The sequence below is a fragment of the Planktotalea frisia genome (genome assembly GCF_001890925.1).
GTDB lineage: Bacteria > Pseudomonadota > Alphaproteobacteria > Rhodobacterales > Rhodobacteraceae > Planktotalea > Planktotalea frisia.
Genome location: NZ_MLCB01000091.1, coordinates 1 through 56726, shown reverse-complemented (window position 1 = coordinate 56726; position 56726 = coordinate 1). Strand labels below are relative to the sequence as shown.

Below are 56726 nucleotides of genomic sequence, written 5' to 3'. Positions count from 1 at the left end.
CCTGAGCCTCTTGCTGCCCTTTGAGCTGCGCCACTTCGGTTGCCTTGTCCTGCTGCAGACTGGATGCGCGATCGGTGAACACTTGGTCGCCGGTTTCTTCGAAGGTCATTTCTAGGAATTCTTGCGTGACGGTGATCTGATCGATCTTGCTGGGCAACACGTCATCAAGGACTTCATAGTTCCCACGCCGCAGCTCGCCGAGGCCTTCCTCACCCAGCTCTTTGAACAACTCGGCCTGCAAGGTGCGCTCAACGGTTTCTTCTTGGGCTTCCGACAACTGCCCGTCGCGCAGCATATCCGCCAAATCCTGCAGATAGGTATTGGGGCTGCGATCATCCTCATCAATCAAAGGCAGGTCTGCCGCTTCTTCCTCTGCAAGGCCGAGTCCAATTGCGACGCCCAGTTCTTTGGCCCGCTCGGTCAGGGCTTCCATAACCCCGTCCACACGTTCCAAGGCCCTATCGAGTTGCTCATCACTGGCACTCTCGACCGTCAGCCCGTCTTTGCTCAGGACGGCATTCATATCACGCTCAACCCAGTCCTGCGCCATGCCATAATTCTTGGTGCCGCCAGCTGTGATGCGTGCGACCAACTCGTCACCATCCATGCCCGCCTCATCAGCCTGCGCGAGAACATCTTTCAAGCCATCGCCATTGCCCGATTGCAGTGCTGCGATCAGCACCTCGCTTCCTGCACCAGGCGGATAGGGCTCTTCAAGCTGCTTACCAAACCGGGTCCGCAATTCTGGGTCGGGCACCATCTGCGACAGATCTGCGATGACAGGAGCGGCCTTTGCCTCAAACGCTGCGCGTTCGGTTACATCCAATTCTTCGGCCTTCAGCCGCAACGCTTCAATCGTGCGCTCAGAATAGTCGATGGCATCACCGACGGTTTTGATGTCTTTCATATCGATCTCTCCTTCGGTGAACTTCCACGGGGTGACTGTGCCAAGGTTGTTGGCCATGCCACGCACGGCGCGGGCCAGATGGCGCTGGTCCATGCGGTCCAGCAGGTCTGCAAACTCGGTGTAGTCTTTGGCAAAGCCCACGACTTGGGCTTGTGCGACGGCAGACTGCTCAGCCGTCATGATGATCTCGCGCGGCAGGCGCGCTTCTTCTTTGGCGCGGTAGATTTCCGCAAGACCGGCGGGTTTCTCGAAGATGCCCCGCTCAAGCCGCGTGGTGGCGTCCAACATGACGCCATAACCTTCCGCGATCTCGGCCTGCTTTTCGCGCATCAGCTGCGGCGACATCACGCCCTCGGCCCAACAGGAAAACCATGTGCCTTGATCAAGGCCGCGATTGTTCAGAATGATGTGGGCATGTTTGTGGGCGCGGTCGTCGTGTACGGCGAGAACGTAATCCCACTGATCGCCATACTCACCGCTCTCGAAGAAATGCTCGGTCCAGTCCATCGCGATGTCGCGCACCTGATCGACGGTGACGTCCGTCGGAAACGACAGGAGCATGTGAGAGGTGAACCCGAGCTTGGTCGATCCGCGCCAGGTCTGCGACCACGCCTCAATGATGTCGGACTTCTGATCTTCAGTCAGCACAGCGTCATCGGTCAGCGCATTGGTCATGGTCGAGTACGTGTAGACCGCCTTGTCATTGATATAGGTAAGCTGATTGCCAAGAGAGGCCTGCGTCTTGCACCCCCCTGCCCTGATCCGCTTGAACACGGCTGCACGGCTCTGACCACTGGCAGCCTTGGCAACGTTGCGTGCCGACATGGATCCCACCCGCCCAAAGCTGCGCCCTTGCCGTCGACCCGCGATGCGCGCATCAATCCGCGCCGCCGCTTTGCCCCGGATCCGCTCATCCTCCCAGAGCTTCCCCATGACAGAGCTGTAGAGGGCAAGCGGATCAGCCATTGGAGATGTTCCGATCGATCACAGCCGCGCCCGCTTCCGGCGCAGACCCACCAGCAGGAGCCAAAACCCCTGACGCTCGAACCCCATCGCGACCGCCCTCCCCTGCCACCAAACGCAATCCCGAAGCCACAGGCGCAGGCTCCACCGGATGCGCCCGCACGGCTGCATCCCCTTCTTCCTTTGACGGCCAATCCTGCTTGCGCCGGACCTGCGCAGCATCTTTCATCTGACCAAGCTCACGGCTCATACGTTGCGCCAGATCAAGCAGTGAAACGAGCAAGGCCCGATCCTCAGATGACACTGACACCTTGCCGCGATGCACCGCCTTCGCGAGCACCAATCCGGCATCACTGACGTCCTTGGCTTGTCGCCAACTTGCGCAGAATTCAGCAACCAAATCGCGCGGCACATCAAGGAACCCACACCGTCCGCGCAGCACTGCATTGAGGGCTTGGGAACGGTTGGCAAAACCACGTGTCTGCCACTCCGCGTCAAAGGCTGCGAGCTCTGATGCTGAGGCGCGAAAGCTGACCCGTTCTGAGGGATCACGCACAGCCAGCCCTTCGCCGTGCTCTTCCTTTGCAAGCCGCGTCACATGCCTGCGAGAGACGCCGTAAACTTCTGCCAAGACCTTTGGCGTTTCACCTGCATGGTAACGCCGCGCCAGTTCAATGCGCTGCTCCAGCTTGAGGCGTTTTGGTCTTCCTGTCTTCATCACAAGCGTACCTCGCTACATCCAAGATCAAATATCCGGCGGCGCGTGCGAGGCAGCGTTTGCTTGCAAACGCGCATCCATGTGCAGGCGGATTCACTGTTGCGTGGCACGCTCTCAGACCCCTCGGACAAATGTCGCAGACAAGTGGCATATCCTGCCAACGTCCTTCTCTTCTCCTTCTTTCATACATCAATAATACATATTGCGCAATTTATCTTTTTGCATTGCTGGAATTTCGATGGCCCCTACGCCGCCTGCCAAAAGCCATACCAAGCATAAGACCCGTTCTGGCTGACTCTATTGGCTGCCTGCACATAGCGAGCGCGGGCCATCACCAACCAAACAACACTCAAGGTTTTGCGCCCCCAAGGCGCATCAAGTGATCAACATGAAAACACCAAGAAAGCTGACGCCCGACCGTGTCGGTGTCAGCTTCTGAAATTGCCTGTCAGGGCCTCCAACAGGAGGTCCCTTACCCCTGCGGATCAATCAATCCGCAGGGGTATCTGGCTCAATGAGCCAGATCCTGAGTGCGCAAATCTGCGCAGCGATCTTGTGCGATCAGAGCCTCGGTTGCGAGGCTGTCGATGACTTCGGGATGGTCACCCTCTTCAAAGGCTGAGAGGTAGGTTTCAAATGCCATGTCAGCTTGCAGTTCTGCCAGGTCGAGGGATTGTTCGTATGTCATGTTGTGATCCTTTCCATTGATCGTCGTTGGACGGATCGTGAAAAAGTCTGGAGGCATCAGAGCGGGTTGCACCCAACTTGGGGCGCAATGAAATGGAGCACGCGACGGGCGATGTTTGTTGTGCGCGAAGCGCAAGGCGTCAGCCGTCCAGAAACCTCACCCAAGCGTTGCAGGCCGCTCGCCTCCGGGCTAGCGATCTGATGGGCCAACAGGTCAATGGGGAGGGTTACAACGGGGGTGTTAGATCGATCGTCGTCCACCAGTTTGCCTGCATTCGACAGAGGACAGAACCCCACACTGAAATGCGAAGATGCGGCAAATCAAGCCGCCTCAAGAAACCGCACAGCCGCTTCAAACCGACAAGATCAGGCTCGATTCAATTGGTCTTCAAGCGCCCCAATCGACACCAAGATTGCATCAAAGGACGGAGCCTCACCGAAGATCATCGTCTCGGTTTTCTGTCGTAGCCACCCACACGCTCAGCCAAGTCTGCACGTGACACGAGCGAGGCGTTCAAACCCTCCATGCTCATCCCTGATGAACCTCGGCCGCATCAAACAGAGGCCCCCGCAAAATTTCCTGCATCCAGATCGGCATGGCTGACAAGCCGCCCTTCAGATCGTCCAAAAGAGTGGGACCCGTTTCTTTATCTGCAAGCATGCGGCGTACCGTTTTGAGAACGGCCTTCCGCTCAACATCATCCGACATAGCGTCATGAAGCCAGTGCAACGCCTGCACCAGATACATGCCAGGGCGCCCTGCCCAATACAGCCGACTTGGAGCTGCCTGTTTGAAAACGATCTTTTGATTGCCCAGAGAGACAGGCCTCAACCGTGCATCTACAAGCACCTCGATTTTAGCCGGCACCGCATTGGTGAGGCCGAGCGTGTTGGCAGCCGTCATACCATCGATCAACCAGCGAACCTGATCGCGACGCGAGATTGCATCGATGACGGCGCGGTAGTCGGGTACACTAGTTTTGCCTGTCAGCGCATTCTGGGATGGCTTGTCGTAAAGCCCTCGCCCAATCCGCCGCAACTGGTCAGACGTGACCATGCGCTGCAGCGCTTTGTCGACAGCATCGCGGCCGCCGATGTCGACAAAATCCACTGGAGTCCAAACCCGCTGGGGCACATCAATAATGCGCGCGAGGAGGCGATCTGGCAAAGTCTGGATGCGAGCAATATCTGACATGTCCGAAATATACTACAAATTTCGGACATTTGAAACCCAACGAGTATTCTATGCTTCGAATTCACACGTCCTGAGCGGGTCTGCCAATGCAAACAACCGCAGTGTTGCCCACCAACTGGGACGGTTAACCCACATCACGGCAGCGCGACGGGAGGCAAACGTCAAAGACGCACAATACTCTGGTGAAAAAAGCCATAACTGATTGCAGTTGATGCGATCAAACATGCAAAGTAATATGCTGAAAACACGTAAAGTCGGGTTCCCTTGGCCGAAATCCCCACTTTGGCGTTGATATATTTTCCACCATACGGTAGGTGCGATTATCGTACCCACCTGACGTTGATTTTAAAGCACCTAAGCAGCGTCATTCGATAGCAGCGTCATTCGATAAGCGCGAGTCATGAGCAGCGCAATATCGTAATTCAGGTAGGGTGGAAAAGTCACCAGCCGTAGGCCCTGCCAGCGTATTGAGAACTCGCTAAAGCCTCCGTAGATCAATTGCCAAGGAGGCCCAAGATGGCAAAATCAATTAAAAAACAGGTAGGGGCTAAAGTAGCACCAGAGCCTGATACGGAGGTCGACGCTGAGAAGAAGTCGTCGACCCAGAGAATCTTTGGCGCGAAGGTCATGGACCATGGCTACACGGCTTTGCCCAACATCTTGATGCGCGGACAAAAGCGGCTCGGGATTAGCACGACGCAATTCAACATTGTTGCGCAACTTATGAGCTATTGGTTTGACCCTGCCCGTCCCCCGTTCCCGTCCAAGCGTGATCTCGCACAAAGGATGGGAATTACGGAGCAGACACTGCGCATAAATATCAAGGCACTTGAAGAGCGTGGCCTTGTGATGCGTGAGCAATGGAAAACTGCGGCAGGCGATTACGGCTCAAACAGGTACCATCTTGATGGGTTGGTTAAGGCACTGAAGAAGCTTGAGCCTGATTTTGCTGAAGAACGAAAGGAGCGCAGGCAATCAACGACTCTGACCGAGAAGCCGAACGCAAGAGCCAACGCCAGAAATACGAAGGGCAAAACCGATGGCAGCCCAGAATAAGCGTATCCTCTGCTTCATTGATGAATGCGGAACGGCAGGTCAGAATGGTTTTGCGCTAGGCTGCGTCATGGCGTGGGCGCGAGAATGCGGTAAGGCAGACAAATCTCTGAGTGACCTACTTGAACCCAATGCAAACGAGTTGCATGCGGTCAATCTCAAGAAAGAGTATCTGCAAAGCCTTCTTGGGCGATATGCACAAACTGACAGGCCTGAGATGGTTTTGATGAACCGGTTGGGGACCGTTATCGATGGGACAGCACCAGCAATCTATGCAGGCAATGTTATTGAGACTGTGAAGGTTGCGATTGGGCAGTTTCGCAAACTGCACAAGATCAACAATCGTGGTTTAGGGAATGTTGAGCTGATCCTTGACCAGAACCATCACAACACTGACCCAGAATGCCAGAGGTTGCTTCAAGAGGCCTGTGACAATGACGGGCGCTTCCAAGCGGTCAATCAGATCAGCCAGATCGACTCAGCGGCGTCACGATTGCTACAGCTGGCGGACCTAGTGGCGTATTCTCGAATGTGGATTCATAAGGGCGAGGACAACGCGAAAGGTCTACATGAGAACTTTGGCATTCGCGTCATCTGAATCAAAAAAACCGCCCAAAGGGCGGCTTTTAGGAGCGGCTTGCAACCTTACCTTTTATGGCTCGGGTCACCGCGACGCTCGCCCTGCACACGGCATAACGGGTCGCCGACAGCTTCCTGTCTGTACATTAGATAGCATGGGTGGGGTTAATAATCAACTACTCCCTGTTGCGTTCGCTCTATCACAGGGCAACATCGCTGTTTTCGAGCCGTGCCTTTAAGTACTCTCTTCACCGCAACTTGGAGCCCTTCAAATCATACCTTAGCACAAAGAAGACCAATCAAGCACGGCCACCAGTCCCCTGTACTTGCAATCTCATCGCGCTGAAATTCTCTTTTTGGTGCAGAGACGGCAGCCAGACCGCCGAAGCGGCCTGGCTTGTTTGTTAAGCGGCCTCTTTGGGACCCCAGGGGATGATGGCCTGCAGGGACATGTCATCTTGGCTCGCGGCTTTGCCAAGGTTGGCATTGAAGGCGTGATCGCGGACCGTCAGGGTGAAGTAGTCGGAACCGGTGTCTTTGTTCTGCTTCTTCCAGATGCCACCGCATTCGACCAGTTTGCCGCGAGGGGAACGCCCAAGGACGCGATGCGTCGGTGCCATCGGGTTGCTGCTGGCAACGGGTTCAACCGTGATGTCGAGGTCGAAGGTCAGGGTTGAAATTGAACCGATAGCTTTTGCGTTTTCGATGTCGTCGCTGGTGAATTTGATGCAGTTCGTGGTCATTGCTTTTCTCCTTGTTTGCGTTGCAATGATGGTCACTTTGCAGCTGGCTAAGGCACGGACACACCGCAGGCGAAGCGCAGCGGAGAGGGGCAGGCGCGGATCTTTTTGTCCCGCGAGGAATGGCCCGCAGGGACAGGGGAAAAAGATCGGCGACAACCTTTGTGGACGGGGCGACAGCTGCGACCAGCATTATCGAGCAACTCAACACATACGGAGAAAGCGCATGGCCACGTCGCTGATAGTGAACGCTGCCAAAAGAAACTGCGATCAGGCATTTTCATTTCCAGTTTGACTGACAATGCGCCAATCAGGAGACGCAGCCTCTGCCAAGCCCGAGAACGCCACGCCTTGTTCTCTTTGATCTTCCCACACACTCTGGTGAAGTCGGTTGGCTGGAGTGGATGCACCAAGGACCCGTGACGTTCAATTAACTGCACATAAGTAGCGTTGCGTTCAGAAAACTGGACAGCAGCTTGACTTGGCTACCGATTGACCATATTCGTTCAGTATATTGGACGTAAAGCCGCTAACGTCCATCTAACCAGACAATGATGGTGCGATATGAAGCGCAAGAGAAGCTATTCACGTGTGACAAAACAGGCTTTGTCTGTCTTCGGCAAGCTGATCCGAGTCGGACGCACGGAGCGCGGCATGACAGCGCAAGACCTTGCGGACCGTGTAAACATCAGCCGCACAACGTTGTACAACATCGAAAAAGGAGCGCCCGGCCCCGAAATCGGTACAGTTTTCGAGGTTGCTGCGCTTGTTGGCGTCCGACTGTTTGATGTCGACGACAGTGCCCTTGCCATGCACAAAGCCCGTCTTGATGAAAAACTAACGCTGCTGCCTAAGAGCGTCCGGACATCAAAACAGGAGGTCAACGATGACTTCTAACCTTGATCAAGCATCAGAGGCCTTCGTCTGGATTTGGCTGCCGGAAAGCCCTACCCCAGTCGTGGCGGGGCGCATTACCCAAGATGCGGATCGGTTCGTATTCAACTACGGTGCAAGTTACCTCGCCCGCACCGATGCAATACCAATCTACGCGCCCGAACTCCCCCTACGCCGAGGCGTAATCGAGCCTGAGGCCGGGCTTTCGATGGCCAGCTGTATTCGAGACGGCTCGCCCGATGCTTGGGGCCGGCGCGTGATCATCAATCGTTTGGTGGGCGCAAAGGCGCGTGAAGCCGAAATCGGCAACATTACAGAAATATCCTACCTGCTTGCGTCTGGTTCTGACCGCATTGGCGCTCTTGATTTCCAAGCAGCAGCAACGGAGTATGTGCCGCGTCAAAAATCCGAAGCGACCTATGAGGAGCTTATCCAGGCAGCCAGCCTCATTGAGAAAGGCGTCCCGCTGACACCTGGCCTTGATCAAGCGCTTAATCACGGCACGTCAATCGGTGGCGCACGGCCCAAGGCGCTTATTGACCGCGGCGATCGCAAGTTGATCGCCAAGTTCTCGGCCAGCGGCGACCTCTACAGTGTCGTTAAAGCGGAATTCATCGCGATGAAGTTAGCTGCTGCATGCGGTCTGAACGTCGCGCCCGTCTCAATGGTCAATGCCGGCGGCAAAGACGTGCTCTTGATTGAGCGCTTTGACCGCACCCGCGCAGGTGAGGCTTGGCATCGCAAAGCGATGGTGTCGGCGCTGACGATCCTTGGGCTGGATGAAATGATGGCGCGCTACGCCTCTTATGAGGATATGGCCGAAATCATTCGTCACCGCTTCGACAAGCCCAAGGAGACGCTACGAGAACTATTTGGCCGGATCTGCTTTAACGTTCTCTGTGGCAACACGGACGATCATGCCCGCAATCATGCAGCCTTTTGGGACGGCAAGATGCTTTCGCTCTCCCCTGCCTATGACATCTGCCCGCAAGGCAGAACCGGAAATGAAGCGACACAGGCAATGCTGATCAAGGACGATAACCGAATGAGCACATTGGCCAATTGCCTTGCTGCCACCCCTGACTTCTTGCTCACGGACGACGAAGCAATCGACATCATCACACAACAGATTGTCACGATCGCCGGTGAATGGGATGCAGTCTGTGATCTTGTTGACCTCAGCGCAACAGACAAAGCCCTGTTTGGCGGTCGGCAATTCTTGAATCCCTACTGCATTGAAGGGCTGGACCCGGAGCATGGAGCGTTAACTGATCTATTTGAGGGATCACGAAAGCAATTGTCAGCTTAGAGAGGGGTCACTTTAAAGGCGTTTGGCCGTTACGGCCAGCAAAACCAGCCGTTCGTAAATATCGCAGCGAAGGCTACCGAAGAGCCCGACCCTGCCATTTTGTTTTTATGCTGCGTGCGCTCGCAGCGGGAGAAATGCGGCATGAGCGAAAAACTTCATGCTGTCGCGCAGCAGAACATCGGGCCATTCGTGCAGGTGGCAGCATGGATCAGGCGGCGAACTTACAGGTCGCGGACCAAGCTGTCGTTTCCAATGAGCGTCATGCTTGCGAGCTGAGCTCCCGCCGCGCTACCGTGAGTATTAACCGGGACAGCTCGTGAAGCTGGTCGGCGGCCAGCCGATTGATCTGCCAGAACAGGTGCCGCTCCAGCATCTGTCCGGGGGCCAGCTCGACCAGATCTCCGCGCTCGAGATGGCGTCTGGCGAGCTGTACCGGATTGAGCGCCCACCCCATGCCGGCGAGGCTTCCCTCAAGGAAGCTCTGCGTCGAAGGAAGCCAGTGCGTGGGGAATGACATGTCTTGCCCGAAAACCTCGCGCGCCCAGACGTTCTGGAGCCGGTCCTTCTGGTTGAAGGTCAGAGCGGGCGCGTTTTGGAACGCCTCCTTCGTGAGGCCGTCAGGGAAGTATCGGGCAACGAAGTCGGGGCTCGCCGTCGCCTGGTAGCGCAGCGCACCGAGCGGCGTGACACGACACCCCTGCACAGGACGTTCCAGCGAGGTAACGGCGGCAAGCACGCGACCGCGCCGCAGCCAGTCGGCGGTATGGTCCTCGTCGTCGATCGCCACATTCACGAGATAGTCGGTGGCCCTGGTGAAGGAGGCGATGGCCTCGAGAAACCAGGTCCCGAGGCTGTCGGCGTTCGTCGCCACGTTGAGGGTTACCTGTCCGGCACCTTCCGCCCCGGAAAGTTCAGGCAGATGTTCCATGAGATCCTTTTCGAGCATCCCCACGCGGTCCATGTGCCGGCAAAGCGCAAGGCCTTTGTCCGTGGCGGTGCATGGCGTTCCACGCTCGATGAGCACCGCGCCGAGGCGTTCCTCGAGATGCTTGATGCGCTGCGAGACAGCCGATGGGGTCACGTTGAGAGAAGCGGCGGCTCTTTCGAAGCTGCCGGTCCTGACGACCGCGGCGACGGCGCGAAGAGCTGCATAGTCCACAGCCATTTAGTTTTCCTTTATTGGCATCAGCGACTTTAATTTGTCTAATCTACTGCGACCGAATAGTCCAAGGGCAGTTTTTTTGAACCAGAGGCCCACATATGGATATCGCAGTTTTTTTCACCGGCATGATGATGAGCCTCAGCCTCATCGTGGCGATCGGCGCGCAGAACGCCTTCGTGCTGCGACAGGGGTTGCGCGGCGAGCGCGTCCTGGCTGTCTGTCTCACTTGCGCGGTCTCGGACGCGATCCTGATCACCGTCGGGGTGACCAGCTTCCACACCGTCTCGGAGTGGTTGCCCTGGCTCGAGCCGGTGATGCGCTACGGCGGCGCGGCCTTTCTGATCTGGTATGGCGTGAAGAGTCTTCTGTCCGCGTTGCGCTCGAATGAGGCGTTGGCCGCGGATTCCTCGCTGCCGATGACCGATCTCTTCCGCACGCTGATCGCCTGCCTCGCGATCACTTGGCTGAACCCCCATGTGTATCTTGACACGGTCGTCCTGCTGGGGACCATTTCCACGCAGTTAACCGACAGCCAAGGGTCTTTCGCGATCGGCGCGATTTTGGGGTCGTTCGTGTTCTTCTTCGCTCTCGGCTACGGTGCCACCAAGTTGAGACCGGTGTTCGAGCGGCCAGCGGCCTGGCGCGTCCTGGAGACGCTCATCGCGCTGGTAATGTGGCTCATCGCCTTCAAGCTGCTGGCCGGAACCTGAGAGGACACGTCATGGAGAATTTCAACCACCTGCTCGTCGTCTTCACCGCCTATGTGATCGCGGCCGGGAGCCCCGGTCCGAGCACCCTTCGGATCATGGGCGTGGCGATGAACCATGGTCGCCGGGCCGGGCTGGCCCTGGCGGCGGGCGTCATCTCCGGATCGCTGTTCTGGGGGCTGTCTGCGGCCACCGGTGTTTCCGCGCTGCTCGCGCGCTATGCCGAGGCCCTGATCTTCCTGAAGATCTGCGGCGGCCTATACCTGCTCTACCTCGCGGGGCGCGCAGCCCAGAATGCGCTGTCTTCCAACCCGGCAACCTCAACCGGACCGGCACGATCCGATACTCCTCCGTCCTCGGCCGCGCTCTACCGTCATGGATTGATCATGCATCTGGCGAACCCGAAAGCCGTGTTGGCCTGGATCGCCCTCGTCACGCTTGGCCTCGGTGCTGAGCCATCCTGGCATGATGTGGCCACCATTCTAGCAGGTTGCGCAATCCTGAGCGTGATGATCTTCACCGGCTACGCGGTCGTGTTTTCCACGGAACCGATGATCCGCCTCTACCGGCGGGCCCGACGCGGAATCGAGGGCGTTCTGGCTGCCTTCTTCGGGTTCGCCGGCCTGCGCCTGCTCATGTCACGCTTTTGAAGGAGATGTTCACATGACCTTGTTCACCGGCCTCTCGGCCTTCCCGCTCACGCCCATTGATGACGAGGGGCAGCTGAAATCCGAGCTTCTGCAACGGTTCCTCGAGCGGATCGTGGCTGCGGGAGCGGATTCCATCGGACTGCTCGGCAGCACCGGTGGCTACGCCTACCTGACACCGGAAGAGCGCAAGCGGACCCTCCGGGCCGCCGTAGATTGCGTGGCGGGACGGACACCGCTTGTCGTCGGTGTCGGCGCTCTCACGACCGATGTTGCCGAGGACCTCGCGCGAGACGCCCGGAAAGCCGGGGCGGACGGCCTGCTTCTTGCGCCCATGTCCTATCAGCCGTTGACCGATGATGAGGTCTTTCGCCATTTCGAGGCCGTCGCCGCGGCCGGCGAGCTGCCCCTGTGCATCTACAACAACCCGGGCACCACCAAATTCACCTTCAGCCCGGACCTGATCGCGCGTCTGGCCGAAATCTCGAACGTGGCCGCGGTCAAGATGCCTTTGCCGGCGGACAGCGATTACGCGGGCGAGATGCGGAGCCTGCGGGCCGTGACGCCGGATGGCTTCGCCGTGGGCTATAGCGGCGACTGGGGGGCGAAGGACGCGCTGCTCGCAGGCGGTGCCTGCTGGTATAGCGTCGTGGCCGGCCTCTTGCCGGAACCCGCTCTCGCGCTCACCCGCGCGTCTCAGGCCGGGAATGCGGCCGAAGCCGAGCGCATCGATCACGCTTTCGCTCCCCTTTGGGCGCTGTTCCGCGAGTTCGGCAGCTTCCGCGTGATGTTTACCATCGCGGAGATCCTCGGTCTCGGGCGCATCACCCCGCCGCGTCCGATCCTGCCGCTCGAGCCTGCCTCCCGCGAAAGGGTCGAGGTGGCGCTGCGTCCGCTGCTCCAGGACGCCGTCTGATCAGGGGACTGTGCTTACGCCGGGAATGTCTTGAAAGGGCTCTGTGCGCCCGAATGCACAGGCAGAGATACCGCGTTCTAGCGATTTCGGAAAACGAACGTTCGAACCGATGCTATATTCTCTTCGTGAGCGCTGTGCTGATGTCTGGGTTTGGAGGGAGGATTGGAGGGCATATTATGCCAAGAGTGCAACTTCCTGCAGTTACCCCAAAACACAAAGCCTGGAACAAGGGTCGGATCATCGGCCAAAAACGTCCCCTTCTTCCCAAACAAGTGTGGGCCATCCGGGCGCGGCTTGAACTTTCGGGTTATCTTCGTGACCTTGCGCTGTTCAACGTTGCGATTGATAGCAAGCTGCGCGGCTGTGATCTGGTAAAACTCGCCGTGGCCGATTTGGTCAAAGATGACCGCGTTCGCGAACGCGTTTCAATAGTCCAGAGTAAAACCAAGAAACCCGTTCAGTTCGAAATCACTGAAAACACAAGAGATACCGTCATTGCGTGGGTGCGATCTCCTGAGATGATCGGGTGCCGGTTCATGTTTCCGAGCCGTTTCCACGACCGCCCGCATATCTCAACACGTCAATATGGTCGACTTGTTCGTGACTGGGTTACAGCGATTGGCCTGGAACCCAGCGGATACGGAACACACTCGATGCGCCGAACCAAAGCTGCGGAGATTTACCGCAAGACGGGGAACCTCCGCGCCGTACAACTTTTGTTAGGCCATACAAAGGTCGATAGCACAGTGCGTTATCTGGGCGTTGAGCTGGAAGATGCGCTAAGCATTGCTGAACGGATCGACATCTGAACGAAGTTGGCGTGCGGCTATTGCCGTTCGCCAATCAAGACCAGGCCTTCATGGTTCCCGCAGCGGTCGGCAGGACTGAGCCCTTACTGTGAATTTGATTTTTTCGCTGCGCGCGCTCGCAGCAGAAAAAAGTAATCGGGTGCATGATAGTTTAAGCTGCCTCGCGGCGCAGGAACCGGCCATTGCGGCGATACGTGGTGATAAAGGGTCGGTTGCTTCGCGGATTGCGGGATCTTGGGCACCTGTGAGCAAGTTAAAAGATCAATTCTCGTCCAGTGAGTAAAGCAGTAGTTGTCACCGGCATGTGCGACGTGTCGAAAACGCCAAGTGCCATCGTGGCGACGGTCAGTTTTTTTCCAGCCCCGATCAGCGCGGCCAGCCCAAAGTGAAAGAGTGAAGTGGTCCCACACCGATTAAAGCCCAGGTTTTCGCAAAAACCAAATTGGAAGACCAATGAGAGCCTCAGGGCCACCCGGCGATGGCCTTGGCTTCAAGGAAGTCTTCGATGCCGTATTTGCCACCTTCGCGTCCATTTCCCGATTGCTTCATACCGCCATGTCTGACGTCAGCACCCGTGGGACAGATTTGAGGATTTGAATAGCGGAGGATTTCTGGTTCATCTTATCGATTAGGAGATCGAGATGACGAAGAAGCCGCAAACATCGAAAGAGGCCGCCGTGAAGGTGGTCAAGAACATCCGCCGTAAGACGCGGCAAACCTATTCAGCTGAGGAAAAGATCCGCATTGTCTTGGCGGGCCTGCGTGGTGAGGAAAGCATCTCGGTGCTGTGCCGCCGTGAAGGGATCGCTGAAAGTTTGTATTACAGCTGGTCGAAAGAATTTCTGGAGGCAGGCAAGCGGCGTCTGTCTGGGGACACTGCGCGTCAAGCGACATCGCCTGAGGTGAAGGATTTACGTTCTGAATCCTTGGCCCTGAAAGAATGTGTCGCCGACCTGACCCTTGAGAACCGTCTGCTCAAAAAAAGCATGACAGGGGCTGGGGGATTCGAGGAATGAGATATCCTGCATCTGAGAAGCTTGAGATCATCCGCACCGTTGAGGGGGCGCATTTGCCAGTCAAACAGACCTTGGACATGTTGAGCATTCCACGCAGCACTTTTTACCGATGGTATGACCTCTATGTCGACGGTGGGTTTGATGCGCTGGCTGACAGCTCGCCGCGCCCAAGGTCTGTCTGGAACCGTATCCCAGACGTCAGACGTGATGATCTGATCGAGTTTGCGCTAGAACACGAGGCGCTGTCGACACGGGAGCTTGCAGTCAAATACACGGATGAGAAGCGGTATTTTGTCTCTGAATCATCGGCTTATCGTATTCTAAAAGCAGCCGACCTGATCACTGCGCCTGATTACGTGGTGATCAAAGCGGCCAACGAGTTCACGGACAAGACGACCGCTATCAACGAGATGTGGCAGACTGACTTCACTTACTTCAAGATCATCGGGTGGGGTTGGTATTATCTGAGCACGATCCTGGACGATTACAGCCGCTACATCATCGCATGGAAGCTTTGCACCAATATGCGGGCTGAAGATGTAACAGACACGATCGAACTGGCGCTGACGGCATCGGGATGCGGCCAAGCCACCGTGCGTCACAAGCCACGCCTGCTCAGCGATAACGGGTCTTGTTACATCTCAGATGATTTAGCGGAGTGGCTGGAGGGGCAAAGCATGAAGCATGTCCGCGGTGCGCCATTCCACCCGCAGACCCAAGGCAAGATCGAGCGCTGGCATCAGACCATGAAGAACAGAGTTCTGCTGGAAAACTACTATCTGCCCGGCGACCTTGAGCGTCAGATCGGCGCATTCGTCGAGTATTACAACAATCAGCGTTACCACGAGAGCCTGAACAACGTCACACCCGCAGACGTCTACTTCGGCCGTGACAAAGCCATCCTGAGAGAAAGGCAAAAGATCAAAAAACGGACAATCCAACAACGCCGCTTGCAACATCAAAAACAAGCAGCATAATCAATCACACAAACGAGCCAGAGCCTTCAATGCTCAAGCCGCTCTGATGTCCCATTTTATATGACGACGGACATACCAAGACTGGCCGTGCCGCTCGATCCGGAAGCCTGGCTTGCCGACCGCAAGACACGCATGACCGACGGCCTGGCGCGCCTGGCCAAAGCGGCGCGCGGGGGCCATTCCCGGTGGGTCGATCGAGAACGGCATCCTGAAGGTCGATCGCCTGAGCGCAGCCGTGCCCGAAGAGGCGGACGAGATGGTGCTCGACCTCTACGACCAGCTGCCCGCCATACGGATCACCGAGCTGATGCAGGAAGTTGATACGGATATCGGCTTCACGGAAACCTTCACCAGTTCGCAAACCGGCGCGCCCTGCAAAGATCAGGTCGGAATGCTGACGGTGTTGCTGGCCGAGGGCCTGAACCTCGGGCTCAGCAAGATGGCCGAGGCGACCAACACCCATGATTACTTCCAGCTGTCTCGATGGCATGTGGAAAGCGACGCCATCAACCAGGCTCTCGCCATGGTGATCGAGGCGCAATCCCGGCTGCCTATGGCCAAGTTTTGGGGCGGCGGTGTGACTGCGTCCAGCGATGGGCAGTTCTTCCCCGCTGCCCGGCAAGGCGAAGCTATGAATCTCATCAACGCGAAATATGGCTCGGAGCCGGGCCTCAAGGCCTACACCCATGTCTCCGACCAGTTCGGCCCCTTCGCGACCCAGAACATTCCGGCCACCGTGAGCGAAGCGCCCTACATCCTGGACGGGCTGTTGATGAACGAGGCCGCGCGGAAGATCACAGAGCAGTATGCCGACACCGGCGGGTTGACCGATCATGTCTTTGCCGTGACTTCGCTGCTCGGGTTCCGGTTCATCCCGCGTATTCGTGACCTACCATCCAGACGGCTCCATCTGTTTGACCCGGCGTCAGCGCCGGATGAATTGCGTGGCTTGATCGGTGGCAAGATCCGCGAGGGTCTTATCGTCCAAAACTGGCCTGGCGTGCTGCGGTCCGCGGCCACCATGGTGACGGGCGTTATGCCGCCCACTCAGCTGCTCAAAAAGTTTGCCGCCTATCCGCGCCAGCACGAACTGGCCGTCGCGCTCCGCGAAATAGGCCGCGTCGAGCGCACCCTCTTCATCATCGAGTGGATACTCGACGCCGACATGCAGCGCCGGGCCCAGATTGGCCTGAACAAGGGCGAGGCCCATCACGCCCTGAAAAACGCCCTGCGTATCGGGCGACAGGGTGAAATCCGCGATCGCACCGCCGAGGGGCAGCACTACCGCATGGCCGGCCTCAACCTGCTCGCCGCCATCATCATCTACTGGAACACCAAGTACCTCGGTCAGGCCGTGGCCGCGCGGCAGCGGGCCGGGTTGAATTGCGGCCCCGATCTACTGGCACATATCTCCCCGCTCGGATGGGCGCACATCCTGCTCACTGGCGAGTACCGCTGGCGGCGGCAAACCGGGGGTAGGTTGTGAAGTAATCATGCCTATATCTTGCCGCCTTCACAGCCACCAAACGGGCGCACAGCGCTCATCGCCACCACGAAGGCGACCACAGAGCTCAAATTGAAGGGAAATAGGGGGCGTCAGGGCCTTGTGATACGATCCTGCCCCCTACCGGAATCTACCCCACATATGCCAAGGCGTCGTCCAGATCCCGCACCGTGGCGCGGATGAACTCACCACCCTCCTGCACCTTGTCGAAGACCAAGAGCTGGGTCTCCACCGAGGTGCCGAGCTTGCGATACACCTGCCCCGGGATCGTCAGCGCGAGGCGTGGGGTCAGGAGCCCACAGGCACGTGCCCAATGCGCGGCATCACGCTTGGCGCTGAACCCAGGCGGCATAATCGCCACCAGCCGCCCCCCGGGCGCGAGGCGCTTCGCGGCAGCGATGAGATGCTTGGCCGCGATGTGTTTGTCTCGGGAGCGATCGACCGATGAGGCGAAGGGCGGGTTCATCACCACGACGTCGGGTAGAACCGGCGACTGCAGCAGATCGTCGATATGCTCGCCGTCATGGCCCGTCACCTCGCCGCCGAAAACCGCGCGCAGGAGGCGCTGGCGAAAGGGGGCGATTTCGTTGAGAATAAGCGCGGCACCGGCCCGGGCGGCGAAAGCAGCCAGGGCACCGGTGCCAGCCGAGGGCTCCAGCACGGTCTCGCCCTTGCGGATCGCTGCGGCCCGCACCGCCATGGTCGCGAATGCCAGCGGTGTGGAAAACTGCTGCAGCCGGATCTGCTGCTCTGACCGGCGCGTTTCCGTCAGAAGCCGTGAGGCAAGCAGCTTTGCGGCGGCGATGTCACCTTCCGCGCCGTCCCCACGCAGCAGCACCTGGATAGCCGCAGCCTGCATCAGGTCATAGGCCATGCGCCAGTCCCACGCGCCACTGGCATCGCTGCCGCCGAACGCCTCCCGCATGATATGGGCAAGCGCCGAACTGCGCAGGGGCTGGTGATCAATCTCCGCTCCCATCTGCCTCAGAGCGGTGGAAAGATCGGGATCGGAGACGGTAAGAACAGGGTTTGTTGGGGTTGGCTTGGCCATGGGGTTTGTCCTTTGGATCAGGGTCTGAGTTCCAAAAGACAAAAAGCCCCCTCTACACTTTGTAAGAGCAGAGAGGGCTCGAAGGAAGCGCCGGTGCTTGATGGTCTAGTCGTTCAATTCTCCTGCCCCGCCAGGAACTCCGCCAGCACAGGACTGGCCGCGACCTTCGCGGAGCTGAGCAGCTCCGAGCCCGCAAGCGAGGCCTTCGACAGGCGTACGAGCCCACCGGTTTCCTCGATGCGGTAGCAGCGGCGTTTCTGCCGGCCCCGCCTGTAGTGCGTCGCGGTGACGATCTGGCATGTACTGCCATCGGTGAGCGTCACGGGAGCGGCGAGCCTGATCTTGTCGCCTTCCTGGTAGTCTGGAATCGACGCCCAATCCCGGCAGCGCTGGCGCCAGTCCTGGGCGTAGCTGTCCGGGTTTTTCAGGTCGGAGAGAAGCTCGATCAACCCAAGGGGGGCACGCGACTCGTTCGGGCAAGCGCTTTCCTCCATATCCTTGTAGCCCCAGCAGCCGTCATCGTATCGGGTGAGGAAGACAGCCCCGAACGTGATGGAGCCATCCACATCGGTCACATAGGTCGCGTCTTCGACAGCGGTGCCGTCGAGATTGGTGACCCTTGCCGCCGCATACCAGGTGGAGCCGACCTTGCAGGCTTTGACCAGTTCGGTTTTGCGCGTGTCGCCCTCAAAGGTGCAAAGCCGGGTGATCTCTGCTTTCTCATCCGCGTAGGTTTTGACGCGGCGGTCGGTGTAGAAGAGCCATCCCATCAGGCCGCCCTCCGATCATCGAGTTCCATCAGCGCATCGAGCGGCACGCGGTAGGGCTGCATGGCGTCGAAATCCTCGCAATTGCCGCAGTTCTGCACGATCGCGAAGGTATCGCAGGCATCCTTGAGGATGACCCGGAAGGTACCGCCAAGACCTGAAGGCACCTCGTAGGTCCCGCCGATCAGATAGTCCGAGGCCCGGCGCACGAAGACGCGGATGCTGTGGCCATCGGTGGCGAGCCGGATCGCCCCCTGCCCCCGATCGATGAGCGCCTGCACATCGTCAAGGATGTCCGTGTAGAACTGGCCGGTCATATCGCGAAACGCCATGCGGCGCTGCGCCATCCAGTCGGCGTCCCGAAACGGGTTCATGCCGTCGGCAAAGGCGAAGGAGGGATCGGCCTGTTCGGTGGTGACGATACGGGTGGTTGTGCCGTCGATGCCGTTCGAGCGCAGATGCACGCCATTGCCGACGATGAGGATCAGGGCCGGCCTGTCCACGGGCCCGTTCCAGTTGGGCAGGAAGGTTTTGCAGGCGCGCGCATGGGCGATCTGCGCCGCGACAGCGGACGCGGAGAACTTGAGAATAGCCATGGGGATGTCTTTCGGTTGGGTATGAGAAGATCGACCCGCGCAGGCGTCATGGCTCGCGCGGGTCGCGTGAGGACTCAGGCCGCTTGCGCGATCTCGCTGTCAGGCTCGGGGGTTTCCGCAGCGGGCTCCGCCTCATCACAGGCGACACCGGCGGTCTGCATCATAGGTGGGCACCAGGCGGCCACGGCAGCGCGCTGCGCTTCCGTGAGCGTGGCGAAGGGCTCGGCAAAGAGCTTGTCGCAGAAGGCCACAATCTCTTTCTTGCTGGACGAGGCCAGCGTCACCGCCTCCTGGGCCAGACCCAGATCCTCGCCGAGGATCTTCAGGAGCCAGGCCTTCTTGAAGCGGTTGAAGAGCGCCGCATTCGGCATCCAATGGGCGCGGATATCGGGCATGATCTCGATCTCGAAGTCATGCATCAGGCTGTCACGCTGCCGGTCCCGGGCAAAACAGGACTGCGTGGTGCTGGCTGTCGCATAAGCGACGAGCTTGGCCTTCTCCCCTGCCTCGAGCGCGCGAAACGCCGCGAACTGATCGGCGGGCGGGCGGGTGTCATCGCGCCAGGACAGATCAAGCGCATCATGCGCCGCGGCCACCTGCTCGAGCGAGGTCTCGTCGATCTCGTCCATCTTGGCGTGGTTGCGGTATTCCTTGCGGGCCTCGATCTTGATCGCCTGCGTGACACTCATGCCGCTGGCCAGAACGTCACTGACCAGCTTGAAGAGCGTCAGATCGAGCGTGGCTTCCGGATGCAGCGCCATCGCGGCCCCGAGGGCCATGGCCCGCTCGGTCTTGAGGTCCTCGGCCAGTGAGGCCGGGTAGGTGATTTCGCCGGCGTCTGGGGCCTCCTCCCCGGTCGGGCTAGCCGAGGAGCCGCGCGCGCCCTCCTTTTTGACGGTGTCCTCCGGGCGGACGAGGCCCACATGGAGCGTGATCTGCCCGTTCGACCAAGACGCAATCACGCCTGCACGGGCGAGATCCTCGGCGCTGTAGGCCTCCTGCAGATCGCGGGCTTCGTCTTCCAGAGCGTCCACGCGCTCGTAAAGGACATTGTAGGCAGCGTCCTCGAGCCCCTCATCCTCCATCTCGAGCTGCAATTTCTCAAGCTCGGCGGTGATCTCATCGATGCGCTTTTGCGCAGCCTCATCGGGCTCGATCGGGCCGGGATAGACGCGGCCGTAGTCGGCCATGGTCGCGTAATCATAGCGGACCATCGCATCGGCCCAGGCAAAGCCCAGCTTTATGCGGGCCTCTTCGGCGGCGGCACCGAGCTTCTCGAGCAGGATGGTTTCGACCAGCGCCGCATCCTCAAGCACGGAATGCTCATCCAGCAGATCGGCTGCGACGGCGCCGCCGCGCGCCTCGTAGTCTTCGCGCACGAAAGCCCCGATATCGTCGCTGACCTGCACGCCGCGGGACTTGAGCGCCTGGCGGACTGTATAGGCCTGCAGGTAGCTATCTTCCTTGGTGAGCGCCTCGAAGACCTCGCGCTGCACCTCCTGGCTCGGATGCTCCGCAAAGGCCTTCATCGTGTCGAGCGTGATGGTCTTGGCCCGGGCCGCGGCGCGGATCTCGGGGTGGATCAGACCGTAGCGCAACCGGCCTTTCACGGCCGCCACCGTGGTGCCGAAGGTCTTGGCGATCGTCTCGGGCGTCTGGCCGTCGACTTCCATCATCCGGGCGAAAGCCTCGAACTCGTCGATGGCGTTCATCGGCGCCTGGGTGATGTTCTCGGCGAGCGACAGGGCAGTGGTGACGTCGCAGTCGTCAGGGACAAGCCGACAGTCGACCTTGGTTTTCGCAGTGAACCCCTTGCTGGCATTGTCCGCGACCAGCTCCTTCAGCGCGGCATGGCGCCGGCCACCGGCGAGGACAGCATATTTGCCGTCAAGCTTCTGGACCAGGAGCGGCTGGAGCAGGCCCAGCACAGCGATGCTCGCCTTCAGATGCGCGATGTTCTCGGGCTCATAAGTTTCCGGGGAGTTGCTGCGCACGTTGGCGGGATGCGGGACCAGATCGCCGATGGCGACGGTGAGGGGGGCAAAACTTGTGGTCATGGGATATCCTTCCAGATGGGTTAGGTGTGGCCCGCGCCTCTACGCGCGGGACCAATCCCCGGCTTCGGGGATCACCACGAAAAAAGGCCCGCTTTGCCTTTTTTGGGGGCAGCGGGCCTTAGTCGTCTGAGATGTCACGGGGAGGCGTCCCTTGCCCTTCTACCAGTCGCGCGCCAGCATGACGGTCAGTACGCGCATTGTGGTCACGGGATTGCCCGGGGTCTCGGCCCCGTAGCGGAAATCCGAATCCGCTTCATAGAGATCGATTTTCCAGAACACGGTCTCGCCCCGGATCTCGACCGCCCCGAAATCATGCCATCCCTCGGGATCATTGTCCTGCTCAAAGGTGGTAAACTCACCGGTGGCTTTCACCGCCTCGGCCATAAAGCCGTCACCGGCCTCCATGAGCGAGCGGGTGACATGCATCCGGCCTTGGATGGGCTGCGCGGGCGGCACTCCAAGGCACGCGAGCTTGCGGAACGCGTCGTTCTGCGCGGCGATCACACTCGGATCCGGGCATTCTGTCTGGGGCTGTGCAGTGATGGTCATAGGGCTCTCCTTTGAGAAGTTGAAACACCCTTCCCAAAGCCTGCTTTTTCTTTTCTGCTTGTCGGAAGGACCGAAGCAGAAGGTGCCCTACCCGAACAGCCCCTTGGGTCTGTAATTCGAGTTGGGGATGGTTTCGATCCAGCCGCCTTGTTCTTTAATGCTCTCGAGCGCTGCCGAGAACGGATAAGCGCCCTCGGACTGGCTCCACCAATAGGCACCGCGCTTGAAGGTGATGATCTTGCGGCGGCCGTCGTTGAAGCAGGCCACCCGCAGCGTTTTGGGTTCCTTACGTGACATAGGAATCTCCGTTCTCCATGTGGTCAGGCGGCCTCGGCGCTGCGCCCTGCCCTGCCCATCTCCGATCTGGCGATCAGATAGTCGCAGGCGCGCTGCGCATCCGCGGCGTGCTTGAAGATCGCACCCTTGTCCGACCGAAGAACGCGCAACCAGTTGTGGAGGTAGGCGGCATTCATCTCGAGCGTATGCGCCGTGAAGCCGAGCGTCTGACCCAGGAACACCGAGGTCAATTCCGCGACGATCTCCTCGCGCGCATAGGACGTGTTGCCAAACTTCGAGAACCCGAAATCACGGTTCAGTCGATGGGGGGCTTTCGTGGCATGGGCCAGCTCATGGGCCCAGACCCCGTAGAAATTGCGCGGGTCCTGGAACCGCGTGATGGATGGCATGTAAACCTTGTCCACGGGGGGCAAATAGTACGCCTCCGTGCCCGTGAAGACGGTTGTGATGTCGATGGCGTCGAAAAACGCCTGCATGTGCGGGATGGGCTCGGACGGCGGATGCTCGGGCACGGGCTCCGGATCGGGGAAGAAGCTGTCGGGCAAGCCCTCGATCTGGCAGGCATTGAACACGCGGTAGGATTTCTGAAAGCGAAAAATGCGGGCTTCCTCGGAGTGATCATCCCCGTCGCTGCGGTCACGCTCATCGCCGCCCGCGTCTTTCCGGCTTTGACCGTAATAGACGACGACAGAGGATTTCTCACCCTTGCGGACCTTTGCGTCCAACGCATTGGCCTGCGGCAACGTCATCCAGAAGGGAGAGCTGTGGCCCGCCATCACGGTCCGCATCGTCAGCAGGAAGTTGTTCACTCCCTGGTAGGGTTCTCCGCCCACGCGCAGGGGACGAGAGCTGCCACCTGCGGTCCATGGCTTGCGCCACGGCAGGACGCCGCGCTCGATGATGCGGATGATTTCGTTCGTGATGACCTCGGAGGCATCGAATTTGGGCGTGCGGGATCGGGCCATGGCTGGCCTCCTTTCGAGTGTTGGTGAGAAGATTGGGAGTCAGGTTGTCTGACGGGGCCGCGGATCATTGGCGACCTTCGCGCCAAGCTCTTCGACCATGTCGATATAGGTGGTCAGTGAAACGGACCTGGCGAGCCCCGAAGGGGCAGCGTCGACCGATCCGTCCCGCGCCACGCACGGCAAGTTCGCGAAGGCGATGACGTCACGGACGGGTCGGATATCGATGAACGGTGTCCCTCGCACGACTGCAAGAGCGGCCAAGGGAAAGCGCTCGATCGGCGCGAAAGTCGACACTGTGGTCCAACCGAGATGGAGGAACGTCCCACCCTCCCCGCAGATCACGTGCGCGTTTGGCAGAGTCGCAGCCTGCGTGAGATAGCCGAGATCGCGGAGAACGGCTTTCCGCTCGAGCCGCCGTGCCAGCTTCGTCTCGCCGGTTCGGCGCAGTTCTCTATGCCGCCACCAAGAGGCAGCGGTCGCGCGCAACACGCGCAAGACACCTGTTTGCATGGGAATGCCCTTCATCAGGAACGGCAGACCGGAACCCGGCCCGGACCCATCTGAGGGACCCCAAAGGCCCTCATCCGTCAGTCACAAAACCCGAAGAACACTTTCACTTTCTCCAGCCCCGTTGGGCACACAACAAAACCGAAAAGCCCGGCACATCTGCCGAAGCCATTGATTTCATGCAGCAATTCCAGACCGGCACCCAAGATCGGCAACACATATCGGCAAAACCTTGCCCGCGGCTCCGAAATGTGTATGTTTTTCAATTACTTTGTAAACATAGAAGATCGGCAAAAATGCTGGAAACACCCGCCAGAATCGAACCCTGCTTCTTCGAAGAGCATATTCCTACAGAATTGGCAGACCTTTCGGTCGACATCCAGAGGGAAGCCACCGGGCTGGGCCAAGGACTGCATCCTGACAGCGCAGCCGAACTTGCCGATCTTGTCCGCGTGATGAACTGCTACTACTCCAACCTGATTGAAGGACACAACACACGCCCTCGCGACATCGAAAGGGCGCTGGCTGGCGCCGAGCTTGAGGAAGAAACCCGCCCTCTCGCCCTTGAGGCCCGGGCCCACGTCATCGTTCAACGCGGCATCGACGAGATGCATCGCAAGGGCACCCTGCCCCGCCCCACATCTGTCGAATTCCTGACTTGGGTCCATAAGAGCTTCTACGACGAGATGCCGGATGAGTTTCGGGTCATCGAACATCCCGACGGCACACAAGAGCCCATCGTTCCGGGACGCATGCGCCAGGATGACGATCGGGAAGTTGCGGTCGGGCGCCACCTACCTCCTTCATCGTCGCGCGTCGCGGCATTTATGGACCATTTCGACAATCGGTTTCAGATTGCGGCGCGGTCTTCGAGTGGACGGATCATTGCGATCGCGTCTGCACATCACCGGCTGAACTACATCCACCCTTTCCCTGACGGCAACGGGCGCGTCAGCAGACTGATGTCTCATGCCATGGCCCTCACAGCCGGGATCGGCGGCCAAGGGCTCTGGTCCGTATCGCGTGGGCTGGCCCGCGGGCTGATGGATCGGGGTGAGTACAAACGGATGATGAATCTTGCGGATAGTCCCCGACGAGGAGATCGGGACGGGCGCGGCAATCTTTCAGAGGCGGCATTGAAAACGTTCAGCGAATGGTTCCTGAAAGTGACGCTCGACCAGATCACGTTCTCGGCAAAGCTGTTCGATCTCGGCGGACTGGACCAGCGCTATCGTCGTCTTGTTGCGGATACCATCGATGACAAACGCGCACCCGATTTGATTTCGGCCGTTCTTCGGCATGGTGCACTGGAACGTGGTGACGCGCAGATTGTGCTCAAGACGTCCGAGCGTACCGCTCGGAACACGCTGAGTAAACTGACCGCCGCCGGATACCTGACTTCCGCCTCGCCGAAGACGCCCGTACGGTTGGCGTTTCCGTTGGATTATCGAGAGAGGCTCTTTCCAAACCTATTTGGAGATGGTGACCTCCCACAATAACTCTAGGGATTTTGGGTGTAATGCCTGGCCGCCGATTTCTTCCATGGGCTGCGAGATTTTCATCAAGGGTTGCTCGTGTGTCACTTGTCCACCGCGGTGGACATCTGCTGGCCTGAGATAAACTGAAGAACCACCACGCGCCGCTAGGTGCGTTTGGACAATTTTGGTTGCCACAAGCTCCGCTTCTCGTTCGAAGTCCACCGCGGTGGACATTAGACAGTTCGCTCATTGGTTTCGGACAGTCGCTTGATCAAAGCTAATGGATCAAATTGGTTTTGCCTTTGACCCAGGGTGATACTGTGAAAATACGCTCCAAAATCCCTGATGCGTTTTCCAAGCTGTAGCATGATGAAGATCGCGCATGACGCTTTCTGAGCTCCTACAGCATTCTTGGCTTTCTCAAAAGTTTCTGGGTGAATGCCCATCATGGGTGCAAGTGTTCGAGCATGGTTTTCAATGTCAAACCAGTTTCTAAGTCTCTCTGTGGAGAACGATGTCGCCTGATCGCAGACTGAGGTCAGCAAGTCTGGTTTCAGGATCTCATCGCCTATGTTGCTATCTAAATCTTTTTTTTCTTCTTTAGACTTAGATTGATGCCGGACAGTTTGTCCGTCATTGGCGGGCAATTCCATAGTTTCAGGCGGGTCATCCGGGGTAGACAAACTCTGGCATTCTGCATCTGTATTGGCGAGCAGAGCGTGGTATTCGGGGAGGCTCAGCTTCCTGCGTAGAGCTTTCCGTGCGTGGTTGATGAATGTGTTGCTAGGATCGTGCTCTTCTAAATGGGCGAGCTTTGTAAGGATCTGTTTGCGGACAAATATCCGATCTCGCCGGTTATTCTCCATCTCTTGCGCGATGGCTATAAGCTCGCTCGCACGTTGGAGCAGGGGCGTGAGAGACAATCCATAACTGATGCACTCCCCGCCGGATGAGCGAACGCGGTAGCGCTTTCGGTTCGAGCTGTCATTGCGCTTGATGAATCCGAGTTCAACGAAGCGGTTGATGTGCCTCCGGAGTGTCCGTTCGTCGATTCCGCCAACGCGCTGGCAAAGTGAATTGTTAGACGCAAAAACCGTTTCGCCATGGCCAGGTTTCAGAAAACTGAGCATTGCTTGAAGTGTCTGTATGTGGCCAGGACGTAGACCAAACACGCTGCGTGCATCTCTCAGGGCTCTGAAGATGGTCCAGACGTCGGTTTCAGATGGGGGAAATGAGCCGCGGGTTTCATTAGCACCTGCGGCTTCGATCGAGAGTTTTGTAAATGCCATGGCTTGTTCACGACGACCGTTCGGCCCACAACTTCCCCGTCTCTTTCCTCGAATTTTCGCGGAAAAAGGCAAAAAATATCAGTCCACCGAATCGGTGACTCTTGACCGGTATGCTGGAGGTTGCTACATCAAAGATGCTAATCAGATGATGAGGGCTCTCCAGGGGAAACTTTGGGGGGCTCTTTTCTTTCGGGTCTTCGCTTTTCTCCTCTGCTCGTGTTGCTCTGTGTGGCCTGGGTTAGGACCCAGAGCCTCTCTCATTCCGCCACTGTGCGAAGAGTTGCAAAAGCGTAGCTTCCGCGTGCTCTTCGAGCCATTGGCCGAATTCTGGGTTGTCCTTCTTGGTGACCTTGAGAGCGATCGCCTTCTCATTGATTGTCAGCGTGCCCAATGAACTGCCGTTCTCATCATTGATGACCGAAGTCAGCCCACGATTGGGCGGCTTCTTTTCGCTACGTGCTTTGCTCGAGCAAGCTGAATAGACCGCTTGGAACTTTTCGGAACTAGGAGTGTCGTCGGGCAGGGCGGCGAGCGCCTCTTTGGCGATGTCCACCAAATCTACCTTGACCGATAAGGCAGCTAGATCACCCCACTGCCGTCGTCCGATCCCATGTGCTGGCCCGATGAGTTGAACAAGACCGTCTGGCAGTTGTTCTATGACGACCCTGTGGTTGGATACGCCTTGCCGGGTCAGACCTAGAGCATCTTGAATGACACCGGGTTTGTACCCGGATTCTTGCATCTCTCTGATAAAAAGAGACTTTTCTATAAAAGACGGATCAAGCCTGAGGTTGTTCTCCTGGCCTTGAGCGATCAGAGATGCGTCATCGTCCAAGGTTCGAACAATTGCCTTGACCGTTCCACCGACCTTACGGATCGCCGCAAGCCTGCGGCGGCCGTAGATGATGCGGTATCTGTCCGGTTGGGCTGATGGACGGACCATGATGGGCACTTGTTGGCCATGCTTGCGAATGCTCTCGGCCAACTCATCGATACTGGAATCTTCCAGAACCAACCGATCGCGCAGCCCATCCATGTCAATCTGATCGGGTTCGATATCGCGAATCGAGTTTGCTGTGATCTCGCGCAAAGAGTCGCGCAATCCTCCAACAGATCCCGGCAGCTTTGCCGCTTTTGGCGGGGTAGGGGAGGGGGCTCCGCTCTCCGTCTCATTCCTTGGAGGCTGGTTGAAGATGTTTCGGGCCATCAGCGACGCCCCCATGCCATTTGGATCGTCTGCTCTAGCTCATCACCAACGCCATTCACGCTGGTCAGGGCGCGATCAATTGTCTTTCTGATGAATTGGCTTGGATCGACTTCGTAGACGGTCTGCTGGGTCATCCCCGCGTCGGAGATCGCCGTAGACTTCAGCATCGGCTCTGTCATGACCTGACCTGCCAGAATTGATCTCAGGTAGCCTGCCATTTGGGTCTGCGGACCGTCCGACGGTTCATATCTGGTAATCAGGAATTTGACAAAATCCCATGTGACACGCCGACCGATGGCTTCCTCCACCGCCTTGACCGTTTCTGAAGCAAGTTTCAGAAATTGGCTCATGGATGCGATGTCAAGCATGCCAGGTACCACGGTAACCAAAAGCCCCGTCGAGGCTGCCAGCGCAGTCAGGGTTAGAAACCCAAGCTGAGGGGGGCAGTCGATCAGGACGATGTCGTAGTTTGCCTCAACCTCTTCAAGCGCCAAGGCGAGGCGCTCTGCAAAGATGGGTTGTACGCGACGGGCGAGAGCGTTTGCGGTCTCGGTTTCGTACTCCGAGAGCATCAAACCGGCGGGCACCATGTCGAGCTTATGGAAGTAGGTTTTTTGGATGACGTTCGAGAGAGGAACTTGGTCCTCATATCTCAAAGCATCATAGATTGTGCCGCCATCTGCGAACTCAAGCTCGGGCCGAAAGCCGAAAAACGTGGTCAAACTTGCTTGCGGATCGAGGTCTAGGACCAGCACGCGGTAACCGCGCAAGGCATACCTTTGCGCAAGATGAATCGTTGCTGTAGTCTTTGATGAACCGCCTTTGAAGTTGACGACGGATATCACCTGGAGACGATCGCCATCACGTCGACCTGGGCGGTAGCTTTCTGCGTTCTTTCCAGTGCGTCCAAGAACATCGCGCAACTCATCAATCTCTTGGGCTGTGTAGAACCGGTGTCCGCGGTTGTCTGTATGCACTTCCGGGAAGCTGCCGTCCTTGTGCCGGTTGCGCAGGTTAGATGTGCTTACGCGCAGGAGGCCGGCGACTTCGGTGGAACTGAAGCGGCGTAGGGACTTTCGTTCTTCGGGTTCGAAAGCGATCTTCATCTGGCGATCCAAAGACTCAGCCAGATTGTCGGCAAATGCTCCGATATCGGAAGAGCCTATGCCTTGCGTGTATCCAATGTTACGATCATCCATGTCCTGCCGCCCACTCTACGGCCTCTGTTGAGGCTCTTAGTCATTCTGACGGTGTACAGCGTGTCTGACGCGTTTTGCCGTCAGAATGGGAATGCCACGATCCAGTGAGTCCGGCAAGAAGAATCTAAATGTAGTGTGAAAGTTATCCACAACACCTATAGGTGTTGTCGTGTAAAAAACTCAGCAAGCCATTGATATAGATATATTAAATGCAGATCTAACCGAATCGAGCCGCTACTCTGTTGAGTTGGCACATTAGCAGCTAACCCCAAGCAACTAATGGCACTTTCTGCCTCCTGCGGAGTTTTCTCCCGGTGAAATTTTTTGGATTCGGGTCAGAAGCTACATCTGATCTTGGCTCGATTCGTACGGCATGAGGCCAAGTCGTTCCGCCCGCTCCAACAGCATTTTCACCGAAGACGGCTGCCATCTTGTTCGGCCACGAGGCGTGCGTTCGCGCATAGATTCCAGCCGTTCACAGATCGCTTGAAGCGTGATGTCGGGATCTGCGCCCTTGATGCCAGCAATAATGGCGGGCAGGCGATCGTCCGTTTCGCGGCGCCCGGCGCGGGCCAGCACCTCGGTAGGCAGGAAGCCGTCGCGGACATAGGCCTTCACAGCGCGCAAGAGACGGCTTTGGGTCCAGCGACGCGCCTCGGGCAGGGGGCCGTTGATGATGCGCACAACGTCTTCCCAGGCCAAGTCGGGGCGCAACCGGCGCACATGGGGCACCCAGTCTTGAGCCGTCTCGTTCAGCCGCTCCATGTAGCCGTCTTGCCGCGCGAGCCGCACCTTGCGTAGCGCCGCTGGATCGCGGGCGCGTAGGCCCGGGTTCCCGCCGACCCGGCCCTTAGTACGGGCACTCGCCAGCCCCGCCTTGGTACGTTCGCGGATCAGCGCCCGCTCAAACTCGGCCGCGGCGCCCAGAACCTGAAGCGTGAACTTGCCTTGCGGGGATCCGGTGTCGATCGGGTCCTGAATGGAACGAAAGAACGCCCCCTTGGCCTCCAGCCGTTCGATCACCTCCAGCAGATGTGAGAGAGACCGCGCCAGCCGGTCGATCCGAACGACAACCAGCGTGTCGCCCTTGCTAATGCGCTCCAGCAAGCGGGCAAGCACTGGCCGCGCACGATTGCCGCCTGAGGCGTGTTCTTCATGGATTTCGACGCATCCCACAGTTTGCAGGGCCTCGGACTGGGGCAGGGGGGTCTGATCCTCTGTCGATACGCGGGCGTAGCCTATCAGGGGCATGAAAACGGGCTGTTTGCAATTTAAGGTATCGCAATTAAACGACCGTTTGATAGTTTGTTCAGAATTGATCGATCCAACTTGCGTGGTCAATGCGGTTTTCATGGATGTGTTTGGACGCATTCCGATATGTATTCACTGCTCATCCCTGCGACTCGCTTTCTAGTGCAGACATGTTTGCGTAGGTTGGTCTTTTTTCCCTTGAAGCTCCAGTTGCTAGAAGTTCTATCGACGTGTAAAGCGAAGCTATAAAAAACCGACCGCGTAGGAGATAAACCAAATATGTTGACGAGACGCCATTTCATCGCGACCAGCGCAGCTGTGTTCTCTGCGCCGATTTCAAACCCTGTGTTTGCCAGTACATGGCCAACGACATCGCAAAAGGCGGCTTGGGATGCGCAAGTGACACCTGCAAACTTCGATCTCGAGACGTCGAACCCTTGGGGATTGCAACCGCGCTTCCTGCCACGTCGGGTTGAAGCCCGGTCTGGTCTGACACCCGGCGACATTCATGTCGATGCGGTCGCGCGGTATCTTTATCATATCGAGGAAGGCGGCACCGCGATGCGTTACGGCGTGGCGATTGCCCGCGGCAATCTTTACGAGCCGGGGACCTACTCGATCCGCCGAAAGGTGGAATGGCCACACTGGACACCGACCAAATCGATGATCGAGCGCGATCCGTCGCTTGAAAAGTATGCAAATGGCCAGGAACCAGGCCCGCAAAACCCATTGGGATCTCGCGCAATCTATTTGTTCGTCGGGCAGCGTGACACATATCTGAGGATACACGGATCACCGCAATCCAGATCAATTGGTGGGCGCGCCAGCTCCGGATGCGTTCGCATGGTTATGGCGCATATCAATGAGCTTTATCCCCGTGTTGCTATCGGCTCCACCGCATTCCTTTATTCGGCGGAAGACAGTGTCACGGCCCGCAGCTAACCTTCAACTTGACGGTCAGGCCCGTCGAGCCGCCAAAGCTACGCTGCCGGCTTGACGCAGATCGGATTGCCGCCCGATGTCCTGAGCGGCAGGAGCGTGTCCTCGACCGGCCCGGAATGCATGTACCAATAGCAATTGTCTGCCGGCCGCAAGCGTGCGGTCGAGAGATCCTGGTTTGGAGCCGCGAGCGCCACGATTTGCTCCGGGACCGGCGGCAGCGCACCCGAGCCTTGTGAATTCGAGAGGGTTTCCGAGCAGGCTCCGAGCGCCACGCCGAGAAGGATAAAAATTGCGATCCGTGTGTACATAAACTCACTGTCCTGCTGCTTTGAATTCTTAGATGCGTCTTTCTCGCATCCGACGGCATGTGGTGCAACGCAAAGGCAAGATCACAGGCGAATTTCCTGAGGAAAGTGATCGAAACTCAATGGTTTCGACCCAAACCGCCTGCGATCACCCCATTAACCACGCGGCTACATGGAAGACCGAACTTTTCTCTTGAACCTCTAGTTGCTGTAGGGCGTATCACCTCCCTACAATAGCGAATCCGAGGATGATCCATGCCACATGACGGTGCTCAAAACAGCCAAGACCATTCTCCCGTATCTGAGGGCGCGTGCGGCAGTTGTTGCGGAGGACAGGCCATTGAGCCAACCAACGTTCGAGCCTCGGACGGCCGCAGTTTCCATGTCAGCGGCCTGGATTGCGCCGAAGAGGTCTCGATCCTGAACCGGGTCGTCGGACCGGAAGTTGGTGGCACGGAGTATCTTGCGTTTGACGTCATCAATGCGCGGATGACGGTTCTGGATGGCGGGACGAACCCGTCTTCGGACAAGATCCTTCAATTGGTTGCGACCACCGGGATGACGGCCAAACCCTGGGATGCCGAAGATGCCAGCGCGGATCAGGCCGCACATCTGAAAAAACAAAAACTGTTCACGTTGCTTAGTGGCGGATTCTGGGCGGCAGGGTTCATCTACCACGTCATTGAGACTGGGTTCGGCGGCGCCATCGGATTGTTCTCGGGCCATGGTGAAGCGCCGATGCCCATTGCCGAAGCAGGGTTGTTCGCAATAGCGATCCTCTTGGGCGTGTGGCTGGTCGCACCCAAAGCGTGGTCGTCGGCGCGTCGGCTTTCTCCGGACATGAACCTGTTGATGGTGGTCGCCGTGGCCGGGGCCATCGGGCTTGGCGAGTTTTTCGAGGCCGCGACGGTCGCGTTCTTCTTTTCGCTTTCGCTCTATCTTGAGAGTTGGAGCGTGGGGCGCGCGCGCAATGCTGTGTCAGCGCTTCTCGACCTCGCACCACCGACAGCCCGGGTGCTCTATGACGATGGCTCAGAGGCCGACGTTCCCGCCGCGGCTGTAGCTGTCGGTGCGCGGTTCATCGTGCGAGGTGGCGACCGTATTCCGCTCGACGGGGAAGTTGTCGACGGGGCAGGGGCCGTCGATCAGGCCCCCATTACGGGTGAAAGCGCCTTGGTGCCAAAAGAAGCGGGCGATGATGTCTACGCCGGCACCATCAATGGCGAGGGCACTTTAACTGTACGGGCAACAAAAACTGCCTCCGACACGGTCTTGTCCAAAATCATCCGCATGGTAAGCGATGCACATTCACGCCGCGCCGAGGTTGAACAATGGGTGACGAAGTTCGCGCGCATCTACACACCGGTTGTAATGGGGCTGGCCGTTCTAATTGCCTTGGTTCCACCGCTTGTCGCAGGCGGTGACTGGGGCTTTTGGTTCTACAACGCGCTGGTTCTGCTGGTCATCGCCTGCCCTTGTGCCTTGGTGATCTCAACGCCGGTTTCTATTGTCGCTGCCCTTGCGGCCGCAGCGCGCAATGGCGTGTTGATCAAGGGCGGGGCCTATGTTGAAGCGCCGGGTCGCACGACGGCGCTTGCGATGGACAAGACCGGCACGATCACGATGGGAGAACCGGAAGTCGCTGCGGTCTATCCGATTGGCGAGACGTCCGAACGCGACCTGCTTAAGCGCGCCGCCGCGCTTGAAGCAAGATCGTCACACCCGCTGGCCCGCGCGATCCTGAGCCGTGCAGAACAAGACGGCCTCTCCGTTTCCGCAGCCGACAACACACGCACCGTGCCGGGCCGCGGCCTCGAAGGAGACATGGGCGACCAGTCCATTTGGCTGGGGTCAGACCGATTTGCCGAAGAAAAAGGGTTCGGGTCCGCAATTCCATCTGATTTGCGCGACCGCATCGAAGGGGCAGGCAACACACTGGTCGCCGTTGGGGACGCGGCTGGCGTCAGCGGCGTATTGGAATTGCGCGACCGGATCCGGCCTGATGCCAAGGGCATCGTTGCCCGCTTGCACGCACAAGGCGTGAAAAAGATCGTGATGCTCACCGGCGACAACACGGCCACGGCAAAGGCTGTGGCTGCCCAAGTCGGCATCGACGAGGTGCGCGCGGAACTGCTGCCCGAGGACAAGGTCACCGCCATTGAGGAACTGGTGACACAATATGGCACTGTCGCGATGATCGGGGATGGTGTGAATGACGCTCCGGCGATGGCGCGCGCGCATTACGGCATCGCTATGGGAGCCGTGGGATCCGACGCCGCAATTGAAACGGCCGATATCGCGCTGATGACAGACGACATTGGCAAAGTGCCATGGCTTATCGGGCATTCCCGCCGGACCATGGCAATTATTAAGCAGAACATCGGGCTGTCGCTTGCGACCAAGGCTGCATTCGTGGTGGCAACAGCCTTCGGCATGGCCTCGATGTGGGGCGCGATCGCGGCCGATGTTGGCGTTTCCCTTCTCGTTGTCGCCAACGCCTTGCGGTTGCTGCGCGCGCGCGACAACGACGATGAACCGCGTGGTGGCGATGAGGTTGGCGAAGAAATGGCAAAGGCGGCACTGGCGCACGGTCACTAGCAATGTGACTGGCAAGAACCAGTGGGAGCAGGCGGTTTGCAACTGTTAGATTGGATTGAACGTTGGGTGCAGACTATTGCCCCTCGGTCAATGGTGCCCTGACCGACCAAAGCGGCAAATGGTCCCGCCGTAGCTAGAGTTCGGTCTGTCTGGAACTACCGACCTTATCGTACCCTGAACCGGCAAGGGCAAAAAAACCGCCAAATCCTCAAGGGTTTTGCCGGGGTTTTGTCCAGACTAAGCAATTGACCTGGCATGGGGTGGGTTAGGGCAGAGCAGCAAAAAAGGTCGCTTATGTCCCGCGATAATTGTCACAAGCATCAACACCTTCTGCGACCACATCGAGAAGGACGTCCACATCATTCAAGAGAGCTGTAATGCGCGGACTGCTTATACGGTAGCGGATAAAACGTCCGTCGCGGTCGCTGGCGACAAGCCCACAATCCAGAAGGCACCTGAGATGGTTGGAGACGTTTGGCTGCAATAACTTCGTGCACGTCACAATCTCATGAACGGCCAACGGCGCTTCGCGCAAGGCGTCGAGGATCGCGAGGCGGCTTGGGTCCGCAAAACCGCGAAACAGCTTCGCTCTTCTCTCAATAGCGGTTGTCCCACTATTGCAGCAGGCGACAATTTGGTCCATATCACTACTCACTGATATATTATTTCTTTTCCCACTTTAGCAGGAGAACTGCGATCATGGCCAACGCAGAAAGCGCGATAGCAGATATCCCATCCTTCCGTTACCGCGTTTCCGGTATGGATTGCGCCAAGGATGCCGCCCAGATCGAGCGGGCGGCGCAATCTGCAGGTATCGCGCCTGACGCCGTGAAAGTGTCTACTGCAACGCACATAATGACTTTGACAGCTCCCGAAGCGCGCTTGCCGGAAATTGAAAAAGCCGTCGAGACAACAGGGTATGGGTTTGACCGCATCGAGAGCGACGAAGATATTCAGCAAGGTGCGGCCCATCAGGACCCTGGCTATCGCCGCGCGCTCTGGATCGTTGTGATCCTGAATGTTGGTTATGGCGTTCTTGAAATGATCGGCGGGTTCATTGCCGGGTCACAGGCCGTGAAGGCCGACGCGTTGGATTTCATCGGCGACGGCGCAATCACCTTCCTCGGCCTGTTGGCCATCGGCTGGAGCCTCGCTTGGCGAGCGCGGTCGGCCCTGATCCAGGGCATCTTCCTCGGCCTGCTTGGTCTTGGAGTCTTTGGCACGACCATCATAAGGGCATTCGAGCCGACAACCCCAGACGCCACTTTGATGGGGATTCTGGGCCTGATTGCTCTTGTGATAAATGTCATCTCCGTGCTGCCGTTGCTGCGGTACCGCAAGGGCGACGCGAACATGCGCGCTGTCTGGCTGTTCTCGCGCAACGACGCCATCGGCAACGCCGCAGTCGTTATCGCCGCCGGGCTGGTGGTTTGGCTAGGCAGCGCATGGCCCGATCTCATCGTAGCCGTCGGGATCGCCGGACTGTTCCTGCACTCGTCATGGGCGATCATCCGCGACGCGCGGGCCGATCTGAAGGCGGTGGCATGAACAGCCGCGTTCTCGGTGGGCTTTGCGCCATCGCCGCGTTTGGTGTTGATCAGGGCACCAAGGCTCTTGCCCTGAACTCCCCGGCGCTTGAGAACGGGGTCGAGGTTCTGCCCTTTCTCAACCTCGTGCGGGTTTTGAACGATGGGGTCAGCTTCGGTATGCTCGGCGGGGTCGTACCCTGGTGGGGTCTGGTCGCACTTGCTGCCGTGGTCGTGGCATGGCTGCTGATCTGGCTGTGGAAGGCTCCGGACAGGCTGACAGGTGCGGCGCTCGGTCTGATCATCGGAGGCGCGCTTGGCAATATCCTTGACCGTCTGCGCTATCAGGCCGTCCCTGACTTTCTCGACTTCCATTACGGGTCATACCACTGGCCGTCCTTCAACTTGGCTGACGTGGCGATCTTTTGTGGGGCAGCATTGCTGTTCTGGGACAGCTTTCGCACCTCGAAAGTCAGGCCGGAAAATCGGGAACAAGACAATCGCAAGGGAGATGTCACGGGGGGATAACAGCTAACAGGCAAAGAACTTTGGGAGGGAATTCGGCTTGAGATTTTTGGATTGGATTGACCGTGGCATTCGCGGCATCGGCGTCGTGACTGCGTGGCTGACAGTTGTTTCGATTGCTGCTTATGGCGCGCTTCAGATGCTGGATCGCAAGCTACAACTTGGCGTGTCAAGCTATTTGCCCGACCTGTCCACGTCACTGCTGTTCATCCTGATTTTCTTGACCTTTGGGTATACCTATCTGCGCGACGGTCACGTGCGCGTTGATGTTCTTCGCAGACATTGGTCCGCCCGCCGCATTGCGTGGATCGAACTGATTGGCGGCCTTTTTGTCCTTCTGCCGCTCGCCGCCATCCTGACCTACTACGGATGGGACGGTTTGATGCGCACCACGAAATTCGCGGAAACCCAGTTGTGGGCACAACGCATTGCCGGGGTCATCGGCCCGATCTTGCTGGCTCTTGCCGGGATGATTGTAGCCCTTCGCAACATCGCCTTTCTGACAGGGAGACGTGCGCAAGGTGCACCGGAACAAACAAGCGGCCTGCACAATGGTGAATGAGGTCTTCACGGTTGCCATGCTTGTCGTGATGGCCATCGGGGTCTTCAGCGGCTTTCCGGTGGCTCTGGTGCTCGCGGGGACAGGCTTCTTGGGGTTTGTCGCTGCGGTTTGGGTGGGGATCACTGATTTTCAGCATCTGGGGCTGATCTACCTGCGGGCCCGTGGTGTACTGACCAATGAATCAGTCCAATTCACCAGCGTTCCAATGTTGATTTTTCTTGGCCTGATCTTGAATGCCAGCGGGATTGCCGAAACCATGTTTCGCTTGCTGGGGCGTCTTCTGACAGGCGTTCCCGGTCGCTACGCCATTGCGACTTTGCTGATCGGCCTCGTTCTTGCGCCCGCCGCCGGGGTGATCGGTGCTTCCGTCATAACTGTGGCGTTGGTGGCCTATGCCCCGATGATGGCGTCGGGCTACGCACCGCGAACCGCAGGAGGCGCTGTCGCAGCTTCTGGAGCATTGGGTGTCGTGTTCCCGCCAGCCGTGATGCTGTTCTTCATCTCGAACGTGTTCTATCTGCGCATCGGATTGATGTATGTGGCCCTCATCGTACCTGTGCTTCTGATGGTCATGGCCTTCGCGGTCTACTTTGCGGTCACCTTGAGAAAAACGGTCGAAATCCCGCTGGACACACCCAAGACCAATCTTGTGTCAGACCTCTTGTTTGTACTCGCGTCTGTCGCGGTCATCGCATCCATTCCGCTCAGCATCATTCTGGGCTTTGCGACACTAACAGAGGCGGCTGGAGTAGGGGTTTTTGGCGCGCTATTGGTCGCGCTGGCGCGAAAGCGCTTGTCTTTCTCATCGTTGAACTCTGTCACGGTGCAGACAAGCACGATGACGTCGATGGTCTTCTTCATCGTATTGGGCGCATCGGTATTCTCGCTCAGTTTCCACCTGGTCGGTGGACCGGACGTCATCTTCGAGTGGATATCCGCATTCGATCTCACCCGGTGGGAACTGTTGGCGATCCTCCTTGGCGTGATCATCATACTTGGGTTTGTTTTTGACTGGATCGAGGTGCTGCTGGTCTTTGTACCCGTACTGATGCCGATTATTTCAGAGCTCGACTTCGCAGATCACGTCGGCTCTGCCTACTTTGCGCAGATCTGGATCGCTGGCCTGATTGCGTTGGCCTTGCAAACGTCCTTCCTGACGCCTCCTTTCGGCTATGCCCTGTTTTTTGCTAAGATGGCGGCACCGAAGGGTATCAACCTATCCGATATCTATCGCGGAGCGGTACCTCTTGTTGCCATTGAGATTGTATTGATCGTGGCGCTGATCTCGTTTCCTCAGCTTATCACTTGGCTGCCTGAGATGGCCCTTGGGACCGCAGATATGCCGCAGCTGATACAGCGGTGACAGATGTTGCATACTTTGGGTATCGGCTGTGATTGATCCTATTGGGAGCGAAATTGCTTGAACCTCTAGTTGCTAGAGGTTGTAACATGTGTGTTGAGCTGTGGAGGAGCTAGACTTGCGATAGCAATCTCGCCTGTTTCAAAGATCTTCTGATCGTGTCCTAGAGAGAGTGACAAGAGAAGTAGAGCGTCTCCTGCGTTGCAAGAAGAGCATCGACGCAAGGAGATCAGCGGCAGTATTTTTGGTCGAGCAGAGTGCTCGGCCGGACAAGGTTTGGCCGGTACATGAAGAGCGATAAGCAAATCGAAGTGTTCGCGGGCGTCGCCAGTTGTCAGAGGCAAGCGCGATGGAACAAGTGGTTGTACTTGCCGATTGCCTTGGCGTTGTCTGTCGGCAGCCTTTTTTCTGGAAGCCTTGCCCTTATTGCCATCGCATTGCTCTACGCTTCGGACGTGGTCGAGTTGTTGATGAGTTCAGCGGCGACTAGGCTGACACGACGTCAGAAAGAGGACCGCGTTGTTCTAGGATATGGGCGATTGGAAATTGCGACAGAGTTGGCGAATTGTGTTGCTGTGGTACTGCTATCCGCTTCGGTCATTTACCACGGCGTTATGCGCCTAAATTCCCCTCATCTGGCGCAAGGCTGGATCATAGTGGTGCTCGTCTCTGTCTTGATAGGGATTGAGTTACTGGTGTTCTCGAAACCGGCACCAACATCGTGGCGCCGACGTAAAATCGGCACATCACCGCCCCTATGGTCAGACCGTTTAGCGTTCTTGCTACCAGTTCTCGCTGGCGGCGTAGCTATTTTGTTGCTTGGTTCCGGGCGAACTGACACGATTATTGCAGTTTTATTGTCCGGCGCGCTTCTTTGGTTCGCCCTCCGCGGTATTGGGGAGGCGCTTAGATCGTCGCTGCTTGGAGCGCCATCAAACCTGGATGCGGCAGATGTTGTGCAACAAATAATTTCCGTAGAAGGGGTGCAAGATATTCATCATCTACACTTCTGGCGGCTCCCGGAACAGAGACTGGCCATCGACGCTCATGTCGTTGTCACAGTACCGAATTGGCCTAAAGCCGAAGCCATCAGGGATCACATCGAAGCAATTCTAATCCATAAGTTCGGAGTAGAACACAGCACCCTCGAGATGGAAACGCCGGACAGGGAGCTGGATTCTTGCCATGTTTACGGCACTTGAGCTTGTTGACATTCATCCAGGGAGTATCCGAAACTCTGTGTATGAGGCTTAGCCCATGCGGTTGAAACAGGTCATCGGTTGAACCGTTCAGGGTAGAGAATAGCGAACTGGTTTCGGGCAGCAACCCATTCCCTGACACACCGTCCGGTGTTCTCGAATTTTCGGATTGCCAAATAGATCAGCTTGGTTGCGGCATCATCTGTTGGAAAGCTGCCACGTGTTTTCGTGGTTTTCCGGATCACCCGGTTCAGACTTTCTATGGCGTTGGTGGTGTAGATGATTTTGCGCACCGCGGGCGGGAAGGCAAAGAACGGGATGACCTCCTGCCATGCGCGCCGCCAGCTTGGCGCGATTGAGGGGTATTTTGTACCCCATTCAGCTTCGAAATCATCCAAGGCTTTGGCGGCTTCCTCGTCGTCCACCGCCTGATAAACCCGACGCAGGTCTTTGGCCACGGCCTTGCGGTCTTTCCAGCCGCAGAAGTTCAGGGAGTGGCGCACAAGGTGCACGATGCAGGTTTGCACAGTCGTATCGGGGAAGGCTGCGTTGATGGCGTCAGGGAAGCCCTTAAGGCCATCGACGACGGCGATCAGGATGTCTTCGACGCCCCGATTGCGCAGGTTGTTCATGATCGACAGCCAGAATTTGGCCCCCTCGTTGGCCGCGATCCACAGGCCCAGAACCTCGCGTTCACCCTCCGCGGTGACCCCCAAGGCCACGTAGACGGCCTTGTTTTTAACCTGGCGACTTTCAGCGTCGCGGATTTTGACCCTGAGAGCGTCGAGAAAAACGATAGGATAAACTGGTTCCAAGGCACGGTTTTGCCAATCTGAAACCTCCTCCAGAACCGCATCGGTGACGCGACTGACCAGGTCGGCGGAAACCTTCAGGCCATAAACCTCTTCAAGGTGGGCGCGGATATCGCGGGTCGACAAACCTGCAGCATAAAGCCCGATGATCTTGTCATCCATCCCGTCGATCCGGGTTTGGCCCTTCTGGATCAGCTCAGGTTCGAAACTGCCTTCCCGGTCTCGTGGGATGTCAATCGGCACCGCACCGTCGTTGCCCTTCAGCACTTTGCGCGTCGCCCCATTACGCCGGTTGGCCTGCTGGCTGGCAGGCTCACCATGTGGCTCATAGCCCAGATGCTCGGTCAGTTCCGCGCCCAACATCCGTTCCATCAGCCGGACCTTCAGTTCCTTCATCAGGCCTTTGTCGCCGAGTAAATCCTCAGGTCGTTCAACGCCGCTGAGCAGCTCGTCCAGTAGTTCCTTGGAAATTGTCATTGCAGTCATGCTCCTTCGTTGGTGAAGCATGGGCCATATTACTCATACACAGAAGGTCGGACACTCTCGGCTAGAGGTGCGGCTCGCCCTTCGGCTTCGCCTATATAGGGAACGGTTTTACATAGCCCAACATCCCTGCCTTCCACCCAGTTTAAACCGTTGGCGCTATTGATACACTGAGCCGATCTCCCCTCTGATCTCATGAAACAGTCAAGCTAGGCCTAAACGCCCTGCATTCAGCTAGGTTTACAGTTCCTCACAGCCAATCTTGGGTCAGGACTGTATACGATACCCCGTGGGGGTGGGGTGGCACTCGCCCCCTCACGCTGAATGCCTCTGAGAGACTCTGTAAGGCCCGTACAGGCCCATTAGATTCATCCGCCAGCAACCTAGCGCATAAACCAGTATCGCCCTGTATGACTCACTGAGAGTCTCTGGCGACTAAGGCCACAGGAACCCCTACATGCACCGTTCAGGTTCAGTAGCCCTAAGCTTGGATCGTAGACCAAACCGTAGACCAATTTACGCCTGTTGCAGGAACCAGAATGAGACAGTAGCCTTGTTTTATGAGGTTAATGCTTGGCCTTGGTGCCTACTGGCGGAGCCATCCCCGTGTGGGGGCACCACTTAATCACCAGAAACCTATAAATTATTGACTTTTCAGGCATCTTATCTGTATTTGGTACTAACTAATGGTACTAAGTTGGTACAAGATATGCGGCAGGTCAGACAAAAGAACGGCATGAAACGGTCTTCGACTGGATTCTATTCCTTTCGTAAGCAGGTGCCTGAGAGCCTACGAACTCTTTGGGGTAAGCGTGAGGTAAAGGTTGCGCTTGAAACCAAGGATGAGGCGACAGCACTTACGAGATGTTCTCAGGTTCTTGCAGATTTTAATACCACCAAGATGAAGCTGACAAAGTTGCTGGAAGGCGGCAGTGATTTAGCTCCTCAAGATATTCGTAACATTGCTGACAATAGGGTTCGCTCTTGGGGTATTCACCCCGATCAGGCTCCCGTCTTAAAGGCTGGGCATACTGTTGAAGGATACGCTGAGTTTAAGGAGGCTGAACGTGAGTATTTTGAGCGCAAAGACCTCTACTATGAATTGGCTGCTGATGAATTGATCGACGAAGACCAGCGCCAAAAGGATTACCGAAGCGGTAAGTGGGGTCAGTCCAATTATCAGACGCCTTATAAAGCTCAAAACAAGATGACAGTTGCAGGTGTTACAGAAGCTGTTGTTGCTGGTCGTGTTGCAACGACTGTTAATCCAACTTTGATGGATGCAATGAACTCATACCTTGAGGCTTATGCTGAGGCTAAGATTGGTGGAAACCCTCGTACCATTCAGTCACAAACCACGAACACCAAGCGTGTATTGGCGCAGTTTGCATCGTTCATTGAGGGTGGAAGAACCACTAAGGGCTTTCAGCGGGAGGTTACGAGTATCACCGTAGAAGAGGCTATCGGCTTCAGAAGGTATTTAAGGGAGCAGCATCCCAACTCAGGCACAGGAGATACTAACCTACGTTACCCCAGTGCCGTGTTCTCTCACATCATTGAAAAAGGGCAGGGGTTGTACATCGACAACCACCTCATGCGGAACCCTTTCTACAAACTGAGAAACAAGAAGCGTGAGGAGCAACTCGCGAAGAAGAAGTGGCCTTTAAACCCAGAGGAGTTTCGCAAGTATGAGGCAGCAGCAAACGATGCTGAGGCACACGTCAGGCTTTTACTACTCTTCTTGTTGTACACGGGGTGCAGGATCAGCGACGCTTACGGACTAGAGGTACGAGATGTTAATCTGACGGAAAATATTCCAACGATGTACCTTCGCCATAACAGTATTAGACGACTGGATAAGGATGGTATTCAAGCAAACATACCGTTGGTGGGACCTCTTCTAGAGGCTCTCAGAAGTTATGATATGTCTGATAACCCCAACGATCCTGTCTTCCCTGAGTTTGCTAATATTAAGTCGGGTCGTGACAGGGCGTCTGGTGAGGCCAACAAGGTTCGGAAGGTAGCTGGGATTATTAGGGATGGTGTAACGGCTCATAGCGCACGACATACGTGGCAAGACAGGCTGGATGCAGCGAGGGTACCGATAGCTGAACGAGACTACCTGATTGCGCATAAAACCAAACAGAGCAGTGCTGTAGCTCAGGCTTATGGTTCGGCTTACCCTGCTAAGAATATGCTGGAGAACCAGCTTGCTGCTCTTGCGTGTGAGGACTGGGGTGACTTCCGTACCTGACGAGCTTGCTCATCAATATGGCTGGTATGATAGATATTTGTATCACTTTAGGAGTTAGTATACCATTTTAAAGGAATAAACCCGCAGCACCTAAAGGTTACTAACCAATGCTAAACCGTTTGTCTCTTCTTATAATTTCAACAGGCCTTATGTTAGCTGGATCTGCAATAGCTCAAGACGTGAGCCAATGTGTTGGTATCGATGACCCCGACACAAGATTGAGCTGCTTCGATGATGCATTTGTAGAAACGCAGGTTCAGCAGCCATCACCTAAATCAGATTGGTCAGTGCGTGTAGATACATCAGCGCTCGATGACTCAAAGACTGTTGTACTGACATTGACCTCAAAGGATCAATTTTTGAGCCAGTATGGCGAATTAAAGCGTGGCACACTGATTATTCGCTGCATGGAGAATACAACTAGTTTGTATACGAAATGGGGTGGTCACTTCATGTCCGATAACAGGAATAATGGCAGAGTTGATTATCGTGTGGATGCAAAGAAAGCCTCACGGGTCAGCATGAGGGAATCTACTAACAATAAATCCCTTGGGCTTTGGAGTGGCAGTCAGTCGATACCCTTTATCAAGCAACTTTTAAACGCTAAACAACTTTACATCCGAGCAACACCATATAGTGAGTCACCTGTTGAGATGACCTTCAATGTTACAGGGCTTGAAAGAGCAATCGAACCGCTTAGGGACGCCTGTGGCTGGTGAAGGCTGATCAACACTAACCATTGCAACACCAAGTAGGTGCAACGATGCTCAAATACTATTTTATTGCTACGACCCTCTTAACCGCAGCAACTAATGCTCATGCTAATCAATGCGACAACTACAAATATAACTCATCTCCCTTACCACACCTACAAGCCAGCTCGGTCCCAAACGATGAACTAGGCCAACACTTAAACGCCTCCCAATACTCACATGGGATCAAGTTTGACATCGAACCTATCGAAGATGATTTATGGGTCGACATAGTCAGTTACCCACCCGAAACCCAGTTAGCAGCAGGTCTGTTCATGCTTCTTCAAATTGGTCGATTGGCTGAACAAGACTTCAAACACCTGGTGTTAATTGAGAACAGCGAGAAGGTTTTTTCCTTTGATGGCTTAGCTATACGTAGAAATGGTTGCAAAGCACTCTGGGGTACATCTGCGGCTGGTAGCCCGATGATGCTACTGGTTGACGTTATGACATATGCTAGGGACGCTGAAGATAACCTTTTAATCCCCCGCTATACTGGCAACTGGTTAACAGATATGACAATCGCACTCGAAACGTTTAACACATCTATCGCCCCAGAGTGGATATTCAGTGCTTCTGAATAAGCAGTATAAATCCAACTATCGCTATTCTAGAAATAGCCCTGAGGCTCACACAGAGGCCCGTACAGGGCGAACTACACAGCTTGATACGTGTTTTCCTCGCCATCTCCGCCGCAGCCTCTGCATACGGCTCTCTGGCGGACCTCATGGGTGGTTGTATCATCACTGGTCGTTAGGGTCAGATCAGCAATTTTGTAGCTGAACTTATGACCACAGGCACTGCACGTGAGGTCCATGCGTTTGTCAGATACAGCCGATAGCTTTGTGTTCATCGGGGCAACCTCAGGACGTCAGTATGACGTAAACCTTCGCCAGTAGGGCCAAGGTGATCACTGTAATAAATACTTTTTTGATTGTCATGGCGTTCTCAGGAACTCAGTAGCCACAGTTCTTGTAACCACTGCTCATGCACACACGGGCCATAGCTTGGGCTTTCTCTATTGCTGCTGCGGTCATAAGACCTGCAAGTACATCTCGCACCTCCCCAGCTTTGTCGTGACCATTAGCAGACGCAATGTTGTACCACATGTGAGCCATTACGTTATCTTGGAGTACGACTTGGCCCTTACCGTACATGATACCAAGATTGTATTGCGCATAAGCATACCCTTGCTCAGCAGCTAGTCGATACCACTTAGCAGCTTCTGAGTTATCTTGGAGTACGCCTTGGCCCTTACCGTACATGGTACCAAGATTGTTTTGAGCTTCAGCACGTCCTTGGTCAGCAGCTAGTCGGTACCACTTCACAGCTTCTGCGTAGTCTTGTGGTACGCCTTGGCCACTGTAGTACATACTCCCAAGATTGTATTGCGCCTTAGCACGTCCTTGGTCAGCAGCTAGTCGATACCACTTCACAGCCTCAGCGTAGTCTTGTGGTACGCCTTGGCCTTCGCTGTACCTATTCCCAAGATTGTATTGCGCATTAGCATACCCTTGCTCAGCAGCTAGTCGATACCACTTAGCAGCTTCTTTGTAGTCTTGAGGTACGCCTTGGCCATTATCGTACATGACACCAAGATTGTATTGCGCATCAGCAAGTCCTTGGTCAGCAGCTAATCGGTACCACTTCACAGCCTCAGCGTAGTCTTGAGGTACGCCTTGGCCATTAGCGTACATGATACCAAGATTGAATTGAACATTAGCATACCCTTGCTCAGCTAAAGGCGTCCACTCTTGGATTGCCGTAGCATAATCACCAGCATCAGCAGCTGCTAAGCCCTTCTGAAAGTCCTGTGCAGCTAAAGGTGTGAAGGCCAACGACAATACGGTGGCAAGTGCGAATGTAATGCGTGTCATGGTATTGGCCTCTGGAATAGTGTGGTTCGAAAAAGTCTCATGATCATCGTCAAACAGCACGGGAAGATCAAGTGATCGCAAGACCTCTGTCGTCTCCGAGAAGCCCCCGTTGAGTCCAATGTCGATGCTGACCTAGGCCAGCCTACTTGAACGTAACTGATTGCTCCCCTCAGGGTGGCCGTAGAGCCTTTGGGGAGTCCCGCTGAGACAGGTGAGGACGTGGACGTAGGCATTAGTAGCTGAGGCGATCTGAATTACATCTGCGGGGGGGCCGTGCTGCGCTACTCAGCTCCCTCAATTATCATCAGGTCTGTGTCGGAACAGGTCTCACGTACAGCTTTTGCAGCCTGATATTCTTCGCTGAAGTAGAAAGTTTCAGCAGCTTTTTTGCTCTCGAACTCAATCATCATGACCGTACCGCTGAGTTCACCTTCGTGTCTATCGGCTGAAGGGCCTCTTGCTAAAACCTTGCCGCCGTATTTCTTGATAGCTGGTGCTGCCATTCCAGCAAATGCTTGGAACTTTTCAGCGTCAGTTACTCTAATGTTGGCCACTAAGTATCCTTTTGGCATGTTTCTGATCCTTCATTGTGTTGGTTAACTTTTAGCACATTTTCACAACTCAGCCAAACTCAGTTCGTATGGAGGTGATGAACTCGTCGAAGGTTGCCAAAGTGATAATCCTGCTCGTTTGTTGACAGAATGTTGTCTCACATTGGTCAGGGGATCAAGTCGACCAAACTAAATCTTTGCCTTGAATTCATATGGGCAAACCAAGCGAGACGGATTCACCTCTGTATAAATCTAAGGGTTCCCTACTCCTCTGACGCCCCTCACAGGCTCAAGTCAGCCTCAAATGGACCGTGGTGACCCAGAAGTTCATGGCCCTCAGTGAGGCTTACAGCGCCTCTACCAACGGGCCTTCATTCGTTGGACTGTGGTGGCTTGCCAGACTGTTGAACGGCCTGATGGTGTCTGCACCCCACGCTCAGTCAGGAACCTTGTAATATTCGTATCCCTCTGACACATTTTCTAAATGCTAGCGGGGGGCATGACCGATGGTTGAGGAAAATTCAGACCAAGCTATGACGATCGAACAGCAAGATTGGCTCAGGTTTCTTACCTCTGATGGTCTTGCGGAGAAAGCAGGTTGCCCACCTAGTGATTTTGATAAGATGGTCGTTAAAGAGTTTGCCGACAATGCTGCCGACATTGGGGGCTTTGGGTATGACGTAAATGAAGACGAAAAAACAGTTTCCATCTGGAATGGTGGTAATGGCTTATCGGGCGCAGATATTGGCAGGTTATTCGACATCAAACGCCCACTCCGTTCTTCCAAGCACTGGCGTAGGGGACAACGTGGTGCTTTGGGAAATGGCATCCGTGTTGCACTGGCTGGCTGTCGTCTATGCAACATTGACCTTACCATCACCTCCAGATCCAAACAGTATCACATCAAGCTGCTAGACAATGGTGATACTGTCATGACGCCTCAAGACACAGACGTTGCCGATGCGGGAACTCGTATCGTACTTGGCTTTCCTGACGAAAAAATGTTTAGGAAAAGCCGCTACCTGTCGTTCCTGAATGTTGCAGTGATGACGCAGGAAGCGACTGTCATCACAGGCAAGCCGTTAGCAACTTGGTTCAAGTCGGAAGACATCAACGTCCTCGTCCAATCTCTACCAGATGTGTCACTGGGAGAGTTCATTAGGGAATTCAACGTCAAAGGCGAGGTCGGTATCGATGACCTTTCAGTTAGCGTTCAGGAGATACCTATAGCCGATTTGGTAGGCATTTTGCGAACCAAAGAAGGCAAGTCAAAGGTCAATCCTTTAGGAGAAGACATTTTTGAAGGGTTCTACAAAAAGGAAGGGTTCTACAAAAAGATTGAGGGCATCTATAAAGATGGCGATGCCAGACTGCCATTCATTATCGAAGCATGGGCCAGAGCCACACCTTGCGACAGAGATGCAGGCGACCACACAATCCATGTCATAACAAACAGAACCTATACCCTCCGCCAAGCCTCTTTAGAGGTGAACTCAGGCCGTTTGAAAGTTATTTCTGGAGGTTACTACAGCACACACAATAAGCAGATAAATCGCTCTCACAGCTATAGAGTTATATTATCTGTGTCGTCGCCCTATATCCCGATAATCTCATCAGGTAAGGAGCCAAATCTCTTGGACGGGGCTTACTCAAGCGCCATCAAAGAGGCCCTTCATTCTACAATGAAAAAAGCTGGAGCCGCAGGTCCGAAAAAGAAAAAGGCTGATTTTACACTGATAGATGCCGCTGAGATGTGCATGGAGGATGCTTATAACAAGGTTTCTAGCAATGGGCAGTATTGGGCTAACGCTCGTCAGTTAATGTATGCTGCACGACCTAGATTATTAGAAATAACGGGAAAAACTTCATTCCAAGATAGCTATTTCACACAAGACCTTTTGCCCCAATTTTTACAAGCTAACCCAGAACTGACAGCAAACTGGAAAGTCGCATACGATAAACGAGGTTCTGTAATTCAGCCTCATACAGGGCAATCAGTTGGCCTTGGGACAGTCGAAATTGACCGCCTCACCAATCATGTCGCCCTAAAGCCAATGTCGAAGTTATCCTCATTCAGATATACCAATGCTGCACCTGAGAGACGATTTTCAGGTGTTCTCTTTGTCGAGAAAGAAGGCTTCAACGAAGCAATAGAAGAAAGTGGGCTTCTGGGACGTTACGACATTGCCTTAGCGTCGACCAAAGGAAACAGTGTCGTGGCGCTACGAGTGCTACTGGATGAAATGGTCACTCGCAATCCTGACTTCAAAGTCTTTACCATGACTGACTTCGACATCTCAGGGACTTCCATCAAGACGACACTGACGAAGGATAATGAACTCCGCTACGTGTTTAAGAATGACATTCAAACCATTCCTATATGTGTCACATGGGACCAAGCCAAAGCACTGCATGAGAATGGACTTTCCGAACCAGTAAAATTCCCCAAGCCCCCGAACAAAACCGATGAGGAAATAGACGACGCCATTGAAGCCAAGTTTCGGTTTCTCGTGCGTGAGAACGACGTGGAACAAGAAGGGGCAAGGTTCCTTGTGTACGAAAAACGTCGTGTTGAGATTAACGCTATGACAACGGGGGAGATACTTGACCTTATTGAAGGTGCCTTTAAGGAACATGCAACCAAAGTCTTGCCTGACCAACATCACTTGGAGGGCGCTTGGAAAGAACAGCTACTGTCGGCACACCTTGAAAAAGTAGAGGCACAAATACGAGACGAGTTGACCTTACAGGAAATGCCAGAGAACTTGATGGCTGATGTTGAGGCAATTCTCAAAGAAGACCCAAGTCAATCGTGGGACCAAGCGGTTCGAGAAGTAGCGGGAAGAACATTGGTGTGAAGTTAGATAAAGCTAGTTGGATGGCCTTCACACGACATCACATATTGCCATTTTTGTATTATATTTCTGATGGATAACACCTGTGGGCCAATAGCTGCCTGCACAGCGCAAGATGACAGGAAAGTAATTTCTTATCTTGGGAATATGAGGGGAAACCAGCAGGGGCGGATTCATTCGGCCATAAAATAGGGGTCCTAAATGTCCCGACGACGGGACACTTCAAAGTGTCCCTGCGCAAGTACACAAAGAACTTTGCGACGTCGCAAGGTTTCACCCACCAAAGGTACCGACTTCGGTTACTTTCACAAAGAACCTCCCGACGACGAAAGGTTTCAAATGTCTCGACGTCGAGTAGTTTCAAATCTCACGACGTCGTGAAGTTCTTACGCCTTTAGCACCTTGTAGATAGCGCCACGGGTACACCCAAGTTCCCTTGCAATAGCAGTAGCGCCCATACCTTCAGCCGACATAGCCTTAATCTTGTCGTGGTCTAACGAAGTAGGGCGACCCTTGTACTTGCCCTCAGCCTTAGCCTTCTCAATACCAGCACGTTGGCGTTCCTTGATGAAGCCTAGTTCCATCTCAGACACCATACCAAGGACAGTCAGCATCACCTTGCCCATAGGCCCACCTGTATCAATGGCAGGTTCTAGTACCTGTAGCGAACAACCACGTTCATCAAGTTCGTGTACAAGGTTAAGAACGTCTCTGGTGTTACGGCCCAACCTGTCCAGCTTATGCACACATAGGACATCACCCTCTCGCATGAACCCTATCATGTTAGATAACTCTGTGCGGCCTTCGGTAGTACTACCAGACTTCTTCTCTGACCGTACAACCTTACAACCAGCAGCTTTTAGTGCAGCTTCCTGAATGTCGGTAGACTGTGAAAGAGATGAACAGCGGGCGTAGCCGTACTTTGACATGATATGTGTATCCTATGATTCTTAAACTAGGTATACACTACCGTTCATTAAGTCACTTTACAACCCTGTGTGTACACTTTTAGGGGTATTCTGAGGTGTTCACTGTGAGTGTGCTTAAAGTGAACACGATAGGGTCAGCCCCACAGAACAAATACCATCTCTGAACGTCGGACAGCTAGTTATCCCGCCTTCACACGATGTCGCTGAGTTAGGGCTACAAGAGCCTGAAAGGCGACCTACGGGGGAATGTGAGCCGTGATCACCACCGAGGGAATATGCCCTGTAGTGGAAATTAGCCTTCTAAAAAAGGACGTCAGTATGAAAGCCTCATGAAAAAAAGACCCCACGCTGGGAAAAGCGCAGGGCCAGATGCGCTGCCTTAACGACAACTGCAGGGGATATCATAAATACGCTGACGTTTGGCTTCTGGATCACCGAAACAGAATAATAGTTGTAATCATTCAATGGGAGACAAGGCAATATGGCGACCTCTCATCCTCGACCATCAAAGCCATCGCACTACCTCCTTTACAACATCATCAAGGAATAGGTCTGATGGCGAAGCTGGAAGTGTTATACAATGATGACTGCCCAATATGTCGTCGAGAGATCAAGCATTATGCTGGCTTATCTGGTGATGATGTGACCTTTGTTAAAATTACTGAGCAGTCAGCGGCGGATTGGGGGCTTACGGAAGAACAGGCTGCTAAACAGATACACGCTAGGTCAGGTGGGAATGTGACTGTGGGCGTTGATGCCTTCGTGTCTGTCTGGCAGAGACTTCCGTATTATCGAGTCCTCGCAACAATCATAGGCTGGCAACCCATCAAGTTCGTTACGTCGATAGCTTACCGTAAAATCCTAGCGCCGATTTTATATGCCATGCATCAAAGGCGACAGCGGAGGCAGTAATCCAACATGATGGCCCGTGCATAGATCAGTCTGTGACGGGCATCCAACTAGCATTATCTAACTTCACACGACCTTCGCTCCCACCGTAGGAATGTAAGGTTTTCAAAAAGAAAATTGACAAGAGGCGACAAAAAACGCCCCCACAAGCCCACTTTGATCCGAGCCATTGACCCAAGATGGATTAGTCGATGTTGCATCATATAACGCATCCTAGCTATTGGATTACAATGCGTTAATCTTGACCAAATAAGTCAAGTAATATCTAGCGGCAATCCACCTAAAACATCCATTGATTTATGGCACTGCAACTGCTCGACTGACCTTCAACTCAGGAGATGAAATGGTCGATCTTACCAACAACAAAATCCGTCCGTTCTTTCATATTAAGAACTTCAAAGACGGTGTGGCTGATGCTGTATTAGGTCGAACCATGACCAAAGCAGGACGGTCCTCCGAATACGAAGAAGGCTATCAATTTGGGCTTACCTTGATCGGAACAGATGACCTTGGCGATCTGGCTTACGACGAAGAAGAGTAGAATAGTCAATCTTAAGGCAACTGCCCTACAGCCCTACAGCTAAGGAGATTAAATGGCTGATGACCTTACCAAAATGGACCGATGGAACTCAGAGCCATTAGATGTTCACACATGGTCAGATCATCCTGAGATAAAGACATTATGCGATGATCTGTATGATCTGGCAGGAATGACCACCTTAGAACCCAAAGGCAATCGCAAGGCCAAACGGACCGTCAAAGAAAGCCTCAGGGTCCTGATACTTGATCTCTACGTGAAGTGGCTCAAAGACCCGTCCATCAGCATCGGGTTCAGTAAAGGTAGAGAAGCATACACGGTTGGGAGCCGTTATAATGGCCTCTTTGTTCCACGCAAAGTTGTAGATTTGGAAAGGCTATTGGTTGAGGCGGGTTACATTGAGGAACTAAAGCCATTCCAAAACCAAGACCCCCGAACTCGAAACTACACGACACGGATCAGGCATACCGAAGCCCTGAGGGACCTATTCTCTCAGCTAACCATTGACCTGCATGACATCGACACTCACGCCAATGAAGAGTGCATCATCCTTCACGACAAGTATGTGGATGACCCCAATGATGATACAGTCCGAAAGATTGAGTATAACGACAAAGACCTGCCCGACGATGAGCTTGCCTTGCTGGATACGCTAAGAGGGCAATTGACGGCTTACAACAAGCTCCTCAATCACACCTTCATCGACATCCCAAGCTACACGTCAGCGACATTCAAGCGTACGATAAACAAGGGACGTAATGCTGGTCGTCAGCAGACCATATCGCTTGGACCTGACAACAAGTTCGTGATCCGTGTTTTCAATGGTGGCCTAGCTGGCAAGTGGGAAAGAGGAGGTCGTTTCTACCGTGGTTGGTGGCAACAGATCGACAAAGAAGATCGATCCAAAATCTACCTCAACGACCAACCAACATTGGAAGTGGACTTCAAAGCCTTCCATCCAAACCTGTTGTCAAATGAACTAGGTGTCAGACTGGCTGATGATCCGTACGATCTTGGGGAATTGATACTTCCTGATGTTGTAACGACAACAGAACAGCAGAGGGCATACGTAAAGCTCTTAGTCCTGATGGGCATCAATGCTGACAGCGACAAGAAAGCCTACCAAGCCTTCCGCAACAGTGATCGTAAGGACAAGTTGGGCCAAAGCCTTACGGATATTCAACTTGCAGCACTGCTAGATGCTTTCATCGACAAACAACCACAGTTCAAAGGAGTTCTGAATACAGGACAAGCCCTAAGGCTGATGAATATCGACAGTCAGATTGCCAACATGGTGTTGGAACACTTTACGAATAAGAACATCCCAGTTCTCTGCATACATGACAGCTTCATCATTCAATACGACAAGGAACCAGAACTACGTCGCATCCTAGACCAAGCAACACATCAGGTTACCAATTACACCATCAACCACGACATCAAGAATGATCGTAATAGCCAGAACGGAAGGGTGTCTGGTAACCTTAAAGGGTATGAAGAGGCTGTAGTGGTATCATTCCATACACCAATACGTATTGAACCTACCAAACAGTACAATGACAGAAAGGCTAAGTTCACTAAGTGGCTAGCACTGCCAGAGTATAAGTAGGGTGAGTAGTGCTAGTAAGTGTGTGAACTTAGGGGCTGTCTCCTATGCCTCTCCCATTACTAGGACAAATAGAGATTGTCGTTATAATACATGCCAGTGACATGCAGATAGGGATTGGGAAATGACCAGTAACGACAATACAATCGACCTATATCACTTCATCTCCAAGAAGATGCGGATGTCGCACATCTATCAGCCCGTGATGATTAAAACCCTTCTGCAAAGTGGTGGGGAAGCTACGACAGAAGAAATTGCCACTAGCCTATTGGCTTACGACCAATCTCAAATGGAATATTACACACTGCGGACCAAGGCTATGGTTGGCAAAGTTCTATCTAACAATGGTGTCGTTGAGCCAATCAAAGACGGTCGTCAGATTACAGGTTATCGCCTTACTGAAGCGACCCACACAGACGCCCAGAGAGCCGCCCTACAGGCCATGTGTGATGAAGCTATCGCAACATACATAAGCAAGCGTGGTGAGGCTATATGGGGTCACAGAGGGCCAGACAGCGGCTATGTGTCAGGCAGCATCCGTTACAACGTCCTCAAGCGTGCAAAACATCGTTGTGAGTTATGCGGAGGACATGAGGATCAGGTGGCACTCCATGTCGATCATATTATCCCAAGGTCAAAAGGTGGCCCTGACGACATCAGCAACTTCCAAGCTCTCTGCATGACCTGTAATACGAATAAGCGGGATACTGACGATACGGACTTTCGGGGTGTTGTAGACAGCTACAGTAACCGTGAAGCAGGGTGTATCTTCTGTGAGCTAGGCGCTGGGCGTATCATTGCTGAGAATGAACTTTGCTTTGCCATCAGGGACGCTTTTCCAGTCACAGAGCATCATACGCTAGTCATCCCAAAGCGTCACGTAGCTGACTACTTCGACCTACATCAGCCTGAACGTAATGCCATTGAGGCAATGCTTCATGAGCAACGACAGCTTATCCTAGATCAAGATAAGACAGTCACAGGATTTAATGTTGGTATCAATGCAGGTGCTTCAGCAGGTCAGACTGTATTCCATGTACACGTACACTTGATCCCAAGACGTGATGGTGATGTCGTTGACCCCAGAGGTGGGGTGCGTGGGGTTATTCCAAGTAAGCAGAGGTATTGAGATGGATTGAATCTTAAAACACCTGCAAAGCAATGGCTGTCTAATCTTCCAACGCAAATTGAATGACATTCACCAAAGATGTTTCACAAAAAATTGGACTATTAAAGTTTAGCTTTCCCTCACCTAATTTCTCAAAACAGTAATAGCTGCTTCGGTTAGGCAATAAAGTCACTAGAAGTTTTGCTTGCTCTTGGCGCAGTTCAGGAGCTGCTGATGAGACATCCATCAAGTATGATCTAATTGAGGTGGCATCGTCACCTGCGAACAAGTTGGCAAGCTGTTCTTTTCGATAACCCTCCAATTCACCCAATGCTTTTGTGGTTTCGATAAGCTGTCCATTTGCTTTTGCCAGTTCAGCTTCGAGCTTTGAGAGTTCGCCTTTGTGCTGCATTTCTAGATATGAGAATTGCGTTCTCAGAACAGCTTGTGCCGATGCTATCTTATTTGCATGAGCGGCGGAAATATTTTCGATTTTAGATTGGAGTTGGTTATTCAAGGCTGTGGCGACTTCCAACTCAGATGCCACAGCAGTAAGTTGCAACTGCGTTTTAACAATACCTTCATCCAGCCTTGGCTTAATAATCGTAACAACCTGAGAAACACTGTCAGCAAGATCAATGCAATCTGCTGTAAAATGACCATCTTCGGAAACGCCATCAACCACCCAAGAGTTACGGCTTTCTTCTCTCAGGTACCATACACCGCCAGAGAGGGTGTCTTCAAACCTCCAGCCGTTGTCTGTGGACTTAACTTCTGCCGTAGGACTGGTTGAGATTACCCAACCATTGTCAGTCTCAAAGAAGACGATTGCCTCACCATCACACATGAATGGACGAACGCCATCCAGCAATGCTTCATCTGCTATCGCTTCACTCGTGACAAATCCTAAAGCTGCAATTGCTATGGCAAATACTTTAAGTCTGTGAAGCATCATCAGTCTCCTCAATAACAACAGCCGTACCACTCGCCACCAGCATCACCATAGACCCTGCTGACGACAACTCAACGTAGTCCAAGTCAACACCCACAACAGCGTTAGCCCCGACCTCATATGCCTCTCGTTTTAGCTCGTAGAGGGCAGTCCTGCGGCTATCACGCATCGTCTTCTGAACGGCCTCAGAACGACCACCAACGATGTCTCTCACGCCAGCGAACAAGTCTTTGAAGATGTTCATGCCGAAGGCGCACTCAGCGGTGACGATCTCAATGCGCTTGGTGATGTTAAGGTTGGGGGCTGTTTCAGTGGTGAGCATGATGGCTTCAATTTTGGCTGGCCGTTCATGTTCTTCGAGGTCCTTGATCTTTCTTTGATCAAAATCGGTTTGTCGTTTTTGCCTTTGGAAGCATGCGTCACAAGCGCCCCCAATGGTTTCCCATGCCCTGACTTCCGTACCGCAAGTTGCACAAATTGCCATGCTGTTCACCTATTCTCAAGCAATAGTATTGTTCAGTATTGCTGAGTAAGTCGGACACCACAAGGCCAAGCTCATCCGATGGACGGGCAGGGCCGTATTGGGGCCATACAGGGGCAGGTCGTGTTTGCATTGCACTTGAGCGCACGAGCGCCAATAACGCTGTACAAGGCTCCCTGTGGGCCTCTGGTCGGTGTGTGGTGGGGCTTGTTCAGGTAGCCAATAGACTGATAGCTTTCTTGATAATGCTGAAATTGAGGCGGAAAAATTAGATGACTATTACATGGGAAGAGCTTGAAAAAATCACAGGTAGAAGCAAAGCCACACTTTCACTTATGTCCAAATCCCTCTTTGGATTGACTGAGGTCAGCGAGGACGGGCTTGATGCTGATGTGGCGCTCAAGCTACTATTCAAAATGGGTTCTTTTGAGCGTAGTCAGAAAATGGAACTCCTCGATTTATCTCAAAAGTTGGAACAGAAAAAAGGTGAATTGCTTCAATATGCAGTCTCTCTTGAAATCGTAAAAGCAGAACGCCATCAACTCAAAGGCCATATAAAAAGCCTAGAGCTTCAGTCTGCTGCAAATGCAAAAAGGGCCGAGACAGCAGAGGCACGACTGCATGAGGTTACACAATCATTCGCTTATTTGATCGAGCGTAACTCGCAAGCGAGGAAGATACAGCATCTAGGGGGGGGGAAGAAACTTCCGCCTCTTCTCCTCCTGAATCCAATCAGTACTGGAGATAACCCTACTGGCAACTTTTCATAGGGCTAACGCAACAATCGAGGCTGCCTTCCCATAAGCGTTTATCTCCATCGGATATGGTACTAGAATAATCGCAAATATGGTACATATCCAAAATAAGTTAAGTCCGCACTTACTAATTAAATCAATGCCTTAGGTGACTAAAGAAATGTCATGTGAGTCCGTGTGGGGGCACCATTAAAATCAATGACTTAGCTATCGAAAACGCGCCTTTGGGCATCTCAAACTGCTCTCGGGGTAACGTTTGGGGTAACAAAAACCCGTATTGTATCTCGGGCGCTGGTAGCTAACATTTAACGCACGACTTTTGACTGCGCGTCCGCTTACTGACGGTGCTATGCGTTTATGGAATCGCAAAAGGCGCATTGGTGAAAATATCAGGCAGGCCAGTGGGCACTTTTCAAACTATGGCTGGAACTTATACCAAAACCGCTGGTCCTACGGGGAAGGCCCAGCAGGTGCTTCTCTAATACGCCCGCTAGTGCAAACTGTGGAACCGTATGAATTCTTAGACCTAATTGAAGCGATGTGTCGACGTTATGAGCTAGCTAGCTAATCTACATTTTGTTGATGAACTCTCGGACTTCATCAATGATCGAATTGTTAAGGTTGGTGTTTCTATTTAAGACGACCGTAGAAAAGCCAGCTTTGTGGAAGCCGAAAATGCCTCCAACTGTAGCGTAGTCTCCAAGATCAAGCTGTATACTACCAATGCACTGATCGTTGCTTCGATAAGCAATAACCTTAATAAATCTCTAATATACACAGAGTCCTCGAGCACCCGACTTTTGACGGGTTGACGTCTGACCGTAGAACGATTCAGCTAACCGCATGATCCG

At 54.9% G+C, this 56726-nt stretch carries 51 protein-coding genes and 3 pseudogenes (1 of these 54 running past the window's edge); 27 read left to right on the top strand and 27 right to left on the bottom strand.

Annotated features, from left to right (window positions below):
- From PFRI_RS05600 to PFRI_RS05590, 4 genes are all read right to left on the bottom strand, one after another.
- On the bottom strand, positions 1 to 1873 hold the 5' portion of the coding sequence (locus tag PFRI_RS05600) for a relaxase/mobilization nuclease domain-containing protein (RefSeq protein WP_072629741.1). Its footprint begins 56 nt before the window's first position; only the first 1873 of its 1929 coding nucleotides appear in the window; its start codon is at positions 1871 to 1873; its stop codon lies beyond the left edge, outside the window.
- On the bottom strand, positions 1866 to 2588 hold the full coding sequence (locus tag PFRI_RS05595; RefSeq protein WP_072629740.1) for a helix-turn-helix domain-containing protein: 723 nt from the start codon (positions 2586 to 2588) through the stop codon (positions 1866 to 1868). The genes PFRI_RS05600 and PFRI_RS05595 overlap by 8 nt, the downstream gene beginning before the upstream one ends.
- Positions 2589 to 3099: 511 nt before the next feature.
- Entirely contained in the window at positions 3100 to 3276 is a 177-nt protein-coding gene (locus PFRI_RS21295) for a hypothetical protein (protein ID WP_170124821.1), read from the bottom strand.
- Positions 3277 to 3804: 528 nt separating this feature from the next.
- Positions 3805 to 4470: a DUF6088 family protein gene (locus PFRI_RS05590; protein ID WP_072629739.1), complete on the bottom strand. Its 666-nt coding sequence runs from the start codon at positions 4468 to 4470 to the stop codon at positions 3805 to 3807.
- 516 nt (positions 4471 to 4986) lie between these two features.
- Here PFRI_RS05590 and PFRI_RS05585 point away from each other — a divergent pair.
- A complete protein-coding gene (locus PFRI_RS05585) occupies positions 4987 to 5526 on the top strand; it encodes a helix-turn-helix domain-containing protein (RefSeq protein WP_072629738.1) in 540 nt (179 codons plus the stop codon).
- Positions 5510 to 6121, top strand: coding sequence for a DUF3800 domain-containing protein (locus PFRI_RS05580; protein WP_072629737.1), 612 nt, complete (start codon positions 5510 to 5512; stop codon positions 6119 to 6121). Before PFRI_RS05585 ends, PFRI_RS05580 begins: the two co-directional genes overlap by 17 nt.
- A 385-nt stretch (positions 6122 to 6506) precedes the next feature.
- Here the strand turns inward: PFRI_RS05580 and PFRI_RS05575 are convergent, their stop codons facing one another.
- Positions 6507 to 6845: a DUF736 family protein gene (locus PFRI_RS05575; protein WP_072629736.1), complete on the bottom strand. Its 339-nt coding sequence runs from the start codon at positions 6843 to 6845 to the stop codon at positions 6507 to 6509.
- A gap of 561 nt (positions 6846 to 7406) precedes the next feature.
- Between PFRI_RS05575 and PFRI_RS05565 the strand changes: the two genes are divergently transcribed.
- Positions 7407 to 7739, top strand: a complete 333-nt coding sequence (locus PFRI_RS05565; protein ID WP_072629735.1) for a helix-turn-helix transcriptional regulator — start codon at positions 7407 to 7409, stop codon at positions 7737 to 7739.
- The gene (locus PFRI_RS05560) at positions 7729 to 9045 is read left to right on the top strand and encodes a type II toxin-antitoxin system HipA family toxin (RefSeq protein ID WP_072629734.1); all 1317 of its coding nucleotides are present in this window, start codon (positions 7729 to 7731) and stop codon (positions 9043 to 9045) included. Before PFRI_RS05565 ends, PFRI_RS05560 begins: the two co-directional genes overlap by 11 nt.
- A gap of 259 nt (positions 9046 to 9304) precedes the next feature.
- Here the strand turns inward: PFRI_RS05560 and PFRI_RS05555 are convergent, their stop codons facing one another.
- Complete coding sequence (locus tag PFRI_RS05555) at positions 9305 to 10210, bottom strand: LysR family transcriptional regulator ArgP (protein WP_072629733.1); 906 nt, start codon at positions 10208 to 10210, stop codon at positions 9305 to 9307.
- A gap of 95 nt (positions 10211 to 10305) precedes the next feature.
- Here PFRI_RS05555 and PFRI_RS05550 point away from each other — a divergent pair, with 95 nt between their 5' ends.
- The 4 genes from PFRI_RS05550 to PFRI_RS05535 all read left to right on the top strand — a co-directional run bounded on the left by PFRI_RS05550 (position 10306) and on the right by PFRI_RS05535 (position 13286).
- Complete coding sequence (locus PFRI_RS05550) at positions 10306 to 10917, top strand: LysE/ArgO family amino acid transporter (protein WP_072629732.1); 612 nt, start codon at positions 10306 to 10308, stop codon at positions 10915 to 10917.
- 11 nt (positions 10918 to 10928) lie between these two features.
- Entirely contained in the window at positions 10929 to 11564 is a 636-nt protein-coding gene (locus tag PFRI_RS05545; RefSeq protein ID WP_072629731.1) for a LysE family translocator, read from the top strand.
- Between the two features lie 13 nt (positions 11565 to 11577).
- Positions 11578 to 12477 carry a dihydrodipicolinate synthase family protein gene (locus PFRI_RS05540; protein ID WP_072629730.1) on the top strand — a complete coding sequence of 300 codons (900 nt, stop codon included), beginning with the start codon at positions 11578 to 11580 and terminating at the stop codon, positions 12475 to 12477.
- Positions 12478 to 12653: 176 nt separating this feature from the next.
- Complete coding sequence (locus PFRI_RS05535; protein ID WP_047998255.1) at positions 12654 to 13286, top strand: tyrosine-type recombinase/integrase; 633 nt, start codon at positions 12654 to 12656, stop codon at positions 13284 to 13286.
- Between the two features lie 462 nt (positions 13287 to 13748).
- On the opposite strand, the pseudogene PFRI_RS21825 reads toward PFRI_RS05535, so the two are convergent.
- Positions 13749 to 13850 (bottom strand): annotated as a pseudogene (locus PFRI_RS21825) (aldehyde dehydrogenase family protein); the annotation flags it as partial.
- A gap of 77 nt (positions 13851 to 13927) precedes the next feature.
- On the opposite strand from PFRI_RS21825, the gene PFRI_RS05515 reads away from it, so the two are divergent.
- Together PFRI_RS05515 and PFRI_RS05510 are read left to right on the top strand one after the other, a co-directional pair.
- Positions 13928 to 15279, top strand: a protein-coding gene (locus tag PFRI_RS05515; protein ID WP_111445361.1) for an IS3 family transposase whose coding sequence is annotated in 2 segments (ribosomal slippage) — positions 13928 to 14264 and positions 14264 to 15279 — 1353 coding nt in all. Because the reading frame shifts where the segments join, the coding sequence is not laid out codon by codon here.
- A 69-nt stretch (positions 15280 to 15348) separates the two neighbouring features.
- Positions 15349 to 16765: pseudogene (locus PFRI_RS05510) on the top strand (Tn3 family transposase); the annotation flags it as partial.
- Positions 16766 to 16919: 154 nt separating this feature from the next.
- Here PFRI_RS05510 and PFRI_RS05505 read toward each other — a convergent pair.
- From PFRI_RS05505 to PFRI_RS05470, 8 genes and pseudogenes are all read right to left on the bottom strand, one after another.
- Positions 16920 to 17834, bottom strand: a pseudogene (locus PFRI_RS05505) (SAM-dependent methyltransferase); the annotation flags it as partial.
- Positions 17835 to 17947: 113 nt separating this feature from the next.
- On the bottom strand, positions 17948 to 18604 hold the full coding sequence (locus tag PFRI_RS05500) for a DUF6927 domain-containing protein (protein WP_072629726.1): 657 nt from the start codon (positions 18602 to 18604) through the stop codon (positions 17948 to 17950).
- Positions 18604 to 19197 (bottom strand): regulator, encoded by a 594-nt coding sequence (locus PFRI_RS05495; protein ID WP_072629725.1) that lies wholly within the window; start codon positions 19195 to 19197, stop codon positions 18604 to 18606. The genes PFRI_RS05500 and PFRI_RS05495 overlap by 1 nt, the downstream gene beginning before the upstream one ends.
- A gap of 74 nt (positions 19198 to 19271) precedes the next feature.
- Entirely contained in the window at positions 19272 to 21254 is a 1983-nt protein-coding gene (locus PFRI_RS05490; RefSeq protein ID WP_072629724.1) for a ParB/RepB/Spo0J family partition protein, read from the bottom strand.
- A 159-nt stretch (positions 21255 to 21413) separates the two neighbouring features.
- Positions 21414 to 21803 (bottom strand): DUF3768 domain-containing protein, encoded by a 390-nt coding sequence (locus PFRI_RS05485; protein ID WP_028288612.1) that lies wholly within the window; start codon positions 21801 to 21803, stop codon positions 21414 to 21416.
- An 87-nt stretch (positions 21804 to 21890) separates the two neighbouring features.
- Complete coding sequence (locus PFRI_RS05480) at positions 21891 to 22100, bottom strand: DUF6330 family protein (protein ID WP_072629723.1); 210 nt, start codon at positions 22098 to 22100, stop codon at positions 21891 to 21893.
- A gap of 23 nt (positions 22101 to 22123) precedes the next feature.
- Positions 22124 to 23065, bottom strand: coding sequence for an ArdC family protein (locus tag PFRI_RS05475; protein ID WP_072629722.1), 942 nt, complete (start codon positions 23063 to 23065; stop codon positions 22124 to 22126).
- A gap of 39 nt (positions 23066 to 23104) precedes the next feature.
- Complete coding sequence (locus tag PFRI_RS05470) at positions 23105 to 23590, bottom strand: hypothetical protein (RefSeq protein ID WP_072629721.1); 486 nt, start codon at positions 23588 to 23590, stop codon at positions 23105 to 23107.
- Positions 23591 to 23868: 278 nt separating this feature from the next.
- Between PFRI_RS05470 and PFRI_RS05465 the strand changes: the two genes are divergently transcribed.
- Entirely contained in the window at positions 23869 to 25071 is a 1203-nt protein-coding gene (locus PFRI_RS05465) for a Fic family protein (RefSeq protein ID WP_072629720.1), read from the top strand.
- 212 nt (positions 25072 to 25283) lie between these two features.
- Here the strand turns inward: PFRI_RS05465 and repC are convergent, their stop codons facing one another.
- From repC to PFRI_RS05440, 4 genes are all read right to left on the bottom strand, one after another.
- Positions 25284 to 26339 carry a plasmid replication protein RepC gene (repC, locus tag PFRI_RS05455; RefSeq protein ID WP_072629718.1) on the bottom strand — a complete coding sequence of 352 codons (1056 nt, stop codon included), beginning with the start codon at positions 26337 to 26339 and terminating at the stop codon, positions 25284 to 25286.
- A 238-nt stretch (positions 26340 to 26577) separates the two neighbouring features.
- On the bottom strand, positions 26578 to 27546 hold the full coding sequence (gene repB, locus PFRI_RS05450; RefSeq protein ID WP_245812275.1) for a plasmid partitioning protein RepB: 969 nt from the start codon (positions 27544 to 27546) through the stop codon (positions 26578 to 26580).
- On the bottom strand, positions 27546 to 28745 hold the full coding sequence (gene repA / locus PFRI_RS05445) for a plasmid partitioning protein RepA (RefSeq protein WP_009807965.1): 1200 nt from the start codon (positions 28743 to 28745) through the stop codon (positions 27546 to 27548). The genes repB and repA overlap by 1 nt, the downstream gene beginning before the upstream one ends.
- Before the next feature lie 342 nt (positions 28746 to 29087).
- Positions 29088 to 29996 (bottom strand): recombinase family protein, encoded by a 909-nt coding sequence (locus PFRI_RS05440; protein ID WP_072629847.1) that lies wholly within the window; start codon positions 29994 to 29996, stop codon positions 29088 to 29090.
- A 279-nt stretch (positions 29997 to 30275) separates the two neighbouring features.
- Between PFRI_RS05440 and PFRI_RS05435 the strand changes: the two genes are divergently transcribed.
- Positions 30276 to 30938 (top strand): L,D-transpeptidase, encoded by a 663-nt coding sequence (locus tag PFRI_RS05435; RefSeq protein WP_037207721.1) that lies wholly within the window; start codon positions 30276 to 30278, stop codon positions 30936 to 30938.
- Positions 30939 to 30976: 38 nt separating this feature from the next.
- Here PFRI_RS05435 and PFRI_RS05430 read toward each other — a convergent pair whose 3' ends face one another.
- A complete protein-coding gene (locus PFRI_RS05430; RefSeq protein ID WP_072629716.1) occupies positions 30977 to 31246 on the bottom strand; it encodes a hypothetical protein in 270 nt (89 codons plus the stop codon).
- Positions 31247 to 31498: 252 nt separating this feature from the next.
- On the opposite strand from PFRI_RS05430, the gene PFRI_RS05425 reads away from it, so the two are divergent.
- Positions 31499 to 33841: a heavy metal translocating P-type ATPase gene (locus tag PFRI_RS05425; protein ID WP_072629715.1), complete on the top strand. Its 2343-nt coding sequence runs from the start codon at positions 31499 to 31501 to the stop codon at positions 33839 to 33841.
- 292 nt (positions 33842 to 34133) lie between these two features.
- Here PFRI_RS05425 and PFRI_RS05420 read toward each other — a convergent pair whose 3' ends face one another.
- Complete coding sequence (locus tag PFRI_RS05420) at positions 34134 to 34484, bottom strand: ArsR/SmtB family transcription factor (protein WP_058314138.1); 351 nt, start codon at positions 34482 to 34484, stop codon at positions 34134 to 34136.
- Positions 34485 to 34540: 56 nt separating this feature from the next.
- Between PFRI_RS05420 and PFRI_RS05415 the strand changes: the two genes are divergently transcribed.
- From PFRI_RS05415 to PFRI_RS05395, 5 genes are all read left to right on the top strand, one after another.
- Entirely contained in the window at positions 34541 to 35389 is an 849-nt protein-coding gene (locus tag PFRI_RS05415; protein WP_072629714.1) for a cation efflux transmembrane domain-containing protein, read from the top strand.
- Positions 35386 to 35895 carry a signal peptidase II gene (gene lspA / locus PFRI_RS05410; protein ID WP_058314162.1) on the top strand — a complete coding sequence of 170 codons (510 nt, stop codon included), beginning with the start codon at positions 35386 to 35388 and terminating at the stop codon, positions 35893 to 35895. The genes PFRI_RS05415 and lspA overlap by 4 nt, the downstream gene beginning before the upstream one ends.
- 37 nt (positions 35896 to 35932) lie before the next feature.
- Positions 35933 to 36454, top strand: coding sequence for a TRAP transporter small permease subunit (locus PFRI_RS05405; protein ID WP_245627122.1), 522 nt, complete (start codon positions 35933 to 35935; stop codon positions 36452 to 36454).
- Positions 36414 to 37817 carry a TRAP transporter large permease gene (locus PFRI_RS05400; protein ID WP_245812273.1) on the top strand — a complete coding sequence of 468 codons (1404 nt, stop codon included), beginning with the start codon at positions 36414 to 36416 and terminating at the stop codon, positions 37815 to 37817. Before PFRI_RS05405 ends, PFRI_RS05400 begins: the two co-directional genes overlap by 41 nt.
- A gap of 284 nt (positions 37818 to 38101) precedes the next feature.
- A complete protein-coding gene (locus PFRI_RS05395; protein WP_072629712.1) occupies positions 38102 to 39016 on the top strand; it encodes a cation diffusion facilitator family transporter in 915 nt (304 codons plus the stop codon).
- 71 nt (positions 39017 to 39087) lie between these two features.
- On the opposite strand, the gene PFRI_RS05390 is transcribed toward PFRI_RS05395, so the two are convergent.
- A complete protein-coding gene (locus PFRI_RS05390) occupies positions 39088 to 40302 on the bottom strand; it encodes an IS256 family transposase (RefSeq protein WP_072629711.1) in 1215 nt (404 codons plus the stop codon).
- 652 nt (positions 40303 to 40954) lie between these two features.
- Here PFRI_RS05390 and PFRI_RS05385 point away from each other — a divergent pair.
- From PFRI_RS05385 to PFRI_RS05375, 3 genes are all read left to right on the top strand, one after another.
- Positions 40955 to 42562 carry a site-specific integrase gene (locus PFRI_RS05385; RefSeq protein WP_139292097.1) on the top strand — a complete coding sequence of 536 codons (1608 nt, stop codon included), beginning with the start codon at positions 40955 to 40957 and terminating at the stop codon, positions 42560 to 42562.
- A gap of 107 nt (positions 42563 to 42669) precedes the next feature.
- Positions 42670 to 43281, top strand: a complete 612-nt coding sequence (locus tag PFRI_RS05380; RefSeq protein WP_072629709.1) for a type VI secretion system-associated protein TagO — start codon at positions 42670 to 42672, stop codon at positions 43279 to 43281.
- 44 nt (positions 43282 to 43325) lie between these two features.
- The gene (locus tag PFRI_RS05375; protein ID WP_072629708.1) at positions 43326 to 43898 is read left to right on the top strand and encodes a hypothetical protein; all 573 of its coding nucleotides are present in this window, start codon (positions 43326 to 43328) and stop codon (positions 43896 to 43898) included.
- Positions 43899 to 44270: 372 nt separating this feature from the next.
- Here PFRI_RS05375 and PFRI_RS21820 read toward each other — a convergent pair whose 3' ends face one another.
- Both PFRI_RS21820 and PFRI_RS05360 read right to left on the bottom strand, forming a co-directional pair.
- On the bottom strand, positions 44271 to 45191 hold the full coding sequence (locus PFRI_RS21820; RefSeq protein WP_072629706.1) for an SEL1-like repeat protein: 921 nt from the start codon (positions 45189 to 45191) through the stop codon (positions 44271 to 44273).
- A gap of 281 nt (positions 45192 to 45472) precedes the next feature.
- The gene (locus tag PFRI_RS05360; RefSeq protein ID WP_072629705.1) at positions 45473 to 45763 is read right to left on the bottom strand and encodes a DUF1330 domain-containing protein; all 291 of its coding nucleotides are present in this window, start codon (positions 45761 to 45763) and stop codon (positions 45473 to 45475) included.
- 485 nt (positions 45764 to 46248) lie between these two features.
- Here PFRI_RS05360 and PFRI_RS05355 point away from each other — a divergent pair, with 485 nt between their 5' ends.
- Entirely contained in the window at positions 46249 to 48600 is a 2352-nt protein-coding gene (locus PFRI_RS05355) for an ATP-binding protein (RefSeq protein ID WP_072629704.1), read from the top strand.
- A gap of 383 nt (positions 48601 to 48983) precedes the next feature.
- On the opposite strand, the gene PFRI_RS05350 is transcribed toward PFRI_RS05355, so the two are convergent.
- On the bottom strand, positions 48984 to 49526 hold the full coding sequence (locus PFRI_RS05350; protein WP_072629703.1) for a recombinase family protein: 543 nt from the start codon (positions 49524 to 49526) through the stop codon (positions 48984 to 48986).
- Between the two features lie 555 nt (positions 49527 to 50081).
- Between PFRI_RS05350 and PFRI_RS05345 the strand changes: the two genes are divergently transcribed.
- The 4 genes from PFRI_RS05345 (at position 50082) to PFRI_RS05330 (ending at position 53708) form a co-directional block, all read left to right on the top strand.
- Positions 50082 to 50438: a thiol-disulfide oxidoreductase DCC family protein gene (locus PFRI_RS05345; protein ID WP_072629846.1), complete on the top strand. Its 357-nt coding sequence runs from the start codon at positions 50082 to 50084 to the stop codon at positions 50436 to 50438.
- A 340-nt stretch (positions 50439 to 50778) separates the two neighbouring features.
- On the top strand, positions 50779 to 50976 hold the full coding sequence (locus PFRI_RS05340) for a hypothetical protein (RefSeq protein ID WP_072629702.1): 198 nt from the start codon (positions 50779 to 50781) through the stop codon (positions 50974 to 50976).
- A gap of 52 nt (positions 50977 to 51028) precedes the next feature.
- The gene (locus PFRI_RS05335; RefSeq protein ID WP_072629701.1) at positions 51029 to 52582 is read left to right on the top strand and encodes a hypothetical protein; all 1554 of its coding nucleotides are present in this window, start codon (positions 51029 to 51031) and stop codon (positions 52580 to 52582) included.
- A gap of 121 nt (positions 52583 to 52703) precedes the next feature.
- Positions 52704 to 53708 carry an HIT family protein gene (locus PFRI_RS05330; protein WP_072629700.1) on the top strand — a complete coding sequence of 335 codons (1005 nt, stop codon included), beginning with the start codon at positions 52704 to 52706 and terminating at the stop codon, positions 53706 to 53708.
- Between the two features lie 40 nt (positions 53709 to 53748).
- Here PFRI_RS05330 and PFRI_RS05325 read toward each other — a convergent pair whose 3' ends face one another.
- A complete protein-coding gene (locus PFRI_RS05325) occupies positions 53749 to 54639 on the bottom strand; it encodes a hypothetical protein (RefSeq protein ID WP_072629699.1) in 891 nt (296 codons plus the stop codon).
- Positions 54623 to 55123: a YbjQ family protein gene (locus PFRI_RS05320; protein ID WP_072629698.1), complete on the bottom strand. Its 501-nt coding sequence runs from the start codon at positions 55121 to 55123 to the stop codon at positions 54623 to 54625. The genes PFRI_RS05325 and PFRI_RS05320 overlap by 17 nt, the downstream gene beginning before the upstream one ends.
- A 269-nt stretch (positions 55124 to 55392) precedes the next feature.
- On the opposite strand from PFRI_RS05320, the gene PFRI_RS05315 reads away from it, so the two are divergent.
- Entirely contained in the window at positions 55393 to 55890 is a 498-nt protein-coding gene (locus PFRI_RS05315; RefSeq protein ID WP_072629697.1) for a hypothetical protein, read from the top strand.
- The last annotated feature ends 836 nt before the right edge of the window (positions 55891 to 56726 follow it).

What these genes read in the sequence shown, in the direction of transcription:
- PFRI_RS05480 (WP_072629723.1), bottom strand. Translation starts at nt 22,100, where the DNA reads ATGTCACGTAAGGAACCCAAAACGCTGCGGGTGGCCTGCTTCAACGAC.
- PFRI_RS05470 (WP_072629721.1), bottom strand. Translation starts at nt 23,590, where the DNA reads ATGAAGGGCATTCCCATGCAAACAGGTGTCTTGCGCGTGTTGCGCGCG.
- PFRI_RS05565 (WP_072629735.1), top strand. Translation starts at nt 7,407, where the DNA reads ATGAAGCGCAAGAGAAGCTATTCACGTGTGACAAAACAGGCTTTGTCT.
- PFRI_RS05395 (WP_072629712.1), top strand. Translation starts at nt 38,102, where the DNA reads ATGAAGAGCGATAAGCAAATCGAAGTGTTCGCGGGCGTCGCCAGTTGT.
- PFRI_RS05320 (WP_072629698.1), bottom strand. Translation starts at nt 55,123, where the DNA reads ATGGCAATTTGTGCAACTTGCGGTACGGAAGTCAGGGCATGGGAAACC.
- PFRI_RS05545 (WP_072629731.1), top strand. Translation starts at nt 10,929, where the DNA reads ATGGAGAATTTCAACCACCTGCTCGTCGTCTTCACCGCCTATGTGATC.
- PFRI_RS05340 (WP_072629702.1), top strand. Translation starts at nt 50,779, where the DNA reads ATGGTCGATCTTACCAACAACAAAATCCGTCCGTTCTTTCATATTAAG.
- PFRI_RS05380 (WP_072629709.1), top strand. Translation starts at nt 42,670, where the DNA reads ATGCTAAACCGTTTGTCTCTTCTTATAATTTCAACAGGCCTTATGTTA.
- PFRI_RS05500 (WP_072629726.1), bottom strand. Translation starts at nt 18,604, where the DNA reads ATGGGATGGCTCTTCTACACCGACCGCCGCGTCAAAACCTACGCGGAT.
- PFRI_RS05420 (WP_058314138.1), bottom strand. Translation starts at nt 34,484, where the DNA reads ATGGACCAAATTGTCGCCTGCTGCAATAGTGGGACAACCGCTATTGAG.
- PFRI_RS05345 (WP_072629846.1), top strand. Translation starts at nt 50,082, where the DNA reads ATGGCGAAGCTGGAAGTGTTATACAATGATGACTGCCCAATATGTCGT.
- PFRI_RS05360 (WP_072629705.1), bottom strand. Translation starts at nt 45,763, where the DNA reads ATGCCAAAAGGATACTTAGTGGCCAACATTAGAGTAACTGACGCTGAA.
- PFRI_RS05375 (WP_072629708.1), top strand. Translation starts at nt 43,326, where the DNA reads ATGCTCAAATACTATTTTATTGCTACGACCCTCTTAACCGCAGCAACT.
- repC (WP_072629718.1), bottom strand. Translation starts at nt 26,339, where the DNA reads ATGGCATTTACAAAACTCTCGATCGAAGCCGCAGGTGCTAATGAAACC.
- PFRI_RS05495 (WP_072629725.1), bottom strand. Translation starts at nt 19,197, where the DNA reads ATGGCTATTCTCAAGTTCTCCGCGTCCGCTGTCGCGGCGCAGATCGCC.
- PFRI_RS05425 (WP_072629715.1), top strand. Translation starts at nt 31,499, where the DNA reads ATGCCACATGACGGTGCTCAAAACAGCCAAGACCATTCTCCCGTATCT.
- PFRI_RS05595 (WP_072629740.1), bottom strand. Translation starts at nt 2,588, where the DNA reads ATGAAGACAGGAAGACCAAAACGCCTCAAGCTGGAGCAGCGCATTGAA.
- PFRI_RS05335 (WP_072629701.1), top strand. Translation starts at nt 51,029, where the DNA reads ATGGCTGATGACCTTACCAAAATGGACCGATGGAACTCAGAGCCATTA.
- PFRI_RS05575 (WP_072629736.1), bottom strand. Translation starts at nt 6,845, where the DNA reads ATGACCACGAACTGCATCAAATTCACCAGCGACGACATCGAAAACGCA.
- PFRI_RS05315 (WP_072629697.1), top strand. Translation starts at nt 55,393, where the DNA reads ATGACTATTACATGGGAAGAGCTTGAAAAAATCACAGGTAGAAGCAAA.
- PFRI_RS05585 (WP_072629738.1), top strand. Translation starts at nt 4,987, where the DNA reads ATGGCAAAATCAATTAAAAAACAGGTAGGGGCTAAAGTAGCACCAGAG.
- PFRI_RS05475 (WP_072629722.1), bottom strand. Translation starts at nt 23,065, where the DNA reads ATGGCCCGATCCCGCACGCCCAAATTCGATGCCTCCGAGGTCATCACG.
- repB (WP_245812275.1), bottom strand. Translation starts at nt 27,546, where the DNA reads ATGGCCCGAAACATCTTCAACCAGCCTCCAAGGAATGAGACGGAGAGC.
- lspA (WP_058314162.1), top strand. Translation starts at nt 35,386, where the DNA reads ATGAACAGCCGCGTTCTCGGTGGGCTTTGCGCCATCGCCGCGTTTGGT.
- PFRI_RS05490 (WP_072629724.1), bottom strand. Translation starts at nt 21,254, where the DNA reads ATGACCACAAGTTTTGCCCCCCTCACCGTCGCCATCGGCGATCTGGTC.
- PFRI_RS05325 (WP_072629699.1), bottom strand. Translation starts at nt 54,639, where the DNA reads ATGCTTCACAGACTTAAAGTATTTGCCATAGCAATTGCAGCTTTAGGA.
- PFRI_RS05355 (WP_072629704.1), top strand. Translation starts at nt 46,249, where the DNA reads ATGGTTGAGGAAAATTCAGACCAAGCTATGACGATCGAACAGCAAGAT.
- PFRI_RS05555 (WP_072629733.1), bottom strand. Translation starts at nt 10,210, where the DNA reads ATGGCTGTGGACTATGCAGCTCTTCGCGCCGTCGCCGCGGTCGTCAGG.
- PFRI_RS05350 (WP_072629703.1), bottom strand. Translation starts at nt 49,526, where the DNA reads ATGTCAAAGTACGGCTACGCCCGCTGTTCATCTCTTTCACAGTCTACC.
- PFRI_RS05435 (WP_037207721.1), top strand. Translation starts at nt 30,276, where the DNA reads ATGTTGACGAGACGCCATTTCATCGCGACCAGCGCAGCTGTGTTCTCT.
- PFRI_RS05390 (WP_072629711.1), bottom strand. Translation starts at nt 40,302, where the DNA reads ATGACAATTTCCAAGGAACTACTGGACGAGCTGCTCAGCGGCGTTGAA.
- PFRI_RS05485 (WP_028288612.1), bottom strand. Translation starts at nt 21,803, where the DNA reads ATGACCATCACTGCACAGCCCCAGACAGAATGCCCGGATCCGAGTGTG.
- PFRI_RS05535 (WP_047998255.1), top strand. Translation starts at nt 12,654, where the DNA reads ATGCCAAGAGTGCAACTTCCTGCAGTTACCCCAAAACACAAAGCCTGG.
- PFRI_RS21295 (WP_170124821.1), bottom strand. Translation starts at nt 3,276, where the DNA reads ATGACATACGAACAATCCCTCGACCTGGCAGAACTGCAAGCTGACATG.
- PFRI_RS05580 (WP_072629737.1), top strand. Translation starts at nt 5,510, where the DNA reads ATGGCAGCCCAGAATAAGCGTATCCTCTGCTTCATTGATGAATGCGGA.
- PFRI_RS21820 (WP_072629706.1), bottom strand. Translation starts at nt 45,191, where the DNA reads ATGACACGCATTACATTCGCACTTGCCACCGTATTGTCGTTGGCCTTC.
- PFRI_RS05550 (WP_072629732.1), top strand. Translation starts at nt 10,306, where the DNA reads ATGGATATCGCAGTTTTTTTCACCGGCATGATGATGAGCCTCAGCCTC.
- PFRI_RS05540 (WP_072629730.1), top strand. Translation starts at nt 11,578, where the DNA reads ATGACCTTGTTCACCGGCCTCTCGGCCTTCCCGCTCACGCCCATTGAT.
- PFRI_RS05415 (WP_072629714.1), top strand. Translation starts at nt 34,541, where the DNA reads ATGGCCAACGCAGAAAGCGCGATAGCAGATATCCCATCCTTCCGTTAC.
- PFRI_RS05330 (WP_072629700.1), top strand. Translation starts at nt 52,704, where the DNA reads ATGACCAGTAACGACAATACAATCGACCTATATCACTTCATCTCCAAG.
- PFRI_RS05440 (WP_072629847.1), bottom strand. Translation starts at nt 29,996, where the DNA reads ATGCCCCTGATAGGCTACGCCCGCGTATCGACAGAGGATCAGACCCCC.
- PFRI_RS05465 (WP_072629720.1), top strand. Translation starts at nt 23,869, where the DNA reads ATGCTGGAAACACCCGCCAGAATCGAACCCTGCTTCTTCGAAGAGCAT.
- PFRI_RS05430 (WP_072629716.1), bottom strand. Translation starts at nt 31,246, where the DNA reads ATGTACACACGGATCGCAATTTTTATCCTTCTCGGCGTGGCGCTCGGA.
- PFRI_RS05590 (WP_072629739.1), bottom strand. Translation starts at nt 4,470, where the DNA reads ATGTCAGATATTGCTCGCATCCAGACTTTGCCAGATCGCCTCCTCGCG.
- repA (WP_009807965.1), bottom strand. Translation starts at nt 28,745, where the DNA reads ATGGATGATCGTAACATTGGATACACGCAAGGCATAGGCTCTTCCGAT.
- PFRI_RS05560 (WP_072629734.1), top strand. Translation starts at nt 7,729, where the DNA reads ATGACTTCTAACCTTGATCAAGCATCAGAGGCCTTCGTCTGGATTTGG.